We start from the raw sequence: 57671 nt of genomic DNA, 5'->3' as shown, positions 1-57671 counted from the left end.
CCGTCCCCGGCCCTGTCCAGGATCACCGTCGGCGGCGCGGAGGGCTGGAACGCCATCACGTTCACCAGCGGGGTCAGCCTCTTCACCGGCGCGATCTCGGATGTCGTCGCCCACCTCATCCCGGCGGCCGCGATCAACCCCAGCTGGTACAGCGCCTATCTGGCGGGCGCGACCGGTCACGCCGGCGAGAACACAGGCCAGCGCGTGGCCCGCCTGGTCTCCTACGCCGGGCTGCCAGTGCCCGAACAGCCGACCTACCTCCCGGGCACCTACTTGACAGTCCCCCAGCCGACCACTGGCACCAGCCCCGTCCTGCACATCTCCCCCACCGCCCACCCATGCGGACCCCAGGCCATCACCGGCAAGAACGTGCTCGACGCACTGCGCACCGTCGCCCACACCGAGGGCATGCCGCTGTTCGTGGACGCCTACGGCCGGATCACCCTGCAGGCGTCCACCCAACGCGCCAACCCGGTCCCGGCGTTGACGATCGCCGCCGTCGACCTCGACCCCACGACCGCCTTCGCCGACGACTTCCAGTACCTCGTCAATCAGGTCCAGGTCACCCCCTCCGGCGCCGGCGCCATCACCGTCACCACCGGTGGTGCCGCCTCCCGGGCGCTGTTCGGCGAATACGCCACCCAACTCGACACCGTCAACCTCAACGGCCTGGAGGCCGCCAGCCTCGGTGCCGCACTCATCGCCGCCGGCGCCAACCCGCCACCCAGGCCGGCCCCCCTGGCCGTCGAGGCCGCCACCCTCGCCCAACTACCCGGCTACGGCCCCGCCTGGTACGACGCCGTCCTCGCCCTCACCCTCTCCGGCGTCCTGCAGGTCACCGGCTGGCAGGAGCAGAGCCCCTACGGCGCCGGCGGTACCAGCAGCCACACCGTCGAAGGCTGGACCGAGACCATCACCGCCGGCCAACACCTCATCGCCTGGTCCACCTCACCCGCCCAGGGCCCCACCTACCAGTGCGACTCACCCACCCTCGGACTCTGCGACACCCCCGGCATCACCCTCGCCTACTGAAGGAGGCACCCACTTGGCCGCCCGCACGCTGCCCACCGCACCCACCTGGTCAGCGAACCAGGAGATCACCTCCACCCAGCTCAACCAGATCAGCGCCTACCTGCAGTTCTGGGCCAACCCGCCCTCCTTCCGCGCCGAGCAGCACGTGACGCAGTCCTTCCCCAACAACGCCACCACCCAGGTCACCTGCGAGACCCCGATCCACGACTCCGACTCGGGCCTGAGCGCCACCGCGCCGTACTCCTACGTCGTGCCCTTCGCGGGCGTCTGGGACTTCTTCGGCGGCGCAGGCCTGGCCACGGCCACCGCCGGACTGCGCATCGTGGCCATAACACAGAACGGCAGCACGCTCGACGGTGCCGGCGCCGTCTACGCCCAGGCCGCGGACCCAGGCGTGTTCTACATCAACGCCCCGCAGATCATCTGCAACGTCGGCGACGTCATCGGGCTGACCCTGTACCAGAACAGCGGCGCAGCGGTGAACAGCCCCGGCACCAGCTACGGCCCGCAATGGTCCTGGTTCAGCGGCTGCCTGCGCTCCCTCCAGACCCCCTGACCCGCGAACGACATGGAGCAGCACGTGCAACGCATCAACTCCGCCGTCGACCGGCTCCTCGCCGCTGTGGAGCAGGTCTCCATCAGCCGCTGGCACATCCTCGCCCTGCTCTTCCTGGGCATCGGCCTGCTGACAGAGGGAAGCGACCAGGCCTTCGAGTCGGTCGGCGGGAACTACACCAACGTGATCTCCGCCACCGTCTCTCTGCTCGTGCTAGCCGAGCAGAAGGCCGCCGAACAGCGCCACACCAACCGCCACGAAGACCTCAAGCAGCACGTCACCACCCAGAAGGAGACCCTCTGATGGCACGCATGCCCGCAGCCCAGTGGATCGGCCCCACGCCCAACCTCTACCCGGGCGGTATGTCCGAGCACCGCGGCTTGGTCCTGCACATCCAGGACGGCGGCGAGGCCGGTACCGAGTCCTGGTTCAAGGACCCGTCCTCGCAGGCCTCCTCGCACTTCCTCAACCCCAAGTCCGGCGGGCTGCGCCAGCTGGTGGACACCGACGACGCGGCCTGGACCGAGATGGCCGGCAACCGGAGTTGGGTCAGCGTCGAGAACGAGGGGCTGGGCGGCGACAGCCTGACGGCCAGTCAGATCGAGAACTGCGCGCAGCTGCTGGCCTGGCTGCACGGCCAGTACGGCATCCCGGTGCAGCCCACCGACGACCCGAACGGGACCGGGCTCGGCTGGCACGGCATGGGTGGCGCGGCCTGGGGCGGCCACTACGACTGCCCGGGCAACGCGATCCTCGCCCAGCGCCCGGCGATCCTGGCCCGGGCCGCGCAGCTCGTCGGCCAGCCCGCGCCCAGCGCCCCGAAGCCGCCGGCCCCGCCCGCGCCGCCGCACCCGGCGTGGCCCGGCGAATACCTGTCCGTCCGCTCGCCGATGCTGCACGACAACAACGTGCAGACCTGGCAGCGGCAGATGGCAGCCCGAGGCTGGTCGATCGCGGTGGACGGCTGGTACGGACCGGCCTCCGCCGCCATCTGCCGCCAGTTCCAGCAGGAGAAGGGCCTGGGCGTCGACGGCATCGTCGGCCCCGTCACCTGGAACGCGGCATGGACCGCGCCCGTCACCAACTAACCGATCGGAGAACGACTATGGACAGCCTTTCCACCCTGCTCACCGTGACCACCGCCGGCGTCACGCTCCACAACGTCCTCCAGGCGCTCGCCGCCCGACTCGGCCGCGTGGCCGCCGACGTAGGGACCGGCAATGCTCAGGTGCTGCGGAACGACGTCGTAAGCGTCGCCGACGCCGTCCAGGCTCATGACCCGGCGCTCATAGCCACCGTCACGGCCGACGCGCAGCGGATCGCGGCCGCAGCCGAGGCCGAGGTCCTGCGCGTCCGGCACAACGCGGCCGAGGAGCTCCGGCGCCTGGCGGCCGTGGTCGAGCAGGCCGCGGGCGCTACGGCCCCGGCCTCGCCCGCGGTCATGTCGGACCCGGCTGCCGCGCCCGTTGCCGTTGTCCTCGCTCCGCAGGCGGTGGACCCGACCCCTGCGAGCGCCGTGTGAACACCTCCACCGGCGTGATCGGCGTCGACGTGCTGGTCATCTGGTCGGCCGCCGCAGTCGCGATCGCCGGGCTGCTCGCGCTTCTCTGGCGCGCGGTCCGGGCGCTGGTCCGGCTAGTTGGCCGGATGGACGAGGTGATCGACGACTGGCAGGGAACCCCGTCCCGGCCGGGAGTTCCCGGCAGGCTGGGGGTGATGGCCAGGCTCGACCGGATCGAGCACGAGCTGCATCCCAACTCCGGTGCGTCGCTCAGGGACGCGCTCGACCGGGTCGAGCAATGCGTCACTGGCAGCTCGTCCGGGCCCGAGCAGTAGAAGCACCGCGCCCCCGCTCTCCTTCGGGCGGGCGGGGGCGCTTCGTCATGCCTCGGACTGCGCGGCGAGGCTCGGGAGTCATGTCCGCCGGGAGGGGCGCTCAGCCGTGCAGCAGACGACCGATGCCGAGCCGCCGCAGGGCTGTGCTAGTGCGGGACGCCGCCCGGTCGCACGCTTCCACAGCGGCAGCCTTGATGTCACCCACGTCCTCGGACACTGGCACATATTTGCGGGCCTCGATGTCCGCGCCCTGCGTCCCAGTGTCGATCACGGCGTCCCAGAGGAGACCGTCCGACCCGCCCTCCGGCTGTATGACCGTGATCCCGCCCGGCGTATGGTCGAGCGTCCCGACACGCCACAGGCGGTGGCGTGCCTCCGTGATGATCGCCCCCCGAAGTGGGCTCCTTGATCCGGTCACCAGAACGTAGTAGGGCACGGTCTCCTCCTCGGCTTGACCCTACTGGTCTACCGCGTCACTTGCTGTCGGAGAAGCCGTTGTCGGAGTAGTTGGTGAAATTGGTCGCGCCCGTTCCGGCGTCGCTGGCCTCGTAGGAGCCGAGGACAGCGGTAACGCCCCTCTTCGGCTTGTGGTCGTCGCTGGTCGGCGCGTCGTCGGTGCTGTGGTCAGTGGCCATGGATCTCTCCTCGCGTGATGGTGTGGACGGTGGTGATCAATTCCCGGTCGGTGTCCGGGTCGGCCGTGTCGAGCACGGCTAGGACCAGGGCCTGACGGGTTCCCCGGCAGTGCTGCGTCTCGGTGATGTCGAACCGGCCCTGCTCGCAGTACCGGTTGGAGGCGTAGCCGCCGAAGCAAGTGGCCCAGAAGGGGCAGGTGTCGCGGCACATCGTCAGGCCGTGCTCGAACGCTGCGACATAGGGGATCTCGTGGTGGCGGCGGAGGACTGACTGGATCGTCTCGAAGCGGACATTGCCCACCACGAAGTCCTGGTGCTCGGGGGCGATGGTGCCCGCCAGCTCGGGCGAGACCAGGATGATGTCTCCGTCGTAGGTGACGGTCGGCAGGACATCGCGGCCCGGCTCGGTGTTGGCCCGCAGGCGGCGCGCCAAGCTGCCCAGTTCACGGACGTTCGGAGGAACGGCAGCCGTTTGGCAGTACCCGATGACGTCGCGCCAGAACTGCCGGGCATCCTCGTCGCCGATCATTGGTCGGCCGGCGTTCGCCCCTTCGATCTCCTCCAGGTTGAAGCCGATCTGCTCGAACCCGATGCCGTCCAGGAAGGCGATGATCTCGGTGCCCTGGTGCACGGTGGCCGGGGTGATAACAGCGATCACCGAGACGTCGATGCCCGCAGCCTTCATCCTGGTGATTCCGGCGGTGATCTGGTCGAACGCGGGACGGCCGGCCAGGTTGACGCGCTCGGAGTTGGCGAAGGCAGGACCGTCGAGGCTGACGCCAACCTGGACGTCGTACTCAGCAAAGAGCCGGCACCACTCGTCGGTGATCAGCGTGGCGTTGGTCTGGATGCTGTGCCTGACACGGCCAGCCTTCCGAAGCGCCTCGAACGGGGCCAGCAGCTCTCGGAACTTGACGGGGCCAATCGCCGTCGGCTCCCCGCTGTGCCAGAGCACGATGACCTTGTGGTCTGCGTCCTGAAGGGCGACATCCGCGGCGACCGCAGCGGCAATACCGGGGTGCATCTCCAGGCGCTGCTTCCTCAGCGGCAGGTAGCAGTACCGGCAGTCCAGGTTGCAGAAGCTCGTGGGTTGCAGGACGACCATCTCGTACTGGTCAGCGACGCGGGTGGGGTCAGGTGGCGCCGGGCGCGTAGTTAAGGCCATGGTCAGCGGGACTCCTTGATTTGCGGTGGGTTGGTCATCCAGCGGAAAGCTTGACCCGTAGGTCGGCGTGGATGGTCTTTCCGAGCACCTCGGGCGTCGCACCCCAGTGGCCGCCACTGAGCTCGTGCACTAGACGCATCCCCCGACCCGACTCGGCATTCGGGCCGGCGTCGATCAGGCAGGGCATCGACCGGGAGCCGTCCCGAACGAGGATGCGAATGGTGGTCTCGGTGATCCGTCGGACCGCGACGATCATGCAGCGCTGGCACCCGGTGTCCGCTGCGTTGGCGACCAGCTCACTGACGATCAGCTCGGCATCGTCGATCAGCACTGGCAGCCGCCACTCAACGAGCTTGTTACGGATCATGCGCCGGGCAGCCCCGGCCGACCGCGGCTCATACGGCAAGCGAACCGTCGCGGGGTGCACCGAAGTGACGGTTTGGTCGGAGACGCTGATCACAGAAGTTCCTGGGCGCGACGCGCGGCGATCCTGCGACGGCCTTCGTTGAACTGCGTCAGGACCTGGGAACGGCGAGCCGCCCGTGTCTGGTTGGGGACGTGCAGCACAGTGCCCACTAGGTGCTCGGTGCGCTGGTCGTAGTAGGCGTGAGAGGCGGGCTGTCGTCGGCTGTGGCTGGTAGGCCCCGGTACCTCGCCCGGTGGGATGCTGGCAACGGCGGCGGACATCGGCGCACTCCCAGAAGATGGTGGGCGGTCCCATCCCCGACGGGGGACGCGGGGACAGGACCGCCGCAGGATGCCGCCCGGGGGCTTCCCGACAGGGCCTGGCGCTTCGGCCCAGGCGTCCCGGACGGCATCACAAGTGCACCGCCCCGGGCAGTGCTGGGCCAGGACACCAACCGGCCACTCAGCGGCCACTCGGCGGCCGATGGGAACCAATCAGGGGCCCGATTCCCGCCACAACGTGCACACCGCGCTGTGACGCGTCTACGGTGAGCAACGTCACGAACCGTCAGGGGGAGTCATGAGAACACCCGGGAACGAACGCCTTTTCGCGGCACGCCTGGCGAAGGGCTGGTTCTCGCAGGAGACCGCTGCCGACGGTGTCAGTCAGGCAGGTAGGGGCGCTCTCAAGGATCAGAACTTCGTGGTCAGCGAGCGGACATACCGACGATGGGAGTCAACAAAGCCGCCATGGCCACGACCTGACTGTGCAACAGCCATTCGTGCGGCGTTCGGACGCGGGCCGGAACATCTCGGATTCGTCCCGCCGGGCGGCTTGGTGAGTGGCGCCGATGATGACGAAGGAGAGATCATCACGCCCGTGAACCGTCGCGAAGCCCTCACCGCCAGCGCTGCCATGCTCGGGCTGCCCTGGCTTTCCCCCACCGCATCCACCACAGCCGGCCGGGCCGAACTACGGGTCGGCCGCGACGAGATCGAGATGCTGCGGGCGACCGCTCTCGACCTGGACGCGATCGACCAGCGTTTCGGCGGCGACCGATTGTGGCGCACCGCCCGCTCTCACCTGATGTGGGTCCACAGCCTGATAGACCACGGAACCTACGCCGACGAGATCGGGCACGATCTGCGCGGGATTGCCGGTCAGTTGACCACCTCGCTCGGATGGTTCTGCTACGACGCCGACCAGCAGACCGAAGCCCGCGTGTACTTCTCAGAAGCGCTGAATACGGCGATGCTCGGCGGTGACAGTGGGCTCGCGGTCCGGACCCTGTCCAACATGGCACGCCAGAGCGTCGATCTCGGGAAAGCCCGCGAGGCGGTGAACTTCGCGAAGTTGGCCCAGGCCCGCGCCTCCGAGTGGCAGGCACCGCCGCGCGTGTCCGCGCTGCTGGCGATCCGCGAAGCGCAGGGGTACGCCCGCGCTGGCAACGAGGTGGCGTGCTCGTCGGCGATCAAACGAGCATGGCAAGCGTTCGACCGCGGCAGCACCGAACGCGATCCCGATTGGGCGGTCTTCTTGAACGAGGCTGAACTGACTTGCCTCGAAGGGATGTGCCGCTCCGACCTTGGGCAGCACAAGCGAGCCGTACGACTGCTCGATCGGTCCGCTGCCCTGCAAGACATCGAGCATTCCCGAAACCGTGGGATGTGCCTCGCCCGACTGTCGTACGCGGCCGTACAGGACCACGACTTGGACCGCACCGTATCCGCCGCACAGGAGTCACTGCGGCTGATCGAAGGTGGGATGACATCCACCCGCAACATGCGTCAGCTCGTTCTCGTCCGGGACAGCCTGCAGCCCTACCAGGACAGCATGGACGCGCGGGACACCGCCGAGCGGCTGACCGCCTACATCGCGTAACTACAGAAAGGAACACAGCCCCGTGTCAGACATTGATCTTCGCCACTACAACGGGACGGCCGCGAAAGAGGTCTTCGACGACCTCGTCGGCGTCTACGCCGTGGTGTACGACGTCCCGCCGTACGCCGGAGACCCGTTCTTCTCTGTCGAAACGTACGCCGAGCGGCTGCGGGGCGCGTTGGAGATGGACGGCTTCGAGACGGTGACCGCCCGCGTCAGCGGCGAGCTGGTCGGCTACGTCCACGGCGTGACGCTCCCGGCCGACCGCGCATGGTGGGTATCGCTCGGCGACCATCGGCCACAGGCCGCCCGGGAAGCAGCCGACGAGGGCCGCGTCTTCTGGCTTCGCGAGATCATGGTGCTGCCCACCCACACCGACCGGGGCATTGGGCGTCGGTTGCATGATGAGATCGTTGCCGGGCGCGTCGAGCCGTGGACGACGCTGACGTGCATCTTCGACAACGAGCCCGCGCGAAGCGCGTACCCCAGGTGGGGGTACGAGGTGATCGGCGGCCGGATCAAGCACGCCCCCGAGTCGCCCACCTACGACGCGATGATCCTCCCGCCGGCGCCCATTAGCTGACCGCCCATCGGCCACCTGATCGGCCGTCCGGTCCGATCCCCCACGGGCCGGGCGGCCCTACTCGTCCCGGAGCAGCTGCCACGCCTCAATGCCGAGGGCTCGGGCGATCGCTCCGAGTTCGTCGAGTGTTGGTGGGGCGAGTCCGTTCTCGTAGCGCCCGATCGTTCGGCGGTCGAGGTGGACCAGTTCGCCCAGGCGCTCCTGGCTGAGTGCGCGGTGGCGCCGAAGGGCCCTGATCCGCTCGCCCACGTCGCGGCGCTGCTGGAGCTGGTGGTCGTCGGGCGTACGGGTCGGCGGCACCCACCGACAGTCGCTCGACCATGATCAGATGTCTGTACACATATGCTGCCATTTTGTCGTTAGTATGTTCGATACCGCATGGCTATACCCGGGGGGGCACGACATCAGGAGCACACACTGAGCACCCCCCGGCAGCCTGGCGATTCACTCCAGCGGCCGTTCGACCTAGAGGACGCCGCAACTGATCTACTTGCAGCCTCCCGCCTCATCACCCAGCTCGCGGCGACCGATGACGGCACCCGTGCACATACCGCCGCGGTCCGGGACGCCCAGCGCGTGGCCAGCCTGATCTCCGCTCGGATCACGCAGCACCTGCACTGCACTGACCAGTAGCTCGACGCCGACACGCATGGCGCCCGCTCTCACTCGGCAGCCGGCGCCCCTTGACGGCCCCACCAGAAACCCAGCTGAGCCAAGCTGTTGGTCCCGCTGAGCCGCTTGATTTCCGCGATCTGAGCGTGCACCACGCGATCGCTAACCCGGAGAGCCTTCGCGATGCCGGCCTGAGCCGTGCCGGACACGAGCAGCTGGATGATCGAACGCTGTTGGTCGCTCAGAATCGCCCCCGATGGAAGCTCGGCCCCGCGCCAGACGGACGCTCGGGTCCAGTCGCGGTCGAACATGGCCGCTGCGTAGTGGACGACTCCAGGGTCGTGAAGGATGAGCGCCCGGATCGGGTCGACCCCGGGCGGCAGCGCTGTGTAGTCGGTCACAACCGCCGTGCGTCGGTCGATGATGATCGCCCGAAGGAAGTCCTCGTCGAGCGTCCGAACGTTGCCCCCCGCGATCGTGATCTGCGACACCCAGTTGGCGGTGTCGGTGTCGGATCGCGCGGAGATCTTGTACAACGTCCGCATCGCCACCCCGCGCTCCAGCGCGGCAATATCCCGGGGCAGCGCGAGCGCGAGTGTGTCGGCCGGCCTCGGGCCGCTGGGCTGGGCAGTCAGCAGCTCTTGGGTAGCGCCAGCGATCAGCTGGGAGAGCACAGCGTTGACCGCCTCCATCCCACTGACGTACTCCACGGCGCCCCGCACGATGTTCGGCTCGGCGCGCTGGTAGGCGACAGCGAGATGTCGCAGGCGCTCCGGCAGAGCGGTGACCTCGGCCATGGACGCGCCGATCGCCTCGTAGATCCGGGCGCGCTTCTCCGCGAGCACCTCCAGCGGGTCTCGAGCGATGAACCTGTCGGCGGGGCCGTGCGGGTGGGGGAGAACCAGGCCGAAGCGAAGTAGCTCGGCGAGTGCTGGGCTGTCCAGGTCGGGGGCCGGCACACGGTGGGCCAGCAACCCGTAGAGCGCTTGGGCTTCGGTGCTGAGCTCTGTCAGCTCGGCCGGGGTGCCAAGGTGCGTCATCGGCACGTCTACTCCTGCGGTTTTTCGCAATGCGAACTCTCGCAGGCTACGGCCCTTGTGACGCCCTGTCGAGACCGAAAGACTGTTCGTGCAGAGGCAGCCACACTGGTTGCCAGTCACACCACAGTGCTCGGACGTATCACCGGGCGCAGGAGGTCAGTCATGCGACGACACGCGCGGATTCTCATTGCAATAGCAGTCATGGGCGTCGCCACCTGGGCGTTTGCGGCCACTGCCCCGGCCACTACCCAGGCCGACTCCGGCTGGAACCTCGCCCAGCAGCAGAGTTCTGACTCCGGGTGGAACTCGACACCGGCCACGCCGGCCACACCGGACGACGGCACGGTGGTCCTGATGGATTCTGGCTGGAACTAGCCGGTCCGCCGGCACTGAGACTGGCCGCTCCTCCCCAGTCTCGATGGGGAGGAGCGGCCTGGGCGGCCCCGCGCGGCGCGCACCTTGGAGGAGGGGCGCCGCACCCTTGGAGGAGGGCGTACGGCCTGCCGAAGCCCGTCGAGTGGACCTGGTCCACCGGCGGGCTTCTTCCCGTTCTACCACCCGTAGAAGAGCCATACAGCCCCCCGTTCGACGGGTGAGCTGGCGGCTTTCCCCGGGCGCCCAGCGAGAGAGCGGGTTTCGGAGGAATTCTGGGTGAGTGGGCCTCGTCACATGTAGAAGGCCCGGTCCCCATCAGGGGACCGGGCCTTCTACCTGGTACTTCTTCGCGTGGGCCTAACAGGACTTGAACCTGTGGCCTCTTCCTTATCAGGGAAGCGCTCTAACCGTCTGAGCTATAGGCCCTTGCCGCACTCAAAGATTAGCGGACCGTCGGCCGATCTCCCAAATCCGGCTCCGCGGGCCCACCGGGGGCGGCGATCGCAACGTGCAGCTCAGGGGACCTGGCGGGGTCGGGGTCCTGGGAGCGGGGGGCCAGCCACTGGGCGCGGGTGGGGGGCAGAGCGCTGGCTCCGGCCGGGGTGGTGCGGACGGCGAGGACCTGGTTGACCCCGATCCGGTTCTCCTCGAAGGCCAGCGCCGAGGCGGCCATGTAGAGCCGCCAGACCCGCGCCCGGCCCACGCCGACCAGGGAGACCGCCTGCGGCCAGTGCGCCTCCAGGTTGGCCACCCAGTCCCGCAGGGTCAGCGCGTAGTGCTCGCGCAGCGATTCCACGTCGCGCACCTCGAAGCCCGCCTCCTCCAGCAGCGAGACGGTGCTGCCGACCGGGGCCAGCTCGCCGTCCGGGAAGACGTAGCGGGAGATGAAGGGGCTGGTGACGTACGGCTCGCCGGGCTTGCTGGGGCGCCGGGCGATCTGGTGGTTGAGCAGCCGCCCGCCGGGGGCCAGCAGCCCGTACAGGCCGGACGCGTAGGTGCGGTACTGCTCGCTGCCGACGTGCTCGGCCATCCCGACGCTGGAGATCGCGTCATAGGGACCGTCAGGGATCTCCCGGTAGTCCTGCAGGCGGATCTCCACCCGGTCGGCCAGACCGGCCGCCTCGACCCGCTCGGTGGCCAGCGCCACCTGCTCCGCCGAGATGCTCACCCCCACCGCGCTGACGCCGTAGTGCTCGGCCGCGTGCAGCACCAGCGAGCCCCAGCCGCAGCCCACGTCCAGCAGCCGCATGCCGGGCCGCAGGCCCAGCTTGCGGCAGATCAGGTCGAGCTTGGCCTCCTGGGCGTCCTCCAGGCTCTTGCCCTCCGGCGTCCAGTACGCGCAGGAGTAGACCATCGAGGAGCCGAGCACCAGGCGGTAGAACTCGTTGCCGACGTCGTAGTGGTGGCTGATGACGGCGCGGTCCCGGCCGCGGCTGTGCACCCGGCCGGCCGGGCGGGCCTCCTCCGGCGGCGCGGCGGGCTGCGGGCCGATCGCCCCGGCCCGCAGGGCGGCCCGCAGCAGGGTGCTGAGCGCCTTGCGGGTCCCCGGGTCGGCGAGGTCGCCCACGCCCAGCTGCAGCTCCTGCAGCTCCGGCCGCTCCACGAAGTGCGCGAACTCGGCCAGCACCTCGTACAGGCCGGTTCCGGGCCCGAAGTCGAGGTCCCCCGAGACGTAGGCCCGCACCAGCCCCAGCTCACCCGGGGACCAGACCAGTCGGCGCAGCGCCCGGCGGTTGCGCAGGACGAGTTCGGGTGCCCCGCCGGGCCCGGCCGTACTGCCGTCCCAGGCCTGGATACGGAACGGGAGCCGCGTGCCGAGCAGCCCCTCCAACGCACCGACGAGCTGCTGAGCGATCTGGGCCATCGCGCGAACCTCCAAGCAACCTGTGGGGCAGCTGTCGAAGACTCTGCCCCCCGAGCCGTACCGGTAGCCGTGCAGGTCCGCCAGCCAATCCGGTAACCGGTCCTGCTCGCCCGGCGGCACGCCGGGACACTGCACCGGTCACCCGAATGCCAACGGGCCCCACCGCTCGAACAGCCGGTGGAGCCCGTGCATTCCGCGGATTCGCGAAAAGATGAGAATCAGTGACGGAACGTCAGTCCTCTTCCGCCAGCGTCAGTTCGATGCCACCGGTGAAGCCGGCCGCGGTGTTGTAGATGAACGCCGCCAGCGTGGAGAGCGCGGTCATCAGCACCATGTCCACCACCGCGATCAGCGAGGTGTAGGTCATCACCGTGCCGAAGCCGATGTAGTCCATCAGGTTGAGACCGCCGGTGGAACCGTCGGTGCCCGAGCCGGTGACCTCACGCAGCGTCTTGCCCAGCGAGGCGAAGACCCCGAGCGAGTCCAGCGTCCCCCACAGCACCGCGGCGGCCACGATGACGATGATGCCGATGGCCAGCGACAGCAGGAAGCTGACCTTCATCACCGACCACGGGTCCGCCTTGGTGATCCGCAGCCGCGCCTTGCGGGTCCGCCCGCCCAGGCCGCCGGGGGCCGCGGCCTGCGGCGCGCCGGCCGGGCGGCGCGGCGCGGTGACGCCGCCCCCGGACGCGGCGCCGCCGGTCCGGGTGCCGCGCGGCGGCGTCGGCTGCCCCTTGGTGTAGGTGGTCGGCGTCGAGTAGCCCGCCGGTGTCCCGCCCGGAGGCTGGGTCGGCGGCTGCGGCGCGCCGTAGCCGCCGTTGCCGCCCACCGCGGACATCAGTGAGGTGGACGCCGCGGGGTGCTCCGCCGGCGGCTGCGGCACACCTCCGTACGGCGCACCGCCCTGTGCGGCACCTCCCGCGGCACCCGTCGTCCCACTCACTCTGGTCCTCCCGCAGTTCCCGCCAGGACCGCGATCTGCGCCCTGGTCGTCACTCCACTGTCCGGCATCGGGGCACCCAGCCCCGAACCGGGGTGGTCGGTCGCCCCGGGCTGTCCCGGGGCGACCGACCACCGATCAGGTTCAGGCCTGCTCGTCCGCCGCGCCGGGCGCCTGGGCGCCCTCGTCGGCCGACTCGGTCAGATCCGAACCGTCCTGGTCTTGAGGAGCGTCCTGAACAACGTCCTCGGCGAGCTCCTCGTCCTCCGCCTCCGCGTTGCGGGCCATGCCCACCACCGCGTCGCGCTTTCCGAGGTTGATCAGTTGGACGCCCATGGTGTCACGTCCGGTTTCACGAACTCCGGAAACCCTTGTACGAATCACACCACCCGAAAGTGTGATGGCCATGATCTCGTCGGTCTCCTCGACCACCAGCGCCCCGACCAACGACCCTCGACCCTCGACGATCTTGGCCGCCTTGGTGCCGAAGCCACCGCGTCCCTGAACACGGTACTCGTCCACCGCGGTCCGCTTGGCATATCCGCCGTCGGTCGCCGTGAAGACGAAGGTGCCCGGACGGACCACGTTCATCGAGAGCAGCTCGTCGTCCTCACGGAACGCCATGCCCTTGACGCCCGAGGTGGCCCGGCTCATCGGGCGCAGCGCCTCGTCGGTCGCGGTGAACCGGATCGACTGCGCCTTGCGGGAGACCAGCAGCAGGTCGTCCTCGGCGGAGACCAGCTCGGCGCCGATCAGCTCGTCGTCGCGGCCGTTCTCGTCCTGCCGCAGGTTGATCGCGATCAGGCCGCCGGAGCGCGGCGAGTCGTAGTCCTTGAGCGGGGATTTTTTAACCAAACCCTCACGCGTGGCCAGCACCAGGTAGGGCGCGTCGGCGTAAGTGCGCACCGCCATCACCTGGGTGATGTGCTCCTCCGGCTGGAACGCCAGCAGGTTGGCCACGTGCTGCCCGCGGGCGTCGCGGCCGGCGTCCGGCAGCTCGTAGCCCTTGGCCCGGTAGACCCGGCCCTTGTTGGTGAAGAAGAGGATCCAGTTGTGCGTGGTGGTCACGAAGAAGTGGTCGACGATGTCGTCCTGCTTCAGCTGCGCACCGCGCACGCCCTTGCCGCCGCGCTTCTGCGAGCGGTAGAGGTCGGAGCGGGTCCGCTTGACGTAGCCGCCACGAGTGATCGTGACGACGATGTCCTCCTCCGCGATCAGGTCCTCGACCGACATGTCGCCGTCGAAGGGGATCAGCGTGGAGCGCCGCTCGTCGCCGTACTTCTCGACGATCGCGGTCAGCTCCTCGGAGATGATCTCGCGCTGGCGGGACGGCGAGGCCAGGATCGCGTTGTACTCGTTGATCTTGCGCTGCAGCTCGTCGTGCTCGTCGGTGATCCGCTGGCGCTCCAGGGCCGCCAGCCGGCGCAGCTGCATCTCCAGGATCGCGTTGGCCTGCAGCTCGTCGATGGCGAGCAGGTTCATCAGGCCGCTGCGGGCGGCGTCGGCGCTGTCCGAGGCCCGGATCAGCGCGATCACCTCGTCGATCATGTCCAGCGCCTTGAGCAGCGCGCGCAGGATGTGGGCGCGCTCCTCGGCCTTGCGCAGCCGGAACCGGGTGCGCCGGACGATGACCTCGACCTGGTGGCTGACCCAGTGCCGGATGAAGGCGTCGAGCGACAGCGTGCGCGGCACACCGTCCACCAGGGCCAGCATGTTGGCGCCGAAGTTGGTCTGCAGATCGGTGTGCTTGAAGAGGTTGTTCAGCACCACCTTGGCCACCGCGTCGCGCTTGAGCACGACCACCAGCCGCTGGCCGGTGCGCGAGGAGGACTCGTCGCGGACGTCGGCGATGCCGGCCACCCGGCCGTCCTTCACCAGGTCGGCGATCTTCAGCGCCAGGTTGTCCGGGTTCACCTGGTACGGCAGCTCGGTGACCACCAGGCACTGGCGGCCCTGGATCTCCTCGACCTCCACCACCGCGCGCATGGTGATCGAGCCGCGACCGGTCCGGTAGGCGTCCTCGATGCCGCGACGGCCCACGATCAGCGCGCCGGTCGGGAAGTCCGGCGCCTTGATCCGCTCGATCAGGGCTTCCAGCAGCTCCTCGTTGGACGCCTCGGGGTGCTCCAGCGCCCACAGCGCGCCCGACGCGACCTCCCGCAGGTTGTGCGGCGGGATGTTGGTGGCCATGCCGACCGCGATGCCGGTGGCACCGTTGATCAGCAGGTTGGGGATCCGCGAGGGCAGGACGGTCGGCTCCTGCGAGCGGCCGTCGTAGTTGGCGGCGAAATCGACGGTGTCCTCGTCGATGTCCCGCATCATCTCCATGGCCAGCGGCATCATCTTGCACTCGGTGTACCGCATGGCCGCGGCCGGGTCGTTGCCCGGGGAACCGAAGTTGCCGTTGCCGTCCACCAGCGGCATCCGCAGCGACCACGGCTGCGCGAGGCGGACCACCGTGTCGTAGATCGAGGTGTCGCCGTGCGGGTGGTAGTTGCCCATCACGTCGCCGACCACGCGGGCGCACTTGTAGTAGCCCTTCTCGGGCCGGTAGCCGCCGTCGTACATCGCGTACAGCACCCGGCGGTGCACCGGCTTGAGGCCGTCGCGGACCTCGGGGAGCGCCCGGCTGACGATCACGCTCATCGCGTAGTCGAGGTAGGAGCGCTGCATCTCGGTTTCGAGCTCGATCGGCTCGACCCGGGAGACGAAGACGTCGGTGGAGCTGGGGTCCGGCTGCTCGCCGTCGGGACGGTTGTCGTCGACCACTGGTGGTCAGTTTCCTTTCACGCGTGACTGGTACGTAGGGACGAGGTCGTGATGACCCGTCACACGTCCAGGAAGCGGACGTCCTTGGCGTTGCGCTGGATGAAGGACCGGCGGGCCTCGACGTCCTCGCCCATCAGGACCGAGAAGAGGTCGTCGGCACGGGCCGCGTCCTCCAGGGTGATCTGCTGCAGCAGCCGGTGCGCCTGGTCCATGGTGGTGATCCGCAGCTCCTCGGCGTTCATCTCGCCCAGACCCTTGAAGCGCTGGATCGCGTCGTCCTTGGGCAGCCGGCGGCCGGCCGCGGCGCCGGCGGCGATCACGGAGTCCTTCTCGCGGTCGGAGTAGACGTAGTCGAAGTCGTCCCGGCCCCACTTGATCTTGTACAGCGGCGGCATCGCCAGGTAGACGTACCCCGCCTCCACCAGCGGCCGCATGAAGCGGAACAGCAGGGTCAGCAGCAGCGTGCGGATGTGCTGCCCGTCGACGTCGGCGTCCGCCATCAGGACGATCTTGTGATAGCGGAGCTTGGACTCGTCGTAGTCCTCCTGGATGCCGCAGCCGAAGGCCGAGATCAGCGCCTGGACCTCGGTGTTCTGCAGCACCTTGTCGATCCGGGCCTTCTCGACGTTCAGGATCTTGCCGCGGATCGGCAGGATGGCCTGGGTACGCGGGTCACGGCCCTGCTTGGCCGAGCCGCCGGCCGAGTCGCCCTCGACGATGAAGATCTCGCACTCGGCCGGGTCCTTGGACTGGCAGTCGCTCAGCTTGCCCGGCAGCGAGGCGCTCTCCAGCAGGCCCTTGCGGCGGGTCAGGTCGCGCGCCTTGCGGGCCGCCAGGCGGGCGGTGGCCGAGTTGATCGACTTGCGGATGATGTCCGCGGCCTCCACCGGGTGGCGGTCCAGCCAGTCGTTCAGCTGCTCGTGCACCACCTTCTGGACGAAGGTCTTCGCCTCGGTGTTGCCCAGCTTGTCCTTGGTCTGGCCCTCGAACTGCGGCTCGCCGAGCTTGACCGAGATGATCGCCGTCAGACCCTCGCGGATGTCCTCGCCGGCGAGGTTGTCGTCCTTCTCGCGCAGCAGCTTCTTGTCCCGCGCGTAGCGGTTCACCAGGCCGGTGAGCGCCGCCCGGAACCCCTCCTCGTGGGTACCGCCGCCGTGCGTGTGGATGGTGTTGGCGAAGCTGTAGACCCCCTCGGTGTAGGAGGAGTTCCACTGCATCGCGATCTCCACCGAGATCGTCTTGTCCTTGTCCTCCGACTCGAAGTCGATCACGGAGGGGTGGACCACGTCGCCCTTGCGGGAGTTGAGGTGCTGGACGTAGTCGGCGATGCCGCCCTCGTAGTGGTACGTCACGGAGAGCGGCTTGCCCTCGTCGTCGACGTGCTCCTCGCGCTCGTCCGTCAGCGAGATGGTCAGGCCCTTGTTGAGGAAGGCCATCTCCTGGAAGCGGCGCGAGAGCGTCTCGAAGGAGTAGACGGTGGTCTCGAAGATGTCGCCGTCGGCCCAGAACGTGACGCTGGTGCCGGTGCGGTCGGTGGCCTCGTGCTTGGCCAGCGGCGCGGTCGGGGCGCCCAGCTTGTAGTCCTGGGTCCAGCGGTGGCCGTCGGTGTGGATCTCGATCGCCAGCTTGGTGGAGAGCGCGTTCACCACCGAGACGCCGACGCCGTGCAGACCGCCGGAGACGGCGTAGCCGCCGCCGCCGAACTTGCCGCCCGCGTGCAGCACCGTCAGCACGACCTCGACGGCCGGCTTGTCCTGCCCGGGCACGATGCCCACCGGGATGCCGCGGCCGTTGTCGACCACCCGGACCGCGCCATCGGCCAGGATCGTCACCGCGATGGTGTCGGCATGCCCCGCCATGGCCTCGTCGACGGAGTTGTCCACCACCTCCTGGACGAGGTGGTGCAGGCCGCGCTCGCTGGTCGAGCCGATGTACATGCCCGGGCGCTTGCGGACCGCGTCAAGCCCCTCCAGGACCTGGATCGCGTTGGCGTCGTAAGCCCGATCGGCTGGGACGGCCTCGGTGGACGGGTCGGTGGGGACTGGGGACTGGCTGGATTCGCCGGAATCGGCCACGAAGCGCCCTCTCTGGCACAGCACGGGCCGCATCCTCAGCCCTTGGACGGGCGAGCGTGCGACCTCGGCGTTCGACTCAGTTACCGCAAGCGGCAGTGTTTGGCTTTCAGTCTACCGGTACGACTGACAGAGATGGGCGTTTGGCAGGCTCTCAGGGCGGATGTGCCGCTCTGAATCCCCTCCGCACATGTCCCGATACTCGCCCTGGGGGCTCACGGGCCTCAAAAGGGCCGTCAGCGATTCCGGAGTCCGGCCCTCCGCCCGAGCCGGGCCGACCCCCGTCGCCGGCGGCGCTCACCCAAAGGTGTCGCCCGGGCCGCGACTGCCCGGAGCCCGCAGCCGGCCGTACCCGCGCTTGGGCCCGGACGGGCCGAGCACCTTGATCACCTTCACCGTGCCGTGGCCCAGCTCGTGGTTCAGACGGGCCACCAACTGCCGCGCCAAAAGCCGAAGTTGAGTAGCCCAGGCAGTGGAGTCGCAACGCACCGTCAACACCGCCTCCTCCTCCGCGAAGTGCTCCGGAGCACAGTGCGCCGAGATGTCCGGACCGACGATCTGCGACCAGCGGCCCATCACCCCGCCCACCGCGGCCGGCGCCTCCCAGCCCCGCTCGGTGATCAGCCGGCTCAGCGCCGCCCCCAGCGGCACCGGGTCCCGCCCGTCCGAGCGCGCCCCGCTGCGCAGCCCGTGCCGCTTCGCCTCGCGCTTCTCACGGGCCTGGTCACCACGCTGCCTGGCCTGCTCCTTCGCCGCGCGCAGCGCCACCCGGGCCAGATCGACCCCCGACAGCTCGGATTCCTTGCTCATCGCGGTGCGCTCCTTCCCCAGGCTGTGGACAGACCAGCGTACGAGGTCCTCGCCGCGCGTGCGGACTCAGGCTCTCAGGAGCCGATCCGGTGCACCTCTCCCTGGGCCACCGCGTACCGCACCCCGCGCAGCGCCTTCGGGACGTCCTCGGGCACCGCCGCCGTCACCAGCACCTGCTCGCCGCCGGCCACCAGCTCGGCCAGCTGGTCACGCCGCCGGGCGTCCAGCTCGGCGAAGACGTCGTCCAGGATCAGCACCGGCTCGCCGCCGTCCGCCCGCAGCAGCTCGTAGCTGGCCAGCCGCAGCGCCAGCGCGAACGACCAGGACTCCCCGTGGCTCGCGTAGCCCTTGGCCGGCAGCGGACCGAGCTTCAGCCCGAGCTCGTCCCGGTGCGGGCCCACCAGGGTCAGCCCGCGCTCGGTCTCCTGCTTGCGGGCGGCCTGCAGGGCGTCCAGCAGCTGCTGGTAGGCCTCCTCGCGGCTGGCCGGCAGCGCGCCCTCGAAGGACGAGCGGTACTCCAGCAGGGTCGGCCCGCCGCCGGGTGCCAGCTGCTCGTAGGCCTGCGCGACCAGCGGCTGCAGGGCGTCCACCAGGCGCAGCCGAAAGGCCGTCAGCTCGGAGCCCGCCCGCGCCAGGTGGCCGTCCCAGACCTCCAGGGTGGACAGGTCGGCGCCCTTGCCGCCGCCCGCCCGGCGGGCCATCGCCGCGGTCTTCAGCAGTGCGTTGCGCTGCTTGAGCACCCGCTCATAGTCCTGCCGCACGCCCGCGAGGCGCGGCGCCCTGGCGGTCAGCAGCTCGTCCAGGAAGCGCCTGCGCTCGCCCGGGTCGCCCTTCACCAGCGACAGGTCCTCGGGGGCGAACAGGACGGTGCGCAGCAGGCCGAGCACGTCCTTGGGCCGGACGTTGTCCGAGCGGTTGATCCGGGCGCGGTTGGCCTTGCCCGGGGTGATCTCCAGTTCGACCAGGGTGGTCCGGCCGCGGTCCTCGATCGACGAGCGGACCACCGCCCGCTCCGCGCCCAGCCGGATCAGCGGTGCGTCGGTGGCGACCCGGTGGCTGCCCAGCGTGGAGACGTAGCCGATCGCCTCGACCAGGTTCGTCTTGCCCTGGCCATTGGGCCCCACGAACGCCGAGACGCCCGGATCGAGGGGCACCTCGACCCGGGCGTACGAGCGGAAGTCGGCGAGCGACAGATGCGCGACATGCATGGGGGTGGACTGCGCTCGCCTTCTGCGGGGCTCGTTACTTGGACTCGACCGCGTGGCCGCCGAACTGGTTGCGCAGCGCGGCGATCATCTTCATCTGGGGGGAGTCGTCCTGCCGCGAGGCGAACCGCGCGAAGAGCGAGGCGGTGATGGCGGGCAGCGGCACCGCGTGGTCGATCGCGGCCTCCACCGTCCAGCGGCCCTCGCCCGAGTCGGCGGCCCAGCCCTTGAGCCGGGCCAGGTGCTCGTCGTCGTCCAGCGCCCGGACGGCCAGGTCGAGCAGCCAGGAGCGGATCACCGTGCCCTCCTGCCAGCTGCGGAAGACCTCGCGCACGTCGGTGACCTCGGGGGCCGCCTCCAGCAGCTCCCAGCCCTCGGCGAAGGCCTGCATCATCGCGTACTCGATGCCGTTGTGGACCATCTTGGCGAAGTGGCCGGCGCCGACCTTGCCCGCGTGCACCGAGCCGAAGTCGCCCTCGGGCTTGAGTGCGTCGAAGACCGGGAGCACCTTGGCGACGTCGGCGGCCTCGCCGCCGTACATCAGCGCGTAGCCGTTCTCCAGGCCCCAGACGCCGCCGGAGACACCGCAGTCGACGAAGCCGATGCCCTTGGCGGCCAGCAGCTCGGCGTGCTTGATGTCGTCCGTCCAGCGGGAGTTGCCGCCGTCGACCACCACGTCACCGGGCGCGAGCAGCTCCGCCAGCTCCTCCACGGTGGCCTGGGTCGGCGCTCCGGCCGGGACCATCACCCAGATCACGCGGGGGCCCTGAAGCTTGGTCACCAGCTCCTGCAGGCTCGCGACGTCGGCAAGATCCGGGTTGCGGTCGTAGCCGATGACGGTGTGGCCGGCGCGGCGGATGCGCTCGCGCATGTTGCCGCCCATCTTGCCGAGACCGATGAGGCCGAGCTCCATGACAAGTCCTTACCTGGTGGTGTCGTGCTTGACGGCGGCGCCGTTGCCGCGCGCCAGCAGCCTACGCCGCGGGGTGTCCACAGGCCGTTGCCGGCCTGTGGACACCCCGCGGTCGACGGTGGCTCAGCCGGACAGGCGCACCGGCATGATCAGGTACTGGTAGGCCTCGTCCGCCTCGGCGTCCACCGCGGCCTTGCCGCTGAGCAGGGCCGGCTTGGTGGAGGTGGTGAAGGCCAGCTGGGCGTAGGCGGAGTCGATGGCCTTCAGGCCCTCCTCCAGGTAGCCCGGGTTGAAGGCGATCGAGATGTCGTCGCCCTCCAGGTCCGCGTCGATCCGCTCGGTGGCCTGGGCGTCGTCGCCCGAGCCGGCCTCCAGGGTCAGTACGCCCTGCTCGAAGTTGAGCCGGACCGGGGTGTTGCGCTCGGCGACCAGCGAGACGCGCTTGAGCGCCTCCAGGAACGGCTGGGTCTGGATCGCCGCGATCGCGTTGAACTCGGTCGGGAAGAGGCTGCGGAACTTCGGGAACTCGCCTTCGAGCAGGCGGGTGGTAGTGCGGCGCCCGGCGCCCTCGAAGCCGATCAGGCCCTCGCCGGCGCCGCCCGAGGCCAGCGCGATGGAGACCGTGTCGCCGCTGCCGAGCGACTTGGCGATGTCCTGCAGGGTCTTGGCGGGCACCAGGGCGACCGCCGAGATGTCCGGCTGCTCGGGCTTCCAGAGCAGCTCGCGGACGGCGAAGCGGTAGCGGTCGGTGGCGGCCAGGGTGATCCGGTCGCCCTCGATCTCCACCCGGACACCGGTCAGCACCGGCAGCGTGTCGTCGCGGCCGGCGGCCACCGCGGCCTGGCTGACGGCCGAGGCGAAGACGTCGCCGGAGACCGTGCCGGTGGCGGTGGGCATCTGCGGCAGGGCCGGGTACTCGTCCACCGGCAGGGTCGGCAGGGTGAAGCGCGAGGTGCCGCAGACCACGCTGACCCGCTGGCCGTCGGTGGAGATCTCCACAGGCCTGTTGGGAAGGTTGCGCGAGATGTCGTTCAGCAGCCGACCGGAGACCAGGACGGTGCCCTGCTCCTCGACGTCCGCCTCGAGCTCGACCCGGGCCGAGACCTCGTAGTCGAAACCGGACAGCGCCAGGCTGCCCTCCTGGGCCGTCAGCAGCAGGCCGGCCAGCACCGGCACCGGCGGCCTCGCCGGAAGGCTGCGGGCCGCCCAGGCCACCGCCTCCGCGAGGACGTCACGCTCCACCCGGAACTTCACCGGTAACCGCCTCCTGGATCCTGCTGTCGCTTCTGATCTTGATCGTCCGATCGGGCACTGGACATCGGGGCGAGCCGCCTCGGCTCCAGTTGCCGAAGGACAGTCTGACGTACTCCACGGACAGACGGGGCGGACGGGCGGAAGCAAGCCGAACAAATGTCGCCCACCGGTTGTCCACAGATTTCGGCCCACCCCACTGTTAACCGAGTCAACTGGTCTATAGGTGTAGTGGTAGTAGTAGGGCCTGTGGATACCGTGGATAACCCCGTTTCCGCAGGTCAGACCCGGTTTTTTGTCCACAGTGGGTGTGGACGCGACCGGTGGATAACCAGGGGTCGCTGTGGACAGCGGAGCGTTACCCACAGGGCACCGTGCGTATCCACAGGTTATCCCCAGCGCCGTCCCCAGATCTGGGCCAGGTTATCCACGGGCTCCGGTCAACATCTCGTGACGCCTTTCACACCGGCTGATGAACAGGGCCTGCACGTTGTCGAACAGTGGATACAGCTGTGGAGAACCTGGGGATAACAGGCCTCAGCCTGGGGACAGCCGGTGGACAACCGATCGGACGAGTTGACGGGTCAACAGCTGTCCACACCCTGTGGATAACCGTTGTGCACAAGTCCCCAGGGTGCTGACCTGCGCCGAAGAGCGTAACGGCGCGCTGCCTGTGGAGGAATTCGGGATAACTCCGGTCTCCCCACACTGTGGACGGGGGAAAGCACCCGATCCTGTGGACAGTCGACCGTTCGGCCCTTGCTGTTCGATTTCCTGCGCAGATGTACGAACGCGGCTCGAGGCTGGCGAAGCGTCAGCTGACCCGAGCATTCCCCGGTCGACGGGATCCACACCCCCTGCGGACGCCGAAAAGGGGTGCCGGGACTGGTCGTCCCGACACCCCTGCGACGGCCTCAACAGGCGCCTGCCGCTCAGCTCTTGATGCGGTTGGTCAGCTCGGTGACCTGGTTGTAGATCGAGCGCCGCTCGGCCATCAGCGAGCGGATCTTGCGGTCCGCGTGCATCACCGTGGTGTGGTCGCGGCCGCCGAACTGCGCGCCGATCTTCGGCAGCGAGAGGTCGGTCAGCTCCCGGCAGAGGTACATCGCGATCTGGCGGGCCGTCACCAGCACCCGGCTGCGCGAGGACCCGCAGAGGTCCTCCACGCTCAGCCCGAAGTAGGCCGCGGTCTGCTGCATGATGACCTGCGCGGTGATCTCCGGCCCGGCGTCCTCGTCCCCGCCGGGGATGAGGTCCTTGAGCACGATGCCGGCCAACTCCAGGTCCACCGGGGCCCGGTTGAGATTGGCGAAGGCGGTGACCCGGATCAGTGCGCCTTCCAACTCCCGGATGTTCCGCGTGATTCGGGACGCGATGAACTCCAACACATCGGCTGGAGCGTTGAGTTGTTCCTGGATTGCCTTCTTGCGCAGAATCGCGATCCGGGTCTCCAGCTCCGGCGGGGTGACATCGGTGATCAGCCCCCACTCGAAGCGGTTGCGGAGCCGGTCCTCCAGGGTGATCAGCTGCTTGGGCGGCCGGTCGGAGGAGAGCACGATCTGCTTGTTGGCGTTGTGCAGGGTGTTGAACGTGTGGAAGAACTCCTCCTGCGTCGACTCCTTGCTCGCCAGGAACTGGATGTCGTCGACCAGCAGGATGTCCATGTCCCGGTAGCGCTTGCGGAACGCGTCCGCCTTGCCGTCCCGGATCGAGTTGATGAACTCGTTGGTGAACTCCTCCGAGCTCACATAGCGCACCCGGGTACCCGGGAAGAGGCTGCGGGAGTAGTGCCCGATGGCGTGCAGCAGGTGGGTCTTGCCGAGGCCGGACTCGCCGTAGATGAAGAGCGGGTTGTAGGCCTTGGCCGGCGCCTCGGCCACCGCGACCGCCGCCGCGTGCGCGAAGCGGTTGCTGGCGCCGATGACGAAGGTGTCGAACAGGTACTTGGGGTTGAGTCGGGCGGCCGGCTCGTCCTTGCGCGACCCGCCGGCCGGCGGCGCGCCGGGGGGCGCGGGCACGCCGGGGACGGGAGTGCGGTCGGCGACCCGTTCGGGCAGGTTCGAGGCGCCGGGACGGTCCGGCTCGCCGCCGGCCGGGCGGATGTCCGGCACCCCGCCGGGGCGCACCGGCTCGGGCAGCAGCGAGCCGCGCTCCTGCGGACCGGCGCCGGTGGGCCGGCCGCCCATCGGGCCGCGCTGGCCGCCGCCCGGGTGCTGGCGCACGCCCGGGCGTCCGCGCTCCTCACCGGTGGGGTTGTAGGCGCCGCCGAAGAGATCGCCCTGGGCCGGGTCGTTGCCCAGCCGCTGACCGGGCGCCTGCCCGGGCGCCTGCCCGGGCGGCGGGCCCGGGCGCTGCTCGGGCCCCTGCTCCTGCTGGCTCTCGGCGTCGCGGCCGGTCCACTGGCGGTACTGGTGCGGCTCGTACTGCGGAGCGCGTTCCTGGTAGGGCCGCTCCTGATAGGACTGCTCGTCGTAGGACGGCTGCTCGGGGTACTGCTGGCCCGGGTACGGCCGCGGCGGGTAGCTGCCGCCCTGGCGCTCCCAGCTCTCGCCCGGCTCGGGGCGCTCGGCGTAGGGGGCCGGCCGCTGGTCGTACCCGGCGGTGTCGTACCGGCCGCGCCCGAAGGTGGTGTCCGGCTGCTGGGGGTAGCCCTCCGGCTGGCCGGTGGGCCAGCCGGGCGCCTCCTCGACCGCGGGCTCCTGCGCCGAGTGCTCGGGGGCGGCGGGCGCGGGGCTCGGTGGCGCGGCATTGGCGTCCACCATGACGGCGATCCGTACCGGGCGGCCGAACTGCTGGCTCAGCCCGTCGGTCAGCTGCGGCAGCAGCCTGCCCTCCAGCACCTGCTTCGCCCACTCGTTGGGGGCCGCAAGGAGGGCGGTGTCGTGCATCATCCACATCGGCTGGGTGCGCTGCACCCACAGTTTGTCCTTGTCACCGACCGAGGTGTCGTTGACCAGCCGCTCGACGACCTTCGCCCAGGCGGGGGCGAGATCGCTGTTGACATCAGCCACTGGTGCACGCTTTCTCGTTCCCCCGAACGGGGAGCTCCTGGTCAGGATCGGCAGTCGGTTCGGGTGGATGAACAAACCAGACAAGTCCTGCAACGGTAGTCAGCGGACAGAGCTGATACAAGTTGTTGTCCACAGGCTGTGTACGCCTGCCCTGTGGGGGACCTTTCCGACCTTCTTCAACGAAGCCGGTTTGACCCTTGACCCTCGTCCCGCGTACCGTAACCAGGTCGAGTTGTCGATGGCCGCTGCCGCATGTCCGCGGGTCCACCCCGCTTCCAGAAGGCGCGCAGCACGGGCGCCGTGGATTGCCTCTTACCCCAGCAGACCTGGGGTTTCGGGTCGGATTTCCCAGTAATGAAGGGGAGATCACGCGGACGCACGGTGACGGCCAAGCTGCGATTCGTCATCCTACGATTCACCCCAGGAGCCCCCGAGTGAGCAAGCGCACCTTCCAGCCGAACAACCGTCGTCGCGCCAAGACCCACGGCTTCCGGCTGCGGATGCGTACCCGCGCCGGCCGCGCCATCCTGGCGACCCGCCGTGCCAAGGGCCGCACCAACATCTCCGCCTGATCCGCGTCCAGGGTCTCCAGTGCTGCCCTCCGAGAATCGGCTGCGGCGGCGCCAGGACTTCGCGACCGCGGTCAAACGCGGACGCCGGGCCGGCCGGCCGCTGCTGGTCGTCCATCTCAGACGAGAGGACGAGCCTGCGCCGCAGGTCGCCGGGGACAGCGACTCACACCCGCATGTCGCCGAGGGGACTCCCTCGGCGCGTGCGGGTTTCGTCGTGAGCAAGGCGGTCGGACCGGCCGTGGTGCGCAACGTCGTGAAGCGTCGCCTGCGTCACCTTGTCCGGGACCGCCTGGCGCAGTTTCCCGCAGGTAGCCTGATAGTGGTACGCGCGCTGCCCCCTGCCGGGACGGCTTCGTACCAGGATCTTGCACATGACCTGGATGCGGCGCTGCGGCGGTTGCTCCGCACGGAGCCAGCCTCCTCGGCGACGGGATCAGGGCGATGAAGTACCTGCTGATGGGACTGATCAGGGCCTACCAGTGGACGATCAGTCCACTGCTCGGTCCGGTCTGCCGTTATTACCCGTCGTGCTCGCACTATGGGTACGAGGCCGTGCGGGTGCACGGCGCGGTCAAGGGCAGTGCTCTCACCGCGTGGCGCATTCTGCGCTGCAACCCCTGGTCCCCCGGCGGTGTGGACCACGTACCGCCGCGTAAGCGTCCCGTATGGCACCAGCGGCTCCGCACCCTGGTGCAGCCCAGGACCGGCACCGCCGTGAGCCCGGAGCCCTCAGGCTCCCCGGCCGACGGCCCGGTCACCACAGGCTCGACGGCTGCTGGTCAGACGTCGGTAGGCCCGATGTCCGCAAGCCTGACGACCAAGCCCAATGCCCAAGGAGTCTGACCGGTGACCTGGTCCTTCCTCAATCCTCTGTACACCGCGGTGTCCTGGATCATCGTCCAGTTCCACTCGCTGTACAGCCACGTCTTCCCGGCCGACAGCGGTTGGGCCTGGGGTCTGGCCATCGCCTCGATGGTCATCGTGATCCGGATCTGCCTGATCCCGCTCTTTGTGAAGCAGATCAAGTCGACCCGGGCCATGCAGGCTATCCAGCCGAAGATGAAGGCCATCCAGGAGCGCTACAAGAACGACAAGCAGCGCCAGTCCGAAGAGATGATGAAGCTCTACAAGGAGGCGGGTACCAACCCCTTCTCGAGCTGCCTTCCGATCCTGGTGCAGATGCCGTTCTTCACCGCCCTGTACGGGGTGCTGAACTCGGTCGCGCACAACAAGCCCATCGGCGTCATCAAGGGCAGCCTGCTGGAGAGTGCGCAGAAGGCACACATCTTCGGTGCCCCGCTGTCGGCGAAGTTCACCAGCAGCGCCTCCGACCTGGCCAAGGTCGGCGCCTCCCTGACCGACGTGCGCGTGGTCACGGCGGTCATGATCGTGATGATGTCGCTGTCGCAGTTCATCACGCAGCGCCAGCTGATGACCAAGAACATGGACCTCACGGTCAAGACGCCGTTCATGCAGCAGCAGAAGATGCTGATGTACGTCTTCCCCTTCATGTTCGCGATCATGGGTATCAACTTCCCGATCGGTGTCCTGGTCTACTGGCTGACCACCAATGTCTGGTCGATGGGCCAGCAGCTGGTTGTCATCCACAACAACCCCACGCCGGGCAGCAAGGCATGGGACGAGCGCCAGGCCCGCCTGAAGGCATCCGGCCGGCTGAACCCGGACGGCACGCTGATCAAGGGTTCCGGCATCCTCGCGATGTTCGGCGGCGGCAAGGCAGCCGCGCAGCAGCAGGCCGCCGCGGCGGTTACCGAGTCGGTGCAGGTCCGTCGGCAGCAGCCGCGCAAGCAGACCAAGGCGCAGCGCCAGCACGTGCACACCGGTGCCAAGGTCGGGCTGGCGAAGGACGGCGAGTCCGAGGACGAGGCCCCCGAGGATTCCGTGCCCACCGCGCAGGCTGCCGACAACAAGGCGGAGAGCTCGACCGGCACCAAGCGGCCGGTGGCCAAGCAGGGCGGCGGATCGTCGAAGCGTGGCCCCGGCCAGCCGCAGACCGGTCAGCGTCCCAAGAAGAAGTCCTGATCCGACCGGGCTGCTGAGCCGGACCTTTTGCCTGATCTTCGTTCTCGGCCCGTACCCGTGGGCCCCAGCTCCGAAGGAGTCCCTCCTGTGACGGAAGGCACCACCTCCGCCGTCGACGCCGGTCTGACCGCCGACTCCGGCCGGACCGTCGAGGCCGTCGAATCGTCCGACACCCTGCTCGCCAGCCTGGAGCAGGAGGGCGAGATCGCGGCCGACTACCTGGAAGGCCTGCTGGATATCGCCGACCTCGACGGCGACATCGATATGGACGTGGAGGGCGATCGCGCCCTGGTGTCCATCGTGGGTGAGAGCGACGACCGCACCCTGCTGCGGTTGGTCGGCCAGGACGGGGAGGTGCTGGAGGCGCTCCAGGAGCTGACCCGGCTGGCGGTGCACCGGGAGACCGGCGAGCGGAGCCGGCTGATGCTGGATATCGCGGGTTTCCGGGCGCGCAAGCGCACCGAGCTCGCGGAGCTGGGCGCGCAGGCGGCGGAGCAGGCGCGGAGCACCGGTGCTCCGGTCAAGCTGCGTCCGATGACCCCCTTCGAGCGCAAGGTGGTGCACGACGCGGTGGCAGCGGCCGGGCTGCGCAGCGAGTCGGAGGGCGAGGAGCCCCAGCGCTGCGTTGTCGTGCTGGCGGATTGACGTTCCGCGGACCGTACTCCCGACCGACCCCGTCCGCTCTGTGCGGGCGGGGTCGTCGTTCCTGGAGGCGGTCCGAGTTGGCGGGGGATGTTTCACGTGAAACGGTGCTGAAGGCGGGTCGGTGGAATCGGTGAGCGGAGATGCTGAGATGGCGACGGACAGTGCGGCGGCCGACGGTGTTCCGGAGGGGCTGAGCGAGGCTCCGCCGGCGGCTCGGGAGATCTTCGGTGCGCGGTTCGCCGCGGCGGAGCGCTATGCCGAGCTGCTGGCGACCGCGGGGGTGCAGCGCGGGCTGATCGGGCCTCGGGAGGTGCCCCGGCTCTGGGACCGCCATGTGCTCAACTGCGCGGTGTTGGCGGAGCTGCTGCCGGAGGGTGCCACGCTCTGCGATGTGGGCTCGGGTGCGGGTCTGCCGGGGATCCCGGTGGCGCTGGTCCGCCCGGACGTCTCGGTGACGCTGCTGGAGCCGCTGCTGCGGCGCACCACCTTCCTCGAGGAGGTGGTCAGGGAGCTCGGCCTGGACAACGTCACCGTGCTGCGTGGGCGCGCCGAGGAGATGGTCGGCAAGATCGCGGTGGACATCGTCACGGCCCGGGCGGTGGCTCCGCTGGACCGGCTGGCCGGCTGGGGGCTGCCGTTGCTGCGGCCGTACGGGCAGATGCTGGCGCTCAAGGGCGACAGCGCGGAGCAGGAGCTGACCGAATCGCGCTCGGCGCTGACCCGGCTCGGCGCGGTGGAGTGCTCGGTGATCCCGGTGGGGGAGAGCGCGCTGGGCGCTGCCACCCGGGTGGTGCAGGTGAAGGTTGGTGAAAGTCCGGGCGGCGTCAAGGCTGCGACCCGGCGGGCGAAGGCGGCCCGGGCCGGCCGAGCGGGCCGACCGGCGGAGGCCGGCCGTGCCGCTCCGCGCCGTCGGCGCTGACAGGCTCCTTGAAGAGGCCCAGGTCGCGAGTACGCGACCTGGGCCTCTTGGCTTGTTCGGAGTGTCGCACCGTCAGATTTGCGACAATACGGGCATCGTGTTTCACGTGAAACGTCGCTCCCTGCTTTCTGGAATCCTTGGTCGCAGCCGGGCGGTGACTGTTGCCGCTCCGGTTTCACGTGAAACACTGACCCCCATGCAGGACTCGGAGACCATCGGCCAGATCGATGACACCCCCATCGCGAGAGCGGCGCAGGCCGCCGTGCGGGCCATGGGGAGGGCGGGTGAGGGGCTCCCCCGGCCGCCGGCGACCCGCGTGATCGTGGTGGCCAATCAGAAGGGCGGGGTGGGGAAGACCACCAGCACCGTCAACATGGCGGCCGCGTTGGCCATGCACGGCCTGCGCGTCCTGGTGATCGACCTCGACCCGCAGGGCAACGCTTCCACCGCGCTGGGCATCGACCACCACGCGGAGGTGCCGTCGATCTACGACGTCCTGGTGGAGGGCAAGCCGCTGGCCGATGTGGTCCAGCCGGTGGTGGATGTCGAGGGCCTCTTCTGCGTCCCGGCCACCATCGACCTGGCCGGCGCGGAGATCGAGCTGGTCTCGCTGGTGGCCCGGGAGAGCAGGCTGCAGCGGGCCATCGCGGCCTATGAGCAGCCGCTGGACTACATCCTGATCGACTGCCCGCCCTCGCTCGGCCTACTGACGGTCAATGCGCTGGTGGCCGGTCAGGAGGTGCTGATCCCGATCCAGTGCGAGTACTACGCGCTGGAGGGCCTGGGGCAGCTGCTGCGCAACGTGGAGCTGGTGCGAGCGCACCTCAACCCGACGCTGCATGTCTCGACCATTCTGCTCACCATGTACGACGCCCGGACCAGGCTGGCTTCCCAGGTCGCCGATGAGGTACGCAATCACTTCGCCTCGGAGGTGCTGCGGACCGCTATCCCGCGATCGGTCCGGATCTCCGAGGCACCGAGCTACGGTCAGACCGTGCTCACCTACGACCCGGGTTCCACCGGGGCGCTCTCCTACCTGGATGCCGCCCGCGAGCTGGCTCTGCGGGCGGCGGGTCTGGAGACGCCGACCTCCGCGGTGGAGCAGGCGGCCGCGGACGCTCTGGGAGCGGTGGGCAAGCACCGGCACACGATCGGCACGCAGGCGGCGCCGATGGCACAGCACAGCACGATGGAGGGCAACCGTTGAGTGGTCGCAGGGGTCTGGGAAAAGGGCTCGGGGCGCTGATCCCGCCGGGCAGCGCGACCGGTGCGGCGGGTGGAACGGCGACGGTGGCTCCGGCACGCTCCGGCCAGCCGGGTGGCGCGCTGCTGGCGCCCGGGGCGGTGTCGCCCAGCGCGATGCCCGTTCTGCCGTCGGGGCGCGGCACGGTGGCGGCCAAGGCCGCGGAGAGCGCCAGAGAGGCGGTCGCCGAGCTGGCGCCGGTCGAGGGCGCGCGTTTCGCCGAGCTCCCCTTGGACAGCATCACGCCCAACCCGCGCCAGCCGCGTGAGGTCTTCGACGCGGACAAGCTGGCCGAGCTGGTCGCCTCCATCAAGGAGGTGGGCCTGCTGCAGCCGGTGGTGGTGCGTCAGGTCGGGGTCGACCGCTTTGAGCTGATCATGGGCGAGCGGCGTTGGCGGGCCTCCCGCGAGGCCGGCCTGGAGCAGATTCCCGCGATCATCCGGGCCACCGATGACGACAAGCTGCTGCTGGACGCGCTGCTGGAGAACCTGCACCGCGCCGAGTTGAACCCGCTGGAGGAGGCGGCCGCCTACGACCAGCTGCTGCGCGACTTCTCCTGCACGCATGACGAGCTGGCCGAGCGGATCGGGCGATCGCGCTCCCATGTCTCCAATACCCTGCGGCTGCTGCGGCTCTCCGCGACGGTGCAGCGGCGGGTTGCCGTCGGGGTGCTGACGGCAGGTCACGCCCGCGCGCTGCTGGGTGTCCCGGACAGTGAGCAGCAGGATCAGCTGGCGCGCCGGATCATCGCGGAGGGGCTCTCGGTGCGGACCACCGAGGAGATCGTCGCGGTGCTCGGCCATGAGGAGAAGCCGCAGCGTCCGGTCGGCCCGAAGGCCGGCAAGCTGCTGTCGCCGGCCTTCAACGATCTGGCCGGCCGACTCTCCGACCGCTTCGAAACCCGGGTCAAGGTCGAGGTCTCCCAGCGCAACGGGAAGCTGGGCAAGGGCAAGGTGGTCCTGGAGTTCGCTTCGGTGGAGGACCTCAACCGGATCCTCGACAGCCTGGCCCCGGGAGAGGGCGGCCTGCGGCTCTCCCCGAGCTGAGCCTTGGAGTGCCGGGAAGCCAAGCATCGTGGGTGCATGTTTCACGTGAAACATGCACCCACAGCCGTCTGTGCGGAAACTCCGCGCGGTGAGTCCTGGGGCGTGGGGTCCCTGGGTAGGAACCGAACGAGGAGGTGTGGTGCATGGGACGCAGAATCGCTCCCCTGACCCTGGACAACGTGGCCGACCTGCCCGGGCCCTGCCGCTCCTGCGTGTTCTGGGAGCTGGACCCGGTCAGCGGGCGGGAAGCGGTGGAGGCGGGCAAGCCGGAGCTGGAGAAGGAGGGGTGGATCTCGGCTGTCCTGCTGGAGTGGGGCTCCTGCGGGCGGATCGTCTATGTGGACGAGGAGCCGGCCGGATTCGTGCTCTACGCTCCCCCGGCCTATGTCCCCCGATCCCAGTCGTTTCCGACCAGTCCGGTCTCACCTGACGCTGTTCAGCTGATGATCAGCCGGGTCGTGCCCGGCTTCCAGCGGCAGGGGCTGGGGCGGGTGCTGGTGCAGACCGTGGCCAAGGATCTGCTGGGGCGCGGCGTCAAGGCGATCGAGGCCTTCGGGGTGGCCGGTAGCGAGCGGCCCGGCTGTCTGCTGCCGGCTGATCATCTGCTGGCGGTGGGGTTCAAGACGGTCCGACCGCATCACCGCTATCCGCGGTTGCGACTGGAGGCCCGCTCCACGCTCTCCTGGAAGGGCGATGTCGAGGGGGCACTGGAGCGCCTGCTCGGGGGAGCGCGCAAGGAGCCCGCGCTGCGACCGTTCTGACGCAGCGGCGGTGGACCGGCTGCGGACATGCCGGGAGGCGGGTCCGTATGCGGACCCGCCTCCCGGTCGGCTGCTCTCAGGGGCGATGCCTCGGAGCGTTCAGAGCGTTCAGAGCGTGATGATCCCGTCGAGGTCGCGCAGGATCATGCCCTTCGGACGGGCGCCGACGATGGTCTTCACGACCTCGCCGCCCTGGTAGACATTGAGCGTCGGGATGGAGATGACCGCGTACTTCGCGGCGATCTCCGGGTTCTCATCTATGTTGATCTTGGCGATGGTCAGCTGGTCGCCGTACTCGCCGGCGATGGTCTCCAGGACCGGCGCGACCTGCTTGCACGGACCGCACCAGGGCGCCCAGAAGTCCACCAGAACGGGCTTCTCGCTCTGGAGAACCTCGGCGTCGAAGGTCTCATCGGTCACGGTGATGATGGCGTCGGACACGGAAACTCCTCTAGGTCGCATGCGCGGGTGCGCATGGACTGACAACAACGAAGGGGAGAGTTCTGTTTCACGGATCCAGGTGAAGGTTTCACGTGAAACAGAACTCCGGTGGAGCAGGTCAGGCAGAGAGCAGGTCAGGCAGAGAGCAGGTCAGGCGGAGAACAGGTCAGGCAGAGATCTGGGCGGTCGCCTTGGTCTCCTGGTCGGCCAGGTGGGCCAGGTAGCGCTCGGCGTCCAGCGCGGCGGAGCAGCCGGTGCCGGCCGCCGTGATCGCCTGGCGGTAGGTGTGGTCGACCACGTCGCCGGCGCCGAAGACACCGGTCAGGTTGGTGCGGGTGGAGGGGGCCTCGACCTTGAGGTAGCCCTCGGCGTCCAGCTCCAGCTGGCCGGTGAAGAGCTCCGTGCGCGGGTCGTGGCCGATCGCGATGAAGAGACCGGTGATCGGCAGCTCGCGCAGCTCGCCGGTGGTGGTGTCGCGCAGGGTCACCCCGGTGAGCTTGGGGTCGCCGTGGATGGCCTCGACCGCGCTGTCCCACGCGAAGGAGATCTTCGGGTCGGCGAAGGCGCGCTCCTGCATGGCCTTGGAGGCACGCAGGCTGTCACGGCGGTGGATGACCGTGACGCTCTTGGCGAAGCGGGAGAGGAAGGTGGCCTCCTCCAGGGCGGTGTCGCCGCCGCCGACCACGGCGATGTCCTGGTCGCGGAAGAAGAAACCGTCACAGGTGGCGCACCAGGAGACGCCGCGCCCGGAGAGCGCGTCCTCGCGGGGGAGGCCGAGCTTGCGGTGCTGGGAGCCGGTGGTGACGATCACCGCGTGGGCGCGGTGGACGACGCCCTCGGAGTCGGTGACAGTCTTGATGTCGCCGGTGAGGTCGACCTCGACGATGTCGTCGGGGACCAGCTCGGCGCCGAACCGCTCGGCCTGGGCCCGCATGTTGTCCATCAGCTCGGGGCCCATGATGCCGTCCCGGAAGCCGGGGAAGTTCTCGACCTCGGTGGTGTTCATCAGTGCACCGCCGGCCGTCACCGCGCCCTCGAAGACGAGGGGGTTCAGGGAGGCCCGCGCGGTGTAGAGCGCTGCCGTGTACCCGGCCGGGCCGGAGCCGATGATGATCACGTTACGGACGTCGCTCACTACATCTCCTGGTTCGCATCGCGACCCGCGCTAGCGGGCAGGGGCAGCGGTCATGATCCGCCGCCCGGGACAACGACTCACCAGTGTCCCGCATTCCCAGCCCCCGCCGCGCCGATGCCCACCGGATGGATGTGGGACAGGGGTGGCAGGGGTGCTTCAGTGGGCCGGCACCACCTGGTGCAGCTCGACGGCGGCGGGAGCCGCGCCGGCGTGCAGTGCGCAGCCGGCGTCGAGCAGGTAGACGTCCAGGTGGCTCGGGTCGGCGGCGATCGGGAAGACGTAGACGTCCACCGGCGTGCTGGCATAGCTGCCGTGCCCGACGGCGAGCGGGGAGTCACCGGCGTCGCTGCCGACCGCCGACCGCACGCACGCCGGGAGCTGAGTGGTGGGGGTGGCGTCCTGCGTCTGGCTGGTGGCGTGCGGGACGCTCTTGCCGGGGCCGGAGGACTGGTCGGCCAGCAGCTGCCGGACCTGGGCGGGGAGCCGGTCCGCGCTGTAGAGCGTGCCGCTCTCGGCCTGCTGGGCCGAGCCTCCCGGCGCCGTGCCGGTGACCGCCGCGGCGTTGCGGTCCGCCGCGCTCCCGCTCGGGCCGGCCGCAGTGCCGGACTCGAGCAGGGCGGCCCCCAGACCGAGCACGGCGAGGCAGCCCGCGGTGGCCAGCAGCAGCCGGGCCCGGCGGCGGAAGGCCGGGCGGCCGGGCCGGGAGTGCCGGTCGGTCCGGGTGGGCGGTGCGGCGGGTGCGGCCCGCCCGGCCGGACGCGGCTGCGGCCCAGCCGTCGCAGCGGCCTCGGTGACCTCGGTGGCCCTGGCGGCCTCGGCGGCCAGTGCGGCGTCGAGCCGCAGCGCGACGTCCACCGGCATGGCCGGCGGCTCGTCGGCGCCGAGCAGGTCGGTGAGCTCGCTCAGTGCCGTCAGGGTGTCGGAGCACTCCTGGCAGCCGGCCAGGTGCGCGCGCACGGCAGCGGCCTCGGCGGGGGCGAGCAGCTCCTCGTGCAGGTCGGCGAGCCGATCCACGGAGGGGTGGGACGCGCCTGCAGCGGCCTCGACGGGTTCGGGTGCCTGGTACGTCATCGGTGCGTCGCATCTCCTTCCAGGCTCAGCTGTTGGACGGGGACGGCGGGACCCCTCGATGGGACGGAGCCGGAGCCCGCTGGGTTCCCCGGTGGCGGGCGGGTCGATGTTTCACGTGAAACATCGCCGCCGCGCAGATGGCGGACGAGCGGCAGCAGGCGGGCCCGACCGCGGGCGCAGCGGCTCTTGACCGTACCGACCGGCACCCCGAGCACCTCGGCCGCTTCAGCGACCGGATAGCCCTGCATGTCCACCAGGACGATGGCGGCGCGCTGGTCGGTCGGCAGGGTGTCGAGCGCGACCGCCAGTTCCCGGCGCAGCTCCTGGCGGACCACCAGGGCGTCGGTGGACTCCGCATTGCCGACCAGGGTGTCCAGCTGCTGCGGGTCCTCGTCCAGCGAGCCGGTGCGGCGACTGGCGGTGCGACGGGCGCGGTCGAGGCAGGCGTTGACCACTATCCGGTGCAGCCAGGTGGTGACGGCGGAGCGGCCCTGGAAGGTGTGTGCGGCACGGAAGGCGGAGACCAGCGCGTCCTGGAGCGCGTCGGCGGCCTCCTCGCGGTCGCCGAGAGTGCGCACGGCCACCGCCCAGAGGCGGTCGCGGTGGCGCTGCACCAGCAGGCCGAAGGCCGCCTGATCGCCCGCGACGTGCCGGGCCAGCAGCTCCGCGTCGTTCGGCTCGCCGGCCTCGGACAGCTGCTGCTGCGGTGACTGCGCCATCTGCTATCCCTCTCTGCCGCTCGGGCCGCCCGCCGGCTTCGCGGAACGGGACGCCTAGCCGGCGACCTTGATCTCGGCGACCTGGCCCTGATATCCGCCGGCCCCATCATTGGGGAGGCTGGTCAACCAGATCAAGAGGTAGCGGGTGTGGACCGGTGCGCTGGGCCGGAAGTCGGCCGTGGCGCCGGTGCTGGTGGCGAGCGCGGCGCCGAAGTCGGTGAACTGCGTGGGCGCGGTGGCGGCGGTGCCGCTGGGCACCCGCAGCTCCGCCGTGGTGTCGCCGCCGGCGAACTGCACGGAGACCTCGCTGACCGAGGCCACCGAGCCCAGGTCCACCAGCAGACCGGTGCCGTGCCCGAGGGTCGGCAGGTTGTCGCGGTAGGTCTCGGTGTGCCAGGCGGTGCTGGGGTTGTTGTCGTAGGTGAAGGGCAACTGGTCGGGGTGCATCGGCCCGCTGCCCATCGGGTTGAACGAGGTGACGCCGGCGATGGTCAGCGGCTTGGTCGGAGCGGCCGGTGAGACGGCGGACGGGGTGGGCGAGCCGGCGATGCCGGTGACCCCGAGGGCCTGCTTCTGGCCGCCGCCGAGCTGGCTCGCGAGGTGCCAGGAGCCGTAGCCGATCGCGGCCAGCAGGACCACCGAGACGGTCCACTTGAGCATGCGCTTGCTGCCTCGCCGCCGGGCGGACGGGGTGGCGCCCGGCTCCAGGCGCACCGGCGCGGGCCAGCCGGCGGTGTGCAGGGCGGTGGTGTGCTGGCCGGCCGCCGGGCGGGCGGGGTTCGGGCGGGTGACTGCCGGGCGGGGCTCGCGGCTGGTCCGGGCGGCCACCGGCTCGGGCACCGAGTAGCGCGGCGGGGCGAGCCCCGGCTGCGCGGGATCGGGCAGGGGCTGGCGGATCCTGGGCAGCAGGGCGATCGCCTTGGCCAGCTCGGCCGGGGTGGTGATCGGCTCCAGGTGGTGCGGCGGCGGGTCGCACAGAGCACGGGCGGCGAGGTCGGACAGACCGCGGTGGATGCCGGCCCGGACCTGGTCGGGCGGCACGCAGCCGAGGCTCTTGGGCAGGCCCTGGAGGTCGTAGCGGTCCTCGGGGTAGGGCCAGCGGTGCGTCAGCGAGGCGTAGAGCAGCACACCGATCGCGCGGGTGTCGACGAGCTCGGCGTCCTCGTCCGGCAGCCCGCGCAGCGCGGCGTCCACGGCGACGCCGTTGATCCGGTACTGGCCGGTGTCGGTGCGCAGCACGCAGCGCGGGGTGAGCCGCAGGTGCGAGCGGCCGCTGCGGTGCGCGGCGGCGACGGCCTCGGTCACCTGGCGGACCATCTGGTAAGCGTCGTACGGCTCCAACGGGCCGGAGGCGAGCAGCGTGGCCAGGTCGGTGGCGTCCGGCAGCCACTCCCGGATCACGTAGACCAGCTCGCCCTCCTGGACCGCGTCGAGCACCTGGACGAAGCGCGGGTCGCCCAGCAGGGCCGCGGAACGGGCGGCAGCCAGCACATCCTGGGCCCGGCGGTGGCCGGCCGCCAGCAGGTGCACGCCGACGGCGCGGCGGAGCTTCTCGTCCACCGCTCGCCAGCTGCTGAAGACCGTCGACTGGGAGGTGCACTCCTCGAGCCGGTAGCGGTCGGCGATCTTGTCGCCGCTGTGCCGCTGCGGCACCGGGAGGTCGTCGGGGAGTCCGGCGGGCGCCGAGTCCTCGGCTACCGCCTCCGCCGCCGGCTCGTCCACGGGCTCGGCCGAGACCTCGTCGGAGATCTCGTCCGAGGTCTCGGCCGCGGGGTCCTCCGGCGTCGGCCCGGCGTCCTCGTCCTTGTCCTTGTCGGCGTCCTCGTCGGTGGCCGCAGCCGCGCGGCCGGTCAGCTCGGCGGCGATCTCGGAGGCGGAGAGCGGTGCCGTCACCTCGGGCTCCTCCTCGGCCGCTGACGTGTCGACGACTGCCTTGGTGCCATCAGCCACCGTCGTCCTGCCTCCCCTTGTATCGCCCGGTCCGGTGCCCTGGTCGCCCCGGCCCTCGGGAGAGCGGTCGTACGAGGACCCGGGTCTGCAGACCAAGTCGTTCGATGACAATTGTGCCCACTCTTCCCACCCGGGTACGACCGGTGAGGCAGCCAACTGGTTGCGCTTAGGTGCCGATCGGATCAGTGGGTGGACGAACTGAGGCGAGGTCAGCGTCCGAGTCGGCTGCGGACCATGCCGATCATCGCGTTGAGTTCCTCGATCCGCAGCCTGCGGGCCAGCGCTGTGAAGACCGCCACCTGCACCGCCGCGGCGACCAGCACGGTGACCACACTGCCCAGCCAGCCGTGCAGCAGGCCGGTCAGCGCGGTGGCGACCAGAAACCCTGACAGCGCGGCGGGCAGGCAGGCGATCGCCAGCCGGGCGTAGGTCTTGGCGATCCGTCCGGTGTCCAGCCCGCCGATCCGCTGCTTGAGCTTGGGCAGCGCCACCGCCACGCCGACCGCGTAGGAGGCACCATAGCCCAGCGCCATCCCGGTGACGGCCCACTGGGCGGGCAGCAGCAGGTAGCAGAGCACCGCGGTGCCGGCCTGCGCGACCGCCACCCAGACGGTGTTGGAGAACGGCGTCCGGGTGTCCTCGTAGGCGTAGAAGCCGCGCAGCAGGACGTACTGCACCGAGTAGGGGATCAGGCCCAGCGCGAAGGCGGAGAGCATGAAGCCGACCGCGGTGGTGCCGTGCGCGACGCTGCCGCCGTTGCCCAGGCCGTAGATCGCGCTGCCGATCTGCGGACCGAGCGCCAGGAAGAGGAAGGCGGCCGGGACGATGGCGACGGCCGAGGTGCGCAGCCCGTACGACAGGTCGTCGCGGACGGCGCCGGCGTCCCCGTCGGCCGCCGAGCGGGAGAGCCGGGGCAGCACCGCGCTCATCACCGAGACGGTGATCACCGCCATCGGCAGCTGCCAGATCAGCAGCGCGTTGGAGTAGGCCGCCAGCCCCACCCCGAGGTGGCCGGCCGACTCGGCCGCGCTGCCCGCCGCGGTGGCGAGCTGGGTGACCACCAGGTAGCCGGCCTGGTTGGCCAGTACGAAGAGGAAGGTCCACTTGGCCAGCCGGGCGGCCTTGCCGAGACCGTGCCCGCGCCAGTCGAAGCGCGGGCGGAAGGCGAAGCCGGCGGCCCGCAGGTACGGAATCATCGCCAGCGCCTGGACGGTGAGGCCCAGCAGGGTGCCGATGCCCAGCAGCCGCAGCCCCTCGGGGGAGATGCTCTCGGGGGTGACCCGGCTGCTCTGGAAGGCGCCGAAGACCCAGAGGTACATCCCGAAGGTGAAGATCACCACGACGTTGTTGAGGACCGGGGTCCACATCATGGCGCCGAAGCGGCCGCGGGCGTTCAGGATCTGACCCATCACCACATGGATGCCCATGAAGAAGATGGTCGGCAGGCAGTAGCGGGCCAGCGTCACCGTGGTGTCCGCGCTGGCCGGGTTGCGCATCAGCGAGTGCGAGATCAGCTGGACCAGCAGTGGAGCGGCCAGCACGGCGACGAACGCCACCCCGGCCAGGCCCACCATCACCAGGGTGAGCAGGCGGTTGGCGTAGGCGGTGCCGCCGTCCTCGTCCTGCTTCATGCTGCGGACCAGCTGCGGGACGAAGACGGCGTTCAGGGCGCCGCCGCCGATCAGGATGTAGAGCAGGGTGGGCAGCGTGTTGGCCGCCGAGTAGGAGTCGCCCATCGTGCCGACGCCGATCGCGGCGGCGATGACCATCGTGCGCAGGAAGCCGGTGCCCCGGGAGACCAGGGTGCCGGCGGCCATCACCGCGCTGGAGTTGAGCAGCCCGGCGACCTTGCCGCCGGACTCCTGCGCGGCGTCCGGGTCGTCGGGCCCGTCCGCGAGCAGGTTGTCTGCGGCGGGCAGCTCGGCGGCGGGGACCGGATCGCCGGGGGGCTCCGGGAGGCGCAGGTCGGCCTCCTCGGCGCTGAGCGGCGGGTCGAACTCGATCACCGGGACGAATGGCTTCTCCGGCGGCGCCGGGGGCGTGCCCTCCGAGGCGCCCGCGTGGGCGGCGCCGACTCCGCTGAGCAGGGCGTCCACGCCGACGTACTCGGCGCTGTCGCCGTCCTTGCGGTCCTCGCCGCTCGACTTGGCGGCCGCGGTGGCCATCAGGGCGGCCGCGCGGCCGGCCCAGCGCGAGGCCGGCACGGCGGCCGGCTCCGCCAAGGCCTCGACGGCGCTTGCCTCGACGACGGATGGCTCGACGACGGATGGCTCGTCAGGCCGGGCGGCGGGTGCGGGCGGCTCGTCGGCGGTGCGGTCGTACGGTCCTGGCCCGCCGACGGTGGGGTAGGGGTCGGCGGCGAACGGATCCTGGGCGTAGGTGTCGGCCAGGTACCAGTCCTGCTCGTCGCCGGGTGCTGCCGGGCCGGGTGCGTTGTCGGTCCGGCCCCGTCCGCGTTCCTGGCCCTGTACTCGCTCGTCCCGCGGCCCGCTCATGCCACCTCTTCGCTGTCCGGGTCCGGCCGCGCGGGCACTCCGGCGGCCTCGGACCGGTCGGCCGACGCCGGGCGGACGGTGGTGCCGCCCGCCTGCGGTGGACCGGCTCGGTCCCAGAGACCTACTGTCTCATCACCGCCCGCCCGATCCCGGCTTTCGACGCGGCTGCCGGCCGCCCGATCGCCGCCGCCAGCGGCTGTCAGGCAGGCTCAGATCCTCGTGGCGCCTGACGGGGCGTCCACTCCATCGGGGAGGGTCAGCGGGGCGTCCGGGTCCTCGGGCTCCTCGGTGCGCTTCTTGCGCTTCAGGTAGATCCGCAGCCCGGCCAGCAGCACCAGCAGCCCGCCAGAGCCGACCACCCACCACACGCCGCTGGGCACCTGGGTGACGTCGACGTTGAACCGCACCTCCGAGCCGTACGGCTGGGCGTCGGGGCCGACCGTCCACAGCTGCGCGGTCATCGGGACCTCGCCGTTGCCCTTGGCCTGGGCGGTGAACCGGATCGAGGTGCTCTGCCCAGGGCCCAGCACGATCGACGACGGCTCGCTGACGTTCAGCCGGTTCGGCTGCTTGGAGGTGAGCCGCAGCTGGAGGTTGAGCACCGTCTGGGTGAGGTCGTTCTTGACGCTGACCTGCAGCAGCCCGGAATCACCGGCGAGAGTGACGACCCTGCTCTTGGGCGCGATGGCCACGGCGTTCGTCAGCTGGGCCAGGTACTCCTGGGTGTTGGTGCGGAAGTCCTGGCCGGCCTTCTGCTGGGTGCGCCACTCGGTGGAGACCGAGCGGAGCATCGCGGCGCTGAACGGGCTGCTGACCCGCTGCGGGAGGGTCAGGATCCGCGCCAGCTGGTCGACGTGCGGCTGCATCTCGGAGACCGCCCCGAGATCCCCGGTCGACAGCTCGGTCGTGCGCAGCCAGCCGGGGTAGGACCCGCCGGACGGCACCGAGGTGTCCGCCTTGGGATCGGCCGGCGCCGCCGCCACGGTGTCCAGGGTGGCCGTGGCGGCCCACTTGCCGTCCTGGGCGGCCTGCAGGGAGGTGGCCAGCGTCTGCGCGGTCGCGGCGGTCAGCTCGCGCGGCGGCATCACCAGCAGGTTGCGCTGGCTGTTCGGCTGCTCCAGGGTCACCGCCAGGGTCTCGGCGAGGAACCGCTGCTCCGCGGCGACCTTGCTCGACGCATTGGACAGGTCGCTCTGGAAGAGCCCGGAGATGGTGGCGTCGGCGACCACCCCGGTCTGGCCGTTGCCGATCGGCCGGGCGGCGTTCGGGGTGTGCTTGAGCGAGGAGGAGGACTCCGGCATGCTCACGCCGTTCACCAGGACCACCGAGTCACCCATCCGCTGGGCGGCGGCGGCGGTCGGCTGGTCGAGGTAGCCCAGGTAGGGCCACGCGACATCGTCCGTGACGTCCGTGGAGAGCCGGCCCTCGACGGTGACCTTGCCCGCCGTGTGGGCCTTGCCGATCGCGGTGTCCAGGCCGCTGAGCCCGGCGCCGTTGTGCGCGATCGAGGCGAGGTCGGGGTCGGCGTAGGGCAGCGCGACCACCTGCGAGCCACCCGTGGCGACCGCGCTGCGCAGCGCGGCGAGCCAGGCGGTGGCCACCGCCTGGCCGGTGCCCGCGGTGGTGTTGGCGGCCTTGGCCGGGTCGCCGCCGTGCCCGGGTTGCGGCATCTGCACCCGGTAGGGCTTGGTCATCGCGAAGACGGTGTCCAGCAGCTCCGGGTCGATCACCCAGGTCAGCGAGGGGATCTTGGCCCCGATCGACACCAGCTGGCCGAGCCGGCCGTTCGGTCCCAGGTCGGCGGCGAGGCTGTCGTCGCGCAGCACCGGGGTCTGGTCCGTGTCGGTGGTCTGGGCCACCATCTCCGGGGCGTGGGTGAGAGGCCAGAGCGTGGCGATCTTGGTGGGCTGGATGTCCTTGGCGTCCGGGAGGTACGGCAGCACGGTGCGGGCGATGCCCACCACCTGGTCGTTGTCGTCCTGGACGTCCACCGCCAGCTCGTAGACACCGCCGCTCTGGTCGAGCTTCAGGTCGCCCATCTGCACGGTGAGCTGGAACGGGGCCGAGGCACCGGGCGCCAGATCGTTCAGCTGGACGGGCTGCGCCTCGGTCAGCTCCTTGCCGTCGGCGGCGGTCGGGCCGGTCCTGGCCAGCGTTGTGGCGATGTCGCTGCGGGTGGCCAGCGGCTGCTTGCCGCGGCCCAGCTCCAGCGCGACATGCGGGTGGCTGATCGTGCCGGAGCCGCTGTTGGCCACCAGGCCGGAGACGACCAGGGCGCCACTGGCACCGGGCGCCGTCGGTTGGACGCCGGTGATGGCCACGACCACCGGGGTGTCGGAGTTGGCGGCCAGGGCGGGCGGGGCGGCCGTGACCCCCAGCAGGGCCATCGCACAGCCGGCGGCCAGTGTGCCCAGCGCGAACCGGGCGCTTCGCCCCGGCCTGCCGCCCGACCTGCGGGGACTTCCCGTGTGCCGTGCTGGCTCACCCACGCGCTTCGCCCTCGCCGTTCCGGTTCGCTGTCGTCATCGTCCACGTCGCGCGGCGGTGTTCCGCGCTGTCCTGGTGCTGTCCCGCTCGGCCGCCGCAGGATGCCACCGTGCGCCGTTTCGAACGGCTCGCGGTGCCGCGCCGGGTTTTCCCCACCCGCATGGTAACGACGTTGGCGGGCCCGCAGTGTTGCGGGCCTTGGGATGAGCGGCGGCGGGGGTGCGGGATAAACCTGCGGGCGGGAGGGGAGCTCGGCCACGTAGGCTTGTGTGCCGTGTCCCACGCCAATGATTCCAGTGCCGAGATCCCCCTTTCCGCTGCCGACGCGACGGCCCTGCCAGGGCTGAGCGCGGCCCAGACGCGCGGCCTCCAGGAGCTGCTCCGGGTCTCCCCGGTGGCGGACGAGATCGCCCGACGCTTCCAGGCGGCCGGCTTCCGGCTGGCCCTGGTGGGCGGATCGGTACGGGACGCGCTGCTCGGCCGGCTCGGGAACGACCTGGACTTCACCACCGACGCCCGGCCCAAGCAGGTACTCAAGCTGGTCAACGGCTGGGCGGACGCGGTCTGGGACGTCGGCATCGCCTTCGGCACGGTCGGCGCCCGCAAGGACACCACCGACGGCAGCTTTCTGATCGAGATCACCACCTACCGCTCCGAGGCGTACGACCGCACCTCGCGCAAGCCCGAGGTCACCTACGGCGACACCATCGACCAGGATCTGGTCCGCCGGGACTTCACCGTGAACGCGATGGCGGTGGACCTGCCCGGCCGCGGCTTCGTCGATCCGCACCACGGCCTGGACGACCTGGAGGCCCGGGTGCTGCGCACGCCGGCCACGCCCGAGGAGTCCTTCTCCGACGACCCGCTGCGGATGATGCGGGCCGCGCGCTTCGCCGCCCAGCTCGACTTCACGCCCGCCCCCGAGGTGATCGCGGCGATGACCGCGATGGCCGAGCGGATCACCATCGTCTCGGCCGAGCGGGTCCAGGCCGAGCTGAACAAGCTGCTGCTCTCCGACCACCCGGTGAAGGGCCTGCGGCTGCTGGTCGAGACCGGCCTGGCCGGCTTCGTGCTGCCCGAGCTGCCGGCCCTGCAGCTGGAGGCCGACGAGCACCACCGGCACAAGGACGTCTACGAGCACTCGCTGACGGTGCTGGAGCAGGCCATCGCGCTGGAGCAGGACGGTCCGGACCTGACCCTGCGGCTGGCCGCGCTGCTGCACGACATCGGCAAGCCGCGCACCCGCCGCTTCGAGTCGGACGGGCGCGTCTCCTTCCACCACCACGAGGTCGTCGGCGCCAAGATGACCCGCAAGCGGATGCGGGAGCTGAAGTACTCCAAGGAGCTGGTCGAGGACGTCGCGCAGCTGGTCGAACTGCATCTGCGCTTCCACGGCTACGGCGGCGGTGAGTGGACCGACTCCGCCGTCCGGCGCTATGTGACCGACGCCGGGCCGCTGCTGGAGCGGCTGCACGCGCTGACCCGCTCGGACTGCACGACCCGCAACCGCAAGAAGGCCGCCACCCTGTCGCGCACCTACGACGGCCTGGAGCAGCGGATCGCCGAGCTGAAGGAGCGGGAGGAGCTGGACGCCATCCGCCCGGCGCTGGACGGCAACCAGATCATGGAGCTGCTGGAGCTGAAGCCCGGGCCGCAGGTGGGCAAGGCCTACAAGCACCTGCTGGAGCTGCGTCTTGAGCACGGCCCGATGGAGCACGAGGAGGCGGTGGCCGCGCTGAAGGCGTGGTGGGCCGCCGAGCAGCAGGCGTAGCACCGAGCCGGTGGCCCCTCGCTCGACGGGCCACCGGCTCAGCGCCGGCCGGGGCTCACGGGTTGGGCGCCAGGCAGAGCACGAAGCTCTTGTCGCCCTCGTCGCGGGTGTACCAGCTGTTCGCGGTCGGGTACTGCTGCTGGCAGGCGGTGGATCCGTCGCTGGTCCCGGAGATCCGGCCGACCACCTTGTACTCGGCGGTGGGGTCGCTGCAGGGCAGCACCTCGATGACCGGGTCGGGGTCGTCGGTGCCGGTGCTCTGGTGCTCGTTGTGCAGGCAGTCGCCGGCCTGGGCGGTGAGCACGCCGCCGGGGCTGGTGCTGGCAGGGCCGGTGCTGGCGGGCCCGGAGTCGGTGGGCGTGCTGACCGGGGGCTGCGAGGAGCTCAGGGTTGGAACGGCGGTCGCGGGCGCGTTCGAGTAGAACGCGAACTGCGCGATCGCCAGCACCAGGATGAGCAGCAGCGGCAGGACCGGCACGACCAGCATGAAGATCGCCCCGCGCTTGGTCAGCGGCATGCCCGGGTCCGGCTGCGGGCCGTGTGTGCCGGGGGCGGGTGGTGGCAGCTGGCGGATCTTCGCGTACGCGGCGCGGTTGCGCAGCAGCGCGATGAGGGTGAAGACCGACGAGAAGTAGCCCCACCAGCCGCGCAGCAGGGTCTGCTGCGACATGTCGCGGACCGTCGCGGTGCCGCAGACCAGGCAGTACGGCCCGGGCTGGCGCAGGAACCGCATCACCAGGATCATCCCGCGGTGGCCGTGCACGGTGACGTCGGCGGCGGGGAAGCCGCCGCAGATCCGGCAGGTCGGCCCGCCCGGCGTGCCGCCCTGGTAGCCGTAGGCGTAGCCGCTCGGTGCCGGCGCGGCCGGGTAGCCGTACGGGCTCGGCTGCTGGTAGCCGGGCGGAGGCGGGGCCGGGTAGCCGTACCCGGGCGCCGGCGGGTAGCCGCCCGGAGCCGGCGGCGGCACCGGCCCGGCGTACGGATTCGGTACCGGCGGCCCCTGCGGGGCGTACGGGTTCGGCGGTGGGTACGGAGTGCTCACGAGGACTTCCCAGGACGTGGCCCGACGGGACAGTGACGTACCCTAGCGAGTCCCGCTGACCGCCCGGTTCCCTAGTCCGTTCCCTGGAGCACTAGTTGGCGGACGGAGGAGTTCGCCGGCAGGCCCGGGCGTAGAGCGCCGCGCTGAGCGCGTACAGCAGGGCGACCCCGACCATCAGCGGCACCGAGCGCCCGTTCAGCGGCAGCACCAGCGCGCTCACCCCGGCGGCGGCGACGAAGGCCACGTTGAAGAGCACGTCGTACAGCGCGAAGACGCGGCCCCGGTAGTCGTCCTCGACGACGTGCTGCACGATCGTGTCGGCGCAGATCTTGCTGCCCTGGGTCACCACCCCGAGCAGCAGCGCGGCCACCATCGCCGGGCCCTCGGCGAACAGGAGGCCGAGCGCGGGGACGAAGACCGCGGCCGAGCCGAGGCAGGCGACCATCCAGCCGGTCAGTCCGAGCCGGCGGGTGAACCACGGGCTCACCACGGCCGCCAGGAAGAAGCCGACGGCCGAGAAGCCGAGCGCGGTGCCCAGCGTGGCCAGTCCGCCCTTGCTGTCGCCGGGGTCGTTGAAGGTGTAGCGGGAGAGCATCAGCACCACGACGATCAGCACCCCGTAGCAGAACCGCGCCGCGGTGACCGCCGCCAGCGCGTGCACCGCCGGCCGGCCGTCCCGGACCAGGTGGCGGATGCCCTCCGCCAGCGAGTGTCCGGCCTGGCCGAGCGCCGCGCGCAGGCCGGGGCGGTCGGGGTGGTGCTCGGGCCCCAGCAGCTCCGGCTCCATCCGCTGCGCGGCCAGCGCGGCGCTGAGGTAGAGCGCGGCGGCGATGGTCACCAGCGCGGCGTCCGCCTTCTGACCCGGTGGCAGCACCTGGTGGAAGAGGAAGCCGATGCCGCCGCCGGCCGCGGCCGCGACGGTGCCCAGGGTGGGGGAGACGGCGTTGGCGGTGACCAGCTGGGCCGGTTCGACGACCCGCGGCAGTGCGGCCGAGAGCCCGGCCAGGATGAACCGGTTGAGCGCGGTGACCAGCAGGGCTGCCCCGAAGAAGAGCCATTCGGGTGCGCGGCCGAGCAGGAGTCCGGCGGTGATCAGGCCCAGGCCGAAGCGGGCGAGGTTGCCGAGGAAGAGCACCTGCCGTCGGCGCCAGCGGTCCAGCAGGACCCCGGCGAACGGGCCGATCACGGAGAACGGGAGCAGCAGCACCGCCAGCATCGAGGCGATATCGGCCGGACTGGACTGCCGTTCCGGCGAGAAGATCACGTACGAGGCCAGTGAGACCTGGAAGACCCCGTCAGAGAGCTGGGAGAGCAGCCGCGCACTGAGCAGCCGGCGGAAGTCGCGGGTCCGGAGCAGCCCGCGGAGCGTGGCGTGGCCGGTGGGCTTGGTGCGGGGGGCCGGAGCGGGCCTTCTGGTGATCGCCACCCGCTCAGAGTGTCATGACTACGGCCGATGTTTCACGTGAAACATCGGCCGTAGTCACTAACGAGCAGTCAGCGCTCAGCGCCGAGCCAGGACAATCGCGAACTGAGCTTCGCTCAGCGCTCGACCTCGCCCTTGATGAACTTCTCGACGTTGTCACGAGCCTCGTCGTCGAAGTACTGCACCGGCGGGGACTTCATGAAGTACGAGGACGCCGACAGGATCGGGCCACCGATGCCACGGTCCAGCGCGATCTTCGCGGCACGCACCGCGTCGATGATGACGCCGGCCGAGTTCGGGGAGTCCCAGACCTCGAGCTTGTACTCAAGGCTCAGCGGAACGTCACCGAAGGCACGACCCTCAAGGCGGACGAAGGCCCACTTGCGGTCGTCGAGCCACTGGACGTAGTCCGACGGGCCGATGTGGACGTTCTTGGCGCCCAGCTCGCGGTCGACGATCTGCGAGGTGACGGCCTGCGTCTTCGAGATCTTCTTGGACTCCAGGCGCTCGCGCTCGAGCATGTTCTTGAAGTCCATGTTGCCGCCGACGTTCAGCTGCATGGTGCGCTCCAGCAGGACACCGCGGTCCTCGAAGAGCTTCGCCATCACGCGGTGCGTGATGGTGGCGCCGACCTGCGACTTGATGTCGTCACCGACGATCGGCACGCCGGCCTCGGTGAACTTGTCCGCCCACTCCTTGGTGCCCGCGATGAACACCGGCAGGGCGTTGACGAAGCCGACCTTGGCGTCGATGGCGCACTGCGCGTAGAACTTGGCGGCGACCTCGGAACCCACCGGCAGGTAGCAGACCATGACGTCGACCCGCTGGTCCTTGAGGACCTGCACGATGTCGACCGCAGCCTCGTCGGACTCCTCGATGGTCTCCCGGTAGTACTTGCCCAGGCCGTCGAGGGTGTGACCACGCTGCACGGTGATGCCGGTCGGCGGCACGTCGCAGATCTTGATGGTGTTGTTCTCGCTGGCGCCGATGGCGTGCGCCAGGTCCTGGCCCACCTTCTTGGCGTCGACGTCGAACGCGGCGACGAACTCCACGTCGGAGACGTGGTACTCGCCGAACTGCACGTGCATCAGCCCGGGGACCTTGCCGGCCGGGTCGGCGTCCTTGTAGTACTCGACACCCTGCACCAGCGACGCGGCGCAGTTGCCGACGCCCACGATGGCTACGCGAACCGAACCCATTCCGGTTGCTCCCTGTTCTCGTGAGGCTCGCCGGAGACCGACGATCCTCGTCCTGCTTCTCATCTGACTGTCTGACGGGCGCGCTGCGCCCACTTCCGCCGCGTGGCTCAGGGCAGACGCGGTGGCGGCACTCCTAGAAGGAGCGCCCCGGGCGGTCGTACGGTGGCCGCGGCGGATCCGGGGATCCGTCCTCGTCGCCACGGCCGTCCGAAGACTGTGGTGTTCCGGTGCCTCCCGGCGGCGCGGTGTTGCGCCCGCTCCGGTTGGCCCGTTCGGTCTCGATCAGCTCGTTCAGCCAGCGGACCTCGCGCTCCACCGACTCCAAGCCGTGCCGCTGCAGTTCGAGCGTGTAGTCGTCGAACCGCTCGCGGGTGCGGGCGATCGAGCTGCGCATCCGCTCCAGCCGCTCCTCCAGCCGACTGCGGCGGCCCTCCAGGACGCGCATCCGCACGGCCCGGTCGGTCTGACCGAAGAAGGCGAAGTGCACCCCGAAGTGCTCGTCCTCCCAGGCGTCCGGGCCGGAGTCGGCGAGCAGTTCCTCGAAGCGCTCCTTGCCCTCGGAGGAGAGCCGGTAGACGATCTTCGAGCGCTTGCCGTTCAGCGCGGTGGCGGGGACGTACTCGGTGTCCGGGTTGTCCTCGACCAGCGAACCCTGGGCGACCAGGTTCTTCAGGCAGGGGTAGAGCGTGCCATAGGAGAAGGCACGAAACGAGCCCAGCAGCACGTTGAGACGCTTGCGCAGCTCGTAGCCGTGCATCGGAGCGTCGTGCAGCAGGCCGAGAACGGCGAACTCCAGCACTCCTGAGCGCCTGCTCACGCTGTCCGGCCTCCTCTCGCGCTCCTGGGCCCCTGCCGGGAGCCTGCGGTATCTCGTTGCACCTCGCCAGCACTATATGCCGTTGCGATGTATCGACTCGATATATCGAGAACGATAGGCCGAGGTCACGATTGGGGCAAGAGGGGCACGGGTGAAAGGGATCACAAGAGCTCCGGAAGGCCGTTCGAACCGCAGGTCGAGGCCAACTCGGGGGGTCTTGGCAACGGGGATGTAATGATCTGGGGTTGTTTTGCGGTGATAAGTACCTGATGCCCGATTAGTCAACGTTTCAGGATGCGTACGCTGTCGCGTGTGCACGAGGACCACCACCGGGGCGCGGCCGTACACAAGGCCTAGGGCGGTTGCGGGCATTGGAAGGGGAACCTGTCTTCAGGCGCCCGTGCCTGGCCTAGGAGTTACTGGACAATGAGTGAACACCGGCGCAGGTCGTCCAACTCGGGCGGCGGCGAAGAACCACCCGAGGGACAGCACGGCGGACAGCCGTACGCCTACGGCACTCCGCCGCAGGGCACGCCGTCCTATGACACCCCTGGGCGCCCCAGGGCCGGCCGTCCCGGAGCACCGGGCGGTCCCAGAGGCGTTCGGCAGACCTCCCAGCAGCCCCGGCTGACCCGGGCCGAGATGCGCAAGGCCACCCAGAAGGGCGGCCGCAAGGGCGCGGGCGATCCGGCCGGCGGCGCCGCGAAGCCGCCCGGCAAGAAGCGCTTCATCGACTACCCGCGCTGGGGAAAGAGCGGCGTCCGCCGCTGGCTGCCGTCCTGGCGGCAGTGCCTGACGATCTTCCTGGTGTTCTTCGGCAGCGGGGTCGCGGCCATCGGCGTCACCTACGCGATGACGGTGATCCCCAACGCCAATGACCTGATCAAGGACCAGAACAGCATCTACTACTGGGCCGACGGCTCGGAGATGACCCGCAAGGGCGACACCAACCGGCAGATCGTCCCGCTCTCCCAGATCAGCCCCAACGTCCAGAACGCCGTCATCGCCGCCGAGAACGAGACCTTCAAGACCGACAGCGGCATCGACCCCCAGGGCATCGCCCGCGCTGTCTACAACATGGCGACCGGCGGACCGACCCAGGGTGGCTCGACGATCACCCAGCAGTATGTGAAGAACGCCTACCTGAGCCAGGACCAGACGCTGAGCCGCAAGCTCAGCGAGTTCTTCATCACACTGAAGATCAATCAGAAACTCTCCAAGGACCAGATCCTGGAGGGCTACCTGAACACCAGCTACTTCGGTCGCGGCTCCGGCATCCAGGCCGCCGCCCAGGCCTACTACGGCGTCAACGCCAGTGACCTGAACGTCTGCCAGAGCGCGATGCTGGCCGGCCTGCTCAAGGGCGCCGCCGACTACGACCCCAGCCTCAGCAAGGCCAACCTGGTCCGTGAGACGGCGCGCTGGAACTACGTCCTCGACCGGATGGTGGTCGGCCACACGCTGAGCGCGGCGGACCGCGCCAAGTGCAACGTGTTCCCGATGCCGATCCCGAACAAGACCGCGACCGCCATGAACGGCGAGATCGGCTACCTGGTCGACACCGCCAACAAGTACATGGAGGCCCAGGACCCGACGATCACCGACGCCTCGCTGGCGATCGGCGGTTACCGGATCTACACCACCTTCCAGAAGGACAAGGTCGACGAGCTCAAGGCAGCCGTCGACCAGATCAGCGCCGCCAACCTGGACCCCGCCAAGCGGCCCACCACGGACACCAACGTCCAGGTCGGCGCGGCCTCGGTGGTGCCCGGTGACGGTGCGATCGTGGCCATCTACGGCGGCCCCGGCTACGACCAGAACCACTTCGTCAACAACGCCGACGCCTCCGGCGTCCCGGTCGGCTCGACCTTCAAGCCCTTCGTGCTGGCCACCGCCATGCAGGTCGGCGTGCTGACCCAGACCGGCGCGGACGGCAAGCCCACCCGGATCAACGAGGACAGCCGCTACAGCGGCGCCGACATGAGCACCATCCGCAAGCCGGACGGCTCGCTCGTGCTCGACGCCAACAACAAGCCGTTCCGGCAGAAGAACGACGACCCCGGCGACCCGGGCTTCGTGACGCTGCGCAAGGCCATGGAACAGTCCATGAACGTGCCGTACGTGCAGCTCGGCGAGGATGTCGGCGGCACGAACGTGATGGCGCTGGCCGAGAAGATGGGTCTGAAGAAGGAGAGCTTCTCCGACCCGAACACGGCCTCCTTCGCGATCGGTACCTCCACCCCGAGCGCGATCCGGATGGCCTCGGCCTACTCGGTCTTCGCCGCGCGCGGTCAGCAGACCGACCCGTACTCGGTGACCAAGGTCGAGCTCAACGGTGTGGCCAGGCCGGCCTTCACCAAGCCGACCCCCAAGCCGGTGCTCGACCAGGCGGTCGCCGACAACATCACCGACGTCCTGCAGGGCGTGGTGCTGCGAGGCACCGGCACCAAGGCCCAGGCGGTCGGCCGTCCGATCGCCGGCAAGACCGGTACCACCGACAAGGGCGTCTCCGCCTGGTTCGACGGCTACACCCCGCAGCTGGCCACCGCGGTCAGCATGTTCCGCGAGGACCCGAGCAACCCCGCGCTGCTCTCGCTGACCGGCACCGGCGGCGCGGTCGGCGGCTTCTACGGCGGTAACCTCCCGACCGAGATCTTCGCCCAGTACATGAAGGCCGCACTGGCGAACACCCCGGTGGTGGACTTCCCGGCGCCGGAACCGATCAACACCGAGGTCGACTCCTCGGGCGCGCCGAGCACCGCCTCGCCCTCGCCCTCCACCTCGGCGACCAACACGGCCACGGCTCCCACCAGCGCCCCGGCGGCCCCGGTCACCAGTGCTCCGTCCCAGCCGCAGCCCGGCGATTCGGGTACCGTGACGGGCTCCCCCTCCGCACCCAGCAGCCCGGGCGCCAGCTGCGACCCCGCGCAGTCGCTCTTCGGCTGCGGTCCGACGGGCTTCCCGCCGCCGTCCAAGCCAGGCCACGGTCATTCGAGCCCCCCGCCGCCTACCGGCGGGGGGACCGCGCCCGCCTCACCGGGCGGCGGACTGCTCAACTAGGACCGGCCGTGGCGGCCCCGCACTTCGGTGCGGGGCCGCCACGGCCGTCTGCGGCGGACGGCTCGCGGGGTCCTTCTCGTCCGGATCACCGTCGTGCGGCAGTATGTCCGCCATGACGTCCATCGCGCGTGACGAAGCCACCGGTCCCGAGGCAGCGGCCGCGGCCGCTGCCGTGGAGGGGCCGTTGCCCAACACCGTGGTCGTCCCCGCGGACGAGGACCCGGTCGCGGCGGCCGGCAGCGAGCTCCTCGGCGGCCCGCCCGGTCGGCGGGCCCTGCTGGGCGTCTCCTGGTGGATCCCGGCCCGGGTCCTGGCGCTCTTCACCGTGGTCACCTACGTGCTGGGCATGGTTCAGAAGCTGCCCTGCTACACCAGCGGCTGGTTCTTCGGCGCCACCGCCCAGTACACCCACGCCTGCTACAGCGACATCCCGCACCTGTACTCCGCGCGCGGCTTCGCCGACGGCCTGCACCCGTATCTGGACATGCTGCCGCAGCCGACGCCGGACATGAAGTTCCTTGAGTACCCGGTACTGACCGGGGGCTTCATGCAGATCGCCGCCTGGCTCACCCCGCACGGTGGTCTGATCCAGGACCGCGAGCGCTGGTTCTGGATGGCCAACGCCGGGATGCTGCTGATCTGCGCGGTGGTCACCGCGATCGCGCTCTCCCGCACCCACCGCCGCCGCCCCTGGGACGCGCTGCTCTTCGCCCTCGCGCCCTGCCTGGCGCTGGACGCCACGATCAACTGGGACCTGCTGGCGGTCGCGCTGACCGCGGTGGCGATGGCGTACTGGGCGAACAGCCGCACCGTCTGGGCCGGCATCTTCATCGGTCTGGCCACCGCCGCCAAGCTCTACCCGCTGCTGCTGCTCGGCCCGCTGCTGGTGCTCTGCTGGCGGGCCGGCCGCTGGCGGGCCTTCTGGCAGGCGACCAGCGGCGCGGTCGGCGCCTGGCTGCTCGTCAACGTCCCGATCATGATCGCCAGCTGGGACGGCTGGGTCACCTTCTACACCTTCAGTCAGAGCCGCAAGGAGGACTTCGGGTCCTTCTGGATGATCCTGATGCAGGACCGCAACGCGTCGCTGGACGGCCTCAACAACTGGATCGCCGGGCTGCTGATCGCCTGCTTCCTGGGCATCGGCTGGCTCGCCCTGTCGGCCCCGCGCCGTCCGCGCTACGCCCAGCTGGTCTTCCTGGCAGTTGCCGCCTTCGTCGTCACCAACAAGGTCTACTCGCCGCAGTACGTGCTCTGGCTGATCCCGCTGGCGGCGCTGGCCCGGCCGCGCTGGCGCGACTTCCTGATCTGGCAGGCCTGCGAGGTGCTGTACTTCCTGGGCATCTGGTCCTACCTGGCCTACACCGGCGACTCCAAGCAGCACGGCATCGGCCAGGACTGGTACCACTTCGCGATCATGCTGCACCTGGTCGGCACGCTCTACCTGTGCGCCATGGTGATCCGCGACATCCTGCGCCCGGACCGCGACCCGGTCCGCTGGGACGGCAGTGACGACCCGTCGGGCGGCGTGCTCGACCTGGCCCCGGACCGGTTCGTGATCGGCACCGCCGCCCGACTGCGCGAGGCGCAGTCCTACGCCGCGTACGCGCCGATGAGCCGGGAGGACTGGCTGGCGGACAGCCGGTCCGAGGAGCTGGACCAGGTGGACTGGGCCGCCGAGGAGCCCGTCCCCGAGGACTCCTAGCGGTCGGTCACCCGGTCGAAGTGCGTCGTGGTGTGGCGCACATTGACGGGCAGCTCGTCGCCCAGGGCCGGCGGCTTGCCGTCGCCGGGCAGGAACAGGATGCTCACCTGCATGTGCGGCGGCTCGGCGAACCAGAGCTGGCGTCCGGCCCACTGGTAGGGCGAGAGCGTCCGGTTGACGGTGGCGAGGCCCGCGCGGGCGATGCCCTTGGCGCGCGGCACCAGCCCGTGCACGTACTTCGGCGCCTCCATCCCGACGCCGTGCGCGGTGCCGCCGGAGACCACCAGCAGGTGGCCGTCGGCGGGGGCCTTGTGCTGGCGGTAGCCGTAGCGCTCGCCCTTGACGACCGGCGTCACGTCCAGCACCGTCGCCCGGGCCTCCAGGGCGACGATGTCGCCCAGCCAGAGCCGGGTGCCGATCCGCGAGCGGAACCGCGTGTGCGGGTGGCGCACCGTCAGCCAGGCCACCCCGTGGGCGCTCAGGTGGCTCAGATAGACGGTGTCGACGGGCAGGCCGGCCGCGGCGATCGCCTGCACCCAGGCGGAGACCTCGACGGCCGGGTCGGAGCCGTCCGGCCGGTCCAGCGGCAGGTGCAGCGCGAAGCCCTCGAAGGTGACGTCGTCGACGGCCCGCGCCAGGTGGACCAGATCCCCGGGGGCGATCCCGTGCCGGCGCATGCTGGTCATGCACTCCACCACCACCCGGGCGCCGGGCAGCGCCCTGGCCGCCTCCACGCTCGCCACCGTGCGCAGCACCCGGGACGGTAGCGCCGGTCCGTCCTCGCCGATCCGGTACGGCGTCAGCACCAGCAGCTCGCCCTCGAACCGGCCGAGCGCCCCGGCGGCCTCGGCCGCGGTGCCGACCGCCAGCAGCGGGGCGCCCAGCAGGGCGGCCTCCTGGGCCAGCCGGTCGTTGCCCAGACCGTAGCCGTTGCCCTTGGCCACCGGGACCAGCCCGGGGAACTCGGCGACCAGCGCGTGCTGATGCGCCCGCCAGCGGTCGGTGTCCACGTACAGCGACAGAGTCATCGAGCTCTCCCGAGGTGGTGCTTCTCGTGCAGGTGGTGCGGGAACGGGTACGGCAGGGGCGTCAGCGGCGGGACATGTAGAGGTCAAGGGCCTTGTGCAGCAGCTTGTTGAGCGGGAAGTCCCACTCGCCCAGGTACTCGGCCGCCTGGCCGCCGGTGCCGAGCTTGAACTGGATCAGGCCGAACAGCGGGTCGTCCTCGTCGAGGGTGTCGCTGATGCCGCGCAGGTCGTAGATCCCGGCGCCCAGCGCGTAGGAGTCGCGCATCATCCGCCACTGGATCGCGTTGGACGGCTTGACCTCGCGCTTGTGGTCGGCGGAGGCGCCGTAGGAGTACCAGACGTGCTCACCCACCGTCAGCATGGTGGTCGCCGCCAGCGGCTCGCCCTCGTGGTAGGCGATGTAGAGCCGCATCCGGTTGGGGTCCTCGGAGGTCAGCGCCTTCCACATCCGCTGGAAGTAGGACAGCGGGCGCGGGGTGAAGCGGTCCCGCTCGGCCGTCACCAGGTAGAGCTGGTGGAAGACCGCCAGCTCCTCGTAGCCGCCCTGGACCACCTCCACGCCGCTCTTCTCGGCCTTCTTGATGTTGCGCCGCCACAGCTGGTTGAAGCCGCGCTGCACATCGTCCAGCGAGCGGCTGGCCAGCGGCACCTGGAAGACGTAGCGCGGCTGCACGTCGCCGAACCCGGCGCCGCCGTCCTCGCCCTGCAGCCAGCCCGAGCGCCGCAGCCGGTCGGCCACCTCGAAGGCCCGCGGCTCGTACCAGTCCGGCTCCACGTCCCGCAGCCGCTTCGCCTCCTGGCCGGCCACCGCCTCCTTGATGGTCGAGGCCTCCCAGCGCCGCACCACCACCGGCGGCCCGATCTTCACCGAGAACGCCCCCTGCGCCTTCAGATGCGCCAGCAGCGGCTGCATCCAGCGGTCCAGGTCGGGATCGAACCAGTCGATCACCGGACCCTCCGGCAGATACGCCAAGTACCGCTTCACCTTGGGCAACTGCCGGTACAGCACCAGCCCGGCACCCACCACCGCGCCCGTCGGGTCCACCCAGCCCACCGACTCGCTGCGCCACTCGGCCTTCACTTCGCCCCAGGACGGCACCTGCATGTGGCTCGCGGACGGCAGGCTCCTGACGAAGGAGAGATGCTCCTCGCGGGTGATCGTCCTCAGACGCAGGCTCATGCTCTCGGTGCTCCTTGGCTGGTTCGGGACAGCGGGGGTGGCGACGGCGGGCGATGCGCGGGCTGGTGTGACCCTAACGCCCGAATGGTCCGTTTCGGGGGGTCTCCGATGCGGCGCGTTGACGGAACCCTAGGGCCGTCAGGAGCGCGCGCGGGACGTCCGGCGCACGACGGACGGCGTCCCCCCGGCCGTGTGGGGGAACGCCGTCCGTCGTGCGCGGGTGCCGGTGGGGCTAACTGCTGTAGAGCCCACCGTGGGCCAGCCCGAGTCCGAAACCGATCACGGACATCGCCAGGGCGATCACAATCACAAAGCGTTCGGCCGTGGTGACGGAGATGAACTGAGCCCACAGGCCGGTGACGATCCCGCCCAGCCCCGTCCAGGAGCTGAGCAGATGCAGGTTGTAGAAGCCGGAGGAGATGAAGGCCACCAGGCCGAAGACGACGGTGATACCCAGCAGGGTGTTCTCCCTGGGGTGGGGGCGGCCATCGGTGTTCAGCGTGAGTGCGGGGAATCGGCGGACGGACTGTGCCATGGAACCCACCTCCTGCGGAGGGCGAGGATGCGCGTGTAGCCGTTGTGCCCAGATTGCGCCGGTTGACCCCTGGATCTCAACCGGTACGCGTTTTGTTCGGCCGTACGGGTGCGGGTAGGCTGTGCGGTCTGCACTGGTGTAGTTGTGCCTCCCCTGTCTCCGCGTACGGGTTCTCACCCGATCGTGGGTCGACGGGAGTCGCATTGTCGGACCCGGCCGCTACGGTGGCCCGAGGTCGGTCACTCCTCCAGTGCCGACGCTGCACAACCCTCCTGCCACGGAGAGACCGTGGCCGCTGAGTCCAAAGGAGGTGGGTTACTCATGCGTCACTACGAGGTGATGGTCATCCTCGACCCCTCGGTCGAGGAGCGCGCTGTCTCCCCCCTGATCGAGAACTTCCTCAACGTTGTCCGCGAAGGCGGCGGCAACGTGGAGAAGGTCGACACCTGGGGCCGTCGTCGCCTGTCGTACGAGATCAACAAGCAGTCCGAGGGCATCTACACGGTCATCGACCTGAAGGCCACGCCCGCGGTTGTCAAGGAGCTCGACCGCCAGTTCTCGCTGAGCGAGTCGGTTCTGCGGACCAAGGTCCTGCGCCCGGACACCCACTGAGCCACCGCTGAGACCCCTACGGGTCTGCGGTAACTCAGGTCCGATGTTTCACGTGGCGGAAGCCACTAAAAAGCACCCGCTGAAGCGTGAAACATCGCTGAACGGAACTCCTCCTCCCGAGAGGCCATCACACCATGGCAGGCGAGACCGTCATCACACTCGTCGGCAATCTCGTCGACGACCCCGAGCTGCGTTTCACCCCGTCGGGTGCGGCGGTCGCGAAGTTCCGCATCGCGTCCACCCCCCGCACCTTTGACCGCCAGACGAACGAGTGGAAGGACGGCGAGAGCCTCTTCCTCACGTGCAACGTCTGGCGTCAGCCGGCGGAGAACGTGGCCGAGTCGCTGCAGCGCGGCATGCGCGTGATCGTGCAGGGCCGACTGCGCCAGCGGTCTTACGAGACCAAGGAAGGCGAGAAGCGGACGGTCTTCGAGGTCGAGGTCGACGAGGTCGGCCCGAGCCTGCGCTCGGCGACTGCCAAGGTGACCCGGGCCAACCGGTCCGGTGGCCAGGGCGGTCCTGGCGGTGGCGGCGGCTTCGGCGGCGGCCAGCCCCAGGGCGGCGGGTTCGGCGGTGGCGGCCAGCAGGGTGGCGGCGGCTGGGGTGGCAACACCTCCGGCGGCGGCCAGTCCGGCCCCAGCGACGACCCGTGGGCGTCCAGCGCTCCGTCCTCTGGTGGAAACCAGGGTGGCGGCGGTGGCTGGGGTGCCCCGTCCGGTGGCGGCTTCTCGGAAGAGCCCCCGTTCTAGAGCTGACAGATTTCGTGCGACCCGGAGCCGTGTGCTGACGCGCCGGCCCCGGATCGTGAATCCACTTTGG

General features: G+C 70.2%; 52 protein-coding genes and 1 tRNA gene (1 of these 53 running past the window's edge). 23 read left to right on the top strand and 30 right to left on the bottom strand.

Annotated features, from left to right (window positions below; genetic code table 11):
* The 6 genes in view from P3T34_RS20755 to P3T34_RS20730 are tightly spaced (at most 24 nt apart) and all read left to right on the top strand, a layout consistent with a single transcriptional unit that may run on beyond the window.
* On the top strand, positions 1 to 1032 hold the 3' portion of the coding sequence (locus P3T34_RS20755; protein ID WP_280667527.1) for a hypothetical protein. The gene continues 1191 nt to the left of window position 1, outside the view; 1032 of the gene's 2223 nt are visible here — the last part of the coding sequence; its start codon lies off the left edge, out of view; the stop codon is at positions 1030 to 1032.
* Between the two features lie 13 nt (positions 1033 to 1045).
* On the top strand, positions 1046 to 1588 hold the full coding sequence (locus tag P3T34_RS20750; RefSeq protein WP_280667526.1) for a hypothetical protein: 543 nt from the start codon (positions 1046 to 1048) through the stop codon (positions 1586 to 1588).
* 24 nt (positions 1589 to 1612) lie between these two features.
* On the top strand, positions 1613 to 1891 hold the full coding sequence (locus P3T34_RS20745; RefSeq protein WP_280667525.1) for a hypothetical protein: 279 nt from the start codon (positions 1613 to 1615) through the stop codon (positions 1889 to 1891).
* Complete coding sequence (locus P3T34_RS20740; protein WP_280667524.1) at positions 1891 to 2676, top strand: peptidoglycan-binding domain-containing protein; 786 nt, start codon at positions 1891 to 1893, stop codon at positions 2674 to 2676. Before P3T34_RS20745 ends, P3T34_RS20740 begins: the two co-directional genes overlap by 1 nt.
* A gap of 17 nt (positions 2677 to 2693) precedes the next feature.
* Positions 2694 to 3110: a hypothetical protein gene (locus P3T34_RS20735; protein ID WP_280667523.1), complete on the top strand. Its 417-nt coding sequence runs from the start codon at positions 2694 to 2696 to the stop codon at positions 3108 to 3110.
* The gene (locus P3T34_RS20730) at positions 3107 to 3424 is read left to right on the top strand and encodes a hypothetical protein (RefSeq protein WP_280667522.1); all 318 of its coding nucleotides are present in this window, start codon (positions 3107 to 3109) and stop codon (positions 3422 to 3424) included. Before P3T34_RS20735 ends, P3T34_RS20730 begins: the two co-directional genes overlap by 4 nt.
* Before the next feature lie 100 nt (positions 3425 to 3524).
* On the opposite strand, the gene P3T34_RS20725 is transcribed toward P3T34_RS20730, so the two are convergent.
* Genes P3T34_RS20725 through P3T34_RS20710 form a run of 4 tightly spaced genes read right to left on the bottom strand, consistent with a single transcriptional unit; the run spans position 3525 to position 5684 of the window.
* Positions 3525 to 3860, bottom strand: a complete 336-nt coding sequence (locus P3T34_RS20725; protein WP_280667521.1) for a hypothetical protein — start codon at positions 3858 to 3860, stop codon at positions 3525 to 3527.
* Between the two features lie 37 nt (positions 3861 to 3897).
* Positions 3898 to 4059 carry a hypothetical protein gene (locus P3T34_RS20720; RefSeq protein ID WP_280667520.1) on the bottom strand — a complete coding sequence of 54 codons (162 nt, stop codon included), beginning with the start codon at positions 4057 to 4059 and terminating at the stop codon, positions 3898 to 3900.
* Entirely contained in the window at positions 4049 to 5224 is a 1176-nt protein-coding gene (amcB, locus tag P3T34_RS20715) for a cyclophane-forming radical SAM peptide maturase AmcB (RefSeq protein WP_280667519.1), read from the bottom strand. Before amcB ends, P3T34_RS20720 begins: the two co-directional genes overlap by 11 nt.
* A gap of 34 nt (positions 5225 to 5258) precedes the next feature.
* Positions 5259 to 5684 (bottom strand): ATP-binding protein, encoded by a 426-nt coding sequence (locus P3T34_RS20710; RefSeq protein WP_280667518.1) that lies wholly within the window; start codon positions 5682 to 5684, stop codon positions 5259 to 5261.
* Positions 5685 to 6467: 783 nt separating this feature from the next.
* On the opposite strand from P3T34_RS20710, the gene P3T34_RS20705 reads away from it, so the two are divergent.
* A complete protein-coding gene (locus tag P3T34_RS20705; protein WP_280667517.1) occupies positions 6468 to 7511 on the top strand; it encodes a hypothetical protein in 1044 nt (347 codons plus the stop codon).
* Positions 7512 to 7533: 22 nt separating this feature from the next.
* Complete coding sequence (locus tag P3T34_RS20700; protein WP_280667516.1) at positions 7534 to 8094, top strand: GNAT family N-acetyltransferase; 561 nt, start codon at positions 7534 to 7536, stop codon at positions 8092 to 8094.
* 57 nt (positions 8095 to 8151) lie between these two features.
* Here P3T34_RS20700 and P3T34_RS20695 read toward each other — a convergent pair whose 3' ends face one another.
* Entirely contained in the window at positions 8152 to 8394 is a 243-nt protein-coding gene (locus P3T34_RS20695; protein WP_280667515.1) for a helix-turn-helix transcriptional regulator, read from the bottom strand.
* 362 nt (positions 8395 to 8756) lie between these two features.
* Positions 8757 to 9752 (bottom strand): hypothetical protein, encoded by a 996-nt coding sequence (locus P3T34_RS20690; protein ID WP_280667514.1) that lies wholly within the window; start codon positions 9750 to 9752, stop codon positions 8757 to 8759.
* 195 nt (positions 9753 to 9947) lie between these two features.
* On the opposite strand from P3T34_RS20690, the gene P3T34_RS20685 reads away from it, so the two are divergent.
* Positions 9948 to 10121: a hypothetical protein gene (locus P3T34_RS20685; protein ID WP_280667513.1), complete on the top strand. Its 174-nt coding sequence runs from the start codon at positions 9948 to 9950 to the stop codon at positions 10119 to 10121.
* Between the two features lie 352 nt (positions 10122 to 10473).
* Here P3T34_RS20685 and P3T34_RS20680 read toward each other — a convergent pair.
* From P3T34_RS20680 to dnaA, 10 genes are all read right to left on the bottom strand, one after another.
* Positions 10474 to 10547 (bottom strand) — tRNA-Ile (locus P3T34_RS20680).
* Between the two features lie 16 nt (positions 10548 to 10563).
* Positions 10564 to 11985, bottom strand: a complete 1422-nt coding sequence (locus tag P3T34_RS20675; protein WP_280667512.1) for a cyclopropane-fatty-acyl-phospholipid synthase family protein — start codon at positions 11983 to 11985, stop codon at positions 10564 to 10566.
* A 232-nt stretch (positions 11986 to 12217) separates the two neighbouring features.
* Entirely contained in the window at positions 12218 to 12868 is a 651-nt protein-coding gene (locus tag P3T34_RS20670) for a DUF3566 domain-containing protein (protein WP_280667511.1), read from the bottom strand.
* A gap of 201 nt (positions 12869 to 13069) precedes the next feature.
* Positions 13070 to 15616 carry a DNA gyrase subunit A gene (gene gyrA / locus P3T34_RS20665; protein ID WP_280672261.1) on the bottom strand — a complete coding sequence of 849 codons (2547 nt, stop codon included), beginning with the start codon at positions 15614 to 15616 and terminating at the stop codon, positions 13070 to 13072.
* Positions 15617 to 15753: 137 nt separating this feature from the next.
* Entirely contained in the window at positions 15754 to 17793 is a 2040-nt protein-coding gene (gyrB, locus tag P3T34_RS20660) for a DNA topoisomerase (ATP-hydrolyzing) subunit B (RefSeq protein ID WP_280667510.1), read from the bottom strand.
* Between the two features lie 270 nt (positions 17794 to 18063).
* The gene (locus P3T34_RS20655; protein WP_280667509.1) at positions 18064 to 18576 is read right to left on the bottom strand and encodes a DciA family protein; all 513 of its coding nucleotides are present in this window, start codon (positions 18574 to 18576) and stop codon (positions 18064 to 18066) included.
* A 74-nt stretch (positions 18577 to 18650) separates the two neighbouring features.
* Positions 18651 to 19784, bottom strand: coding sequence for a DNA replication/repair protein RecF (recF, locus tag P3T34_RS20650; protein WP_280667508.1), 1134 nt, complete (start codon positions 19782 to 19784; stop codon positions 18651 to 18653).
* A 34-nt stretch (positions 19785 to 19818) separates the two neighbouring features.
* The gene (gnd, locus tag P3T34_RS20645) at positions 19819 to 20694 is read right to left on the bottom strand and encodes a phosphogluconate dehydrogenase (NAD(+)-dependent, decarboxylating) (protein ID WP_280667507.1); all 876 of its coding nucleotides are present in this window, start codon (positions 20692 to 20694) and stop codon (positions 19819 to 19821) included.
* 123 nt (positions 20695 to 20817) lie between these two features.
* A complete protein-coding gene (gene dnaN, locus P3T34_RS20640; RefSeq protein WP_280667506.1) occupies positions 20818 to 21948 on the bottom strand; it encodes a DNA polymerase III subunit beta in 1131 nt (376 codons plus the stop codon).
* A gap of 929 nt (positions 21949 to 22877) precedes the next feature.
* Positions 22878 to 24956, bottom strand: a complete 2079-nt coding sequence (gene dnaA, locus P3T34_RS20635; RefSeq protein WP_280667505.1) for a chromosomal replication initiator protein DnaA — start codon at positions 24954 to 24956, stop codon at positions 22878 to 22880.
* Between the two features lie 434 nt (positions 24957 to 25390).
* Between dnaA and rpmH the strand changes: the two genes are divergently transcribed.
* The 9 genes from rpmH (at position 25391) to P3T34_RS20590 (ending at position 32185) form a co-directional block, all read left to right on the top strand.
* Positions 25391 to 25528, top strand: coding sequence for a 50S ribosomal protein L34 (rpmH, locus tag P3T34_RS20630; protein ID WP_035799375.1), 138 nt, complete (start codon positions 25391 to 25393; stop codon positions 25526 to 25528).
* Between the two features lie 19 nt (positions 25529 to 25547).
* Positions 25548 to 25973, top strand: coding sequence for a ribonuclease P protein component (gene rnpA, locus P3T34_RS20625; protein ID WP_280667504.1), 426 nt, complete (start codon positions 25548 to 25550; stop codon positions 25971 to 25973).
* Positions 25970 to 26371 carry a membrane protein insertion efficiency factor YidD gene (gene yidD, locus P3T34_RS20620; protein ID WP_280667503.1) on the top strand — a complete coding sequence of 134 codons (402 nt, stop codon included), beginning with the start codon at positions 25970 to 25972 and terminating at the stop codon, positions 26369 to 26371. The genes rnpA and yidD overlap by 4 nt, the downstream gene beginning before the upstream one ends.
* Positions 26372 to 26374: 3 nt before the next feature.
* Positions 26375 to 27571, top strand: a complete 1197-nt coding sequence (yidC, locus tag P3T34_RS20615) for a membrane protein insertase YidC (RefSeq protein WP_280667502.1) — start codon at positions 26375 to 26377, stop codon at positions 27569 to 27571.
* A 123-nt stretch (positions 27572 to 27694) separates the two neighbouring features.
* Complete coding sequence (locus tag P3T34_RS20610; RefSeq protein ID WP_280672259.1) at positions 27695 to 28216, top strand: R3H domain-containing nucleic acid-binding protein; 522 nt, start codon at positions 27695 to 27697, stop codon at positions 28214 to 28216.
* A gap of 148 nt (positions 28217 to 28364) precedes the next feature.
* The gene (gene rsmG, locus P3T34_RS20605) at positions 28365 to 29135 is read left to right on the top strand and encodes a 16S rRNA (guanine(527)-N(7))-methyltransferase RsmG (protein ID WP_280667501.1); all 771 of its coding nucleotides are present in this window, start codon (positions 28365 to 28367) and stop codon (positions 29133 to 29135) included.
* Between the two features lie 223 nt (positions 29136 to 29358).
* A complete protein-coding gene (locus P3T34_RS20600) occupies positions 29359 to 30342 on the top strand; it encodes a ParA family protein (protein ID WP_280672257.1) in 984 nt (327 codons plus the stop codon).
* On the top strand, positions 30339 to 31424 hold the full coding sequence (locus tag P3T34_RS20595) for a ParB/RepB/Spo0J family partition protein (protein WP_280667500.1): 1086 nt from the start codon (positions 30339 to 30341) through the stop codon (positions 31422 to 31424). The genes P3T34_RS20600 and P3T34_RS20595 overlap by 4 nt, the downstream gene beginning before the upstream one ends.
* A 143-nt stretch (positions 31425 to 31567) precedes the next feature.
* Positions 31568 to 32185: a GNAT family N-acetyltransferase gene (locus P3T34_RS20590; RefSeq protein ID WP_280667499.1), complete on the top strand. Its 618-nt coding sequence runs from the start codon at positions 31568 to 31570 to the stop codon at positions 32183 to 32185.
* 108 nt (positions 32186 to 32293) lie between these two features.
* Here P3T34_RS20590 and trxA read toward each other — a convergent pair whose 3' ends face one another.
* The 7 genes from trxA to P3T34_RS20555 all read right to left on the bottom strand — a co-directional run bounded on the left by trxA (position 32294) and on the right by P3T34_RS20555 (position 42485).
* Positions 32294 to 32626, bottom strand: a complete 333-nt coding sequence (trxA, locus tag P3T34_RS20585) for a thioredoxin (protein WP_280667498.1) — start codon at positions 32624 to 32626, stop codon at positions 32294 to 32296.
* A gap of 166 nt (positions 32627 to 32792) precedes the next feature.
* Positions 32793 to 33761 (bottom strand): thioredoxin-disulfide reductase, encoded by a 969-nt coding sequence (trxB, locus tag P3T34_RS20580; protein WP_280667497.1) that lies wholly within the window; start codon positions 33759 to 33761, stop codon positions 32793 to 32795.
* 156 nt (positions 33762 to 33917) lie between these two features.
* Positions 33918 to 34832 (bottom strand): zf-HC2 domain-containing protein, encoded by a 915-nt coding sequence (locus tag P3T34_RS20575; RefSeq protein ID WP_280667496.1) that lies wholly within the window; start codon positions 34830 to 34832, stop codon positions 33918 to 33920.
* Complete coding sequence (gene sigM, locus P3T34_RS20570; protein ID WP_280667495.1) at positions 34829 to 35551, bottom strand: RNA polymerase sigma factor SigM; 723 nt, start codon at positions 35549 to 35551, stop codon at positions 34829 to 34831. Before sigM ends, P3T34_RS20575 begins: the two co-directional genes overlap by 4 nt.
* Positions 35552 to 35605: 54 nt before the next feature.
* A complete protein-coding gene (locus tag P3T34_RS20565; protein ID WP_280667494.1) occupies positions 35606 to 37501 on the bottom strand; it encodes a serine/threonine protein kinase in 1896 nt (631 codons plus the stop codon).
* Positions 37502 to 37710: 209 nt separating this feature from the next.
* Positions 37711 to 39996, bottom strand: coding sequence for a murein biosynthesis integral membrane protein MurJ (murJ, locus tag P3T34_RS20560; protein WP_280667493.1), 2286 nt, complete (start codon positions 39994 to 39996; stop codon positions 37711 to 37713).
* Between the two features lie 209 nt (positions 39997 to 40205).
* A complete protein-coding gene (locus P3T34_RS20555; RefSeq protein WP_280667492.1) occupies positions 40206 to 42485 on the bottom strand; it encodes a DUF6049 family protein in 2280 nt (759 codons plus the stop codon).
* Positions 42486 to 42826: 341 nt separating this feature from the next.
* On the opposite strand from P3T34_RS20555, the gene P3T34_RS20550 reads away from it, so the two are divergent.
* Positions 42827 to 44254 (top strand): CCA tRNA nucleotidyltransferase, encoded by a 1428-nt coding sequence (locus tag P3T34_RS20550; protein ID WP_280672255.1) that lies wholly within the window; start codon positions 42827 to 42829, stop codon positions 44252 to 44254.
* 55 nt (positions 44255 to 44309) lie between these two features.
* Here P3T34_RS20550 and P3T34_RS20545 read toward each other — a convergent pair whose 3' ends face one another.
* The 4 genes from P3T34_RS20545 to P3T34_RS20530 all read right to left on the bottom strand — a co-directional run bounded on the left by P3T34_RS20545 (position 44310) and on the right by P3T34_RS20530 (position 48735).
* Positions 44310 to 45296 (bottom strand): hypothetical protein, encoded by a 987-nt coding sequence (locus P3T34_RS20545; protein ID WP_280667491.1) that lies wholly within the window; start codon positions 45294 to 45296, stop codon positions 44310 to 44312.
* Between the two features lie 91 nt (positions 45297 to 45387).
* Complete coding sequence (locus P3T34_RS20540) at positions 45388 to 46722, bottom strand: MFS transporter (RefSeq protein WP_280667490.1); 1335 nt, start codon at positions 46720 to 46722, stop codon at positions 45388 to 45390.
* Positions 46723 to 46835: 113 nt separating this feature from the next.
* The gene (locus P3T34_RS20535; RefSeq protein WP_280667489.1) at positions 46836 to 47918 is read right to left on the bottom strand and encodes an inositol-3-phosphate synthase; all 1083 of its coding nucleotides are present in this window, start codon (positions 47916 to 47918) and stop codon (positions 46836 to 46838) included.
* Between the two features lie 133 nt (positions 47919 to 48051).
* The gene (locus P3T34_RS20530) at positions 48052 to 48735 is read right to left on the bottom strand and encodes a PadR family transcriptional regulator (protein ID WP_280667488.1); all 684 of its coding nucleotides are present in this window, start codon (positions 48733 to 48735) and stop codon (positions 48052 to 48054) included.
* A gap of 426 nt (positions 48736 to 49161) precedes the next feature.
* On the opposite strand from P3T34_RS20530, the gene P3T34_RS20525 reads away from it, so the two are divergent.
* Both P3T34_RS20525 and P3T34_RS20520 read left to right on the top strand, forming a co-directional pair.
* Positions 49162 to 51795: a transglycosylase domain-containing protein gene (locus P3T34_RS20525; RefSeq protein ID WP_280667487.1), complete on the top strand. Its 2634-nt coding sequence runs from the start codon at positions 49162 to 49164 to the stop codon at positions 51793 to 51795.
* A gap of 112 nt (positions 51796 to 51907) precedes the next feature.
* Entirely contained in the window at positions 51908 to 53497 is a 1590-nt protein-coding gene (locus tag P3T34_RS20520) for a glycosyltransferase 87 family protein (RefSeq protein WP_280667486.1), read from the top strand.
* Here the strand turns inward: P3T34_RS20520 and P3T34_RS20515 are convergent.
* The 3 genes from P3T34_RS20515 to P3T34_RS20505 form a co-directional block, all read right to left on the bottom strand.
* Complete coding sequence (locus P3T34_RS20515; RefSeq protein WP_280667485.1) at positions 53494 to 54525, bottom strand: alanine racemase; 1032 nt, start codon at positions 54523 to 54525, stop codon at positions 53494 to 53496. The two genes, P3T34_RS20520 and P3T34_RS20515, sit on opposite strands and share 4 nt — an antisense overlap.
* Positions 54526 to 54586: 61 nt before the next feature.
* Positions 54587 to 55705, bottom strand: a complete 1119-nt coding sequence (locus P3T34_RS20510; protein WP_280667484.1) for a peptidoglycan bridge formation glycyltransferase FemA/FemB family protein — start codon at positions 55703 to 55705, stop codon at positions 54587 to 54589.
* Between the two features lie 232 nt (positions 55706 to 55937).
* Complete coding sequence (locus tag P3T34_RS20505; protein ID WP_280667483.1) at positions 55938 to 56240, bottom strand: hypothetical protein; 303 nt, start codon at positions 56238 to 56240, stop codon at positions 55938 to 55940.
* Positions 56241 to 56561: 321 nt separating this feature from the next.
* On the opposite strand from P3T34_RS20505, the gene rpsF reads away from it, so the two are divergent.
* Together rpsF and P3T34_RS20495 are read left to right on the top strand one after the other, a co-directional pair.
* Entirely contained in the window at positions 56562 to 56852 is a 291-nt protein-coding gene (gene rpsF, locus P3T34_RS20500; RefSeq protein WP_035799409.1) for a 30S ribosomal protein S6, read from the top strand.
* A 134-nt stretch (positions 56853 to 56986) separates the two neighbouring features.
* The gene (locus P3T34_RS20495) at positions 56987 to 57601 is read left to right on the top strand and encodes a single-stranded DNA-binding protein (protein WP_280667482.1); all 615 of its coding nucleotides are present in this window, start codon (positions 56987 to 56989) and stop codon (positions 57599 to 57601) included.
* Positions 57602 to 57671: the final 70 nt, after the last annotated feature.

The sequence above is a fragment of the Kitasatospora sp. MAP12-44 genome (assembly GCF_029892095.1).
GTDB lineage: Bacteria > Actinomycetota > Actinomycetes > Streptomycetales > Streptomycetaceae > Kitasatospora.
The sequence above is the reverse complement of the archived record's forward strand: the minus strand, read 5'-3'. Positions and strand labels throughout refer to the sequence as shown.

Excerpts from the sequence above, each read along its gene's own strand:
- P3T34_RS20740 (WP_280667524.1), top strand. The coding sequence starts at position 1,891 with ATGGCACGCATGCCCGCAGCCCAGTGGATCGGCCCCACGCCCAACCTC.
- P3T34_RS20735 (WP_280667523.1), top strand. The coding sequence starts at position 2,694 with ATGGACAGCCTTTCCACCCTGCTCACCGTGACCACCGCCGGCGTCACG.
- P3T34_RS20720 (WP_280667520.1), bottom strand. The coding sequence starts at position 4,059 with ATGGCCACTGACCACAGCACCGACGACGCGCCGACCAGCGACGACCAC.
- amcB (WP_280667519.1), bottom strand. The coding sequence starts at position 5,224 with ATGGCCTTAACTACGCGCCCGGCGCCACCTGACCCCACCCGCGTCGCT.
- P3T34_RS20685 (WP_280667513.1), top strand. The coding sequence starts at position 9,948 with ATGGGCGTCGCCACCTGGGCGTTTGCGGCCACTGCCCCGGCCACTACC.
- P3T34_RS20675 (WP_280667512.1), bottom strand. The coding sequence starts at position 11,985 with ATGGCCCAGATCGCTCAGCAGCTCGTCGGTGCGTTGGAGGGGCTGCTC.
- P3T34_RS20655 (WP_280667509.1), bottom strand. The coding sequence starts at position 18,576 with ATGAGCAAGGAATCCGAGCTGTCGGGGGTCGATCTGGCCCGGGTGGCG.
- recF (WP_280667508.1), bottom strand. The coding sequence starts at position 19,784 with ATGCATGTCGCGCATCTGTCGCTCGCCGACTTCCGCTCGTACGCCCGG.
- gnd (WP_280667507.1), bottom strand. The coding sequence starts at position 20,694 with ATGGAGCTCGGCCTCATCGGTCTCGGCAAGATGGGCGGCAACATGCGC.
- yidD (WP_280667503.1), top strand. The coding sequence starts at position 25,970 with ATGAAGTACCTGCTGATGGGACTGATCAGGGCCTACCAGTGGACGATC.
- rsmG (WP_280667501.1), top strand. The coding sequence starts at position 28,365 with ATGGCGACGGACAGTGCGGCGGCCGACGGTGTTCCGGAGGGGCTGAGC.
- P3T34_RS20590 (WP_280667499.1), top strand. The coding sequence starts at position 31,568 with ATGGGACGCAGAATCGCTCCCCTGACCCTGGACAACGTGGCCGACCTG.
- P3T34_RS20575 (WP_280667496.1), bottom strand. The coding sequence starts at position 34,832 with ATGACGTACCAGGCACCCGAACCCGTCGAGGCCGCTGCAGGCGCGTCC.
- sigM (WP_280667495.1), bottom strand. The coding sequence starts at position 35,551 with ATGGCGCAGTCACCGCAGCAGCAGCTGTCCGAGGCCGGCGAGCCGAAC.
- murJ (WP_280667493.1), bottom strand. The coding sequence starts at position 39,996 with ATGAGCGGGCCGCGGGACGAGCGAGTACAGGGCCAGGAACGCGGACGG.
- P3T34_RS20535 (WP_280667489.1), bottom strand. The coding sequence starts at position 47,918 with ATGGGTTCGGTTCGCGTAGCCATCGTGGGCGTCGGCAACTGCGCCGCG.
- P3T34_RS20525 (WP_280667487.1), top strand. The coding sequence starts at position 49,162 with ATGAGTGAACACCGGCGCAGGTCGTCCAACTCGGGCGGCGGCGAAGAA.
- P3T34_RS20520 (WP_280667486.1), top strand. The coding sequence starts at position 51,908 with ATGACGTCCATCGCGCGTGACGAAGCCACCGGTCCCGAGGCAGCGGCC.
- P3T34_RS20515 (WP_280667485.1), bottom strand. The coding sequence starts at position 54,525 with ATGACTCTGTCGCTGTACGTGGACACCGACCGCTGGCGGGCGCATCAG.
- P3T34_RS20510 (WP_280667484.1), bottom strand. The coding sequence starts at position 55,705 with ATGAGCCTGCGTCTGAGGACGATCACCCGCGAGGAGCATCTCTCCTTC.
- P3T34_RS20505 (WP_280667483.1), bottom strand. The coding sequence starts at position 56,240 with ATGGCACAGTCCGTCCGCCGATTCCCCGCACTCACGCTGAACACCGAT.
- rpsF (WP_035799409.1), top strand. The coding sequence starts at position 56,562 with ATGCGTCACTACGAGGTGATGGTCATCCTCGACCCCTCGGTCGAGGAG.
- P3T34_RS20495 (WP_280667482.1), top strand. The coding sequence starts at position 56,987 with ATGGCAGGCGAGACCGTCATCACACTCGTCGGCAATCTCGTCGACGAC.